Source organism: Parasphingorhabdus sp. (assembly GCF_048269915.1).
In the GTDB taxonomy this organism is placed as follows: domain Bacteria; phylum Pseudomonadota; class Alphaproteobacteria; order Sphingomonadales; family Sphingomonadaceae; genus Parasphingorhabdus.
Map to the genome: position 1 here is coordinate 1 of NZ_JBLWTY010000006.1, position 56307 is coordinate 56307.

Here is a 56307-nt window from a genome sequence, read left to right on the forward strand (position 1 = left end):
GTCTTCGCCACCGAGTGATTCGTTTAACATTGCCGCGAAATCGTCGCGGGTTGGAAATGCCGTTGAGGCCATATGGTTTAATCCTTGATAGTCAATTTTTCTGGCCAGGCGGTTGGTTCCGCCGGTCTTGGACCAAAATTGCCACGATCACCCCATGTGATCGCCGCATCCACCAGAAAACTGCCAAAAATAGTGTATGTGAAGTCAAGCGCAAATGGCAAATGCTACGCTAAAGCCGGGCCGGTTCTGCACCAACCTGTCTCGCGCATCATTTGTCTGCTATGCCGGATCTTTGTCGCGCCGGCCGCTTATCTTCGCATTCACCATGGCAATTGCCTGCTGAACGGCGGCGTCTATAGTCAAATCGGTGGTATCAAGCAAGTCCGCATCTTCGGCGGGCTTGAGCGGCGCGGTAGCGCGATTTTTATCGCGCTCGTCGCGTTTTAAAATATCGGCGAGAATGTCATCGAAATCGGCAGGATCGCCACGCCGCTTCATTTCCTCAAAGCGCCGTATTGCTCGCGCCTCGGATGAGGCTGTCACGAACAGTTTTACATCGGCATCGGGTGCAATGACGGTGCCGATATCACGGCCATCCAGAACCGCTCCGGCGGGTTGGTAAGCAAAGTCTCTCTGGCGCTTGTCCAGCGCTCGCCTTACCTGTGGATGGACCGAGACCCGGCTGGCCAAACCGCCTACGGCTTCACTGCGCAGGGCCGGATCGGACAGCAACGCGCTTTCAAACTGGCAGGCGGCCAACGCATCAGCCGGGTTGTCGGCATCTCCGCCTTGTTCCCTGAGCGTCCAGCCTACGGCGCGATAGAGCAGGCCAGTATCCAGAAAGGGCAAGGCAAAATATTTTGCCAGTTGTTTGGAGATCGTACCCTTGCCAGAGGCGGTCGGACCATCGACGGCAATGATCATGTGCTTTGCCTTTTGTGGTTCCTGTAGGCCTTGAAAAGGCCGCCAACAGCAGTGATGATCCAGACGATTTCAAGCAGAAATGATGCCAGGTTGAAATGCACCATGAGGGAGATCGTCAACAAGATCGCCCCGATCAGGTTCGTGCCGTTATAGATGAATGCGTTCACTGCATCGGCATAGACGTTATAGGCATAAGCAACGACGATCAAAATGCTGCCCGATATGCCGATCACATTGGCGGAAAATCCATCGATCATCGGGATGCGAGCGCCGCTATGAGATTTTCAAATTCCGGAAAGCTGGTTTGTGCCGGTGTAATATCGTCGATAGCGACGCCGGACTTGGTCATCAGCCCCGCAACCGCGAAACTCATGGCAATGCGATGATCGAGTGCGGTTTCGATCATTTTTTTGCCGGTACTGCCGACGAGCAATTTGCCGCTGCTACCGATTATCGTGAGTCCGTCTTCTCGTTCCGTTACATCGACGCCCAGCAAACGGAGTCCCTTGGCCATTTGCGACAGGCGGTCGGATTCCTTCACCCGCAATTCGGACAAGCCGCTGGTTGTTGTTTTGCCGTCCGCCAAGGCTGCCGCGATAAACAATATGGGAAACTCGTCAATCATACTGGGCGCAATATCACCGGGCACGACGATGCCGGAAAGCGCGCTATGCTTGACATGGATGTCAGCAACCGGTTCTCCCCCCACTGTCCGTTTTTTCCGGAAGCTGATGTCGCCACCCATGGTCTGCAACACCTCAAACAGACCGGCGCGGGTAGGATTAATGCCGACATTTTCGACGACGATATCCGATCCGGGAGTGATCAATGCGGCGACGACGAGAAATGCGGCGGAAGAAGGGTCGCCGGGCACCTTGATTTTTTGCGGCTGAAGCTCCGCTTCGCCAGTCAGCGATATGACCCGGCAACCCTCGGCATCTGTTTCCACGCTGATTTGCGCACCAAATCCCTTGAGCATGGTTTCGCTATGATCACGGGTGAGAACCGGTTCGATGATCCGGGTGATTCCCGGTGTGTTGAGACCCGCAAGCAGCATTGCCGATTTGACCTGCGCAGAAGCGACCGGCAAGCGATATTCCAAAGGGACCGCAGGGCAAAGCCCCCGCACCGTCAGGGGCAGGCATGCTTTGTGGTCGGCTGTCTCGCGCGCGTGAATATCGGCGCCCATTTCCGACAGCGGATCAATTACCCGGCCCATGGGGCGTTTTGACAGACTGGCATCGCCGATGAAGGTGGCTGTGATTCCGTGCGACGCGACCAGGCCCATTAATAGCCGCGTCGATGTCCCGCTGTTGCCCATATCGAGGGCTTTGTCCGGCTGCATCAGACCGCCGACACCGACGCCATATACCGTCCAGACGTCATCCTTTTTTTCAACCTTTGCACCCATTGCCCGCAGGGCGTCGGCCGTCGCCAGGACATCCTCGCCTTCCAGCAGGCCGCTAATCCGGCTTTTGCCAATGGCAAGCGCCGATAATATCAACGCCCGGTGCGAAATGGATTTATCTCCGGGGACGGAAATTTTGCCGGTGAGCGGGCCAGACGGTTTGAACGTGACTGGCTGAGGAGATTTACTGGTCATGACAGAGCTTTATTAGCGGAACGCACGTATGATTCGTGCAGGAATACCAAACGGCTTTTGACAGCGCCGCAAAGCTATGGCAAGGCGCGCCGGATTTCGCGGGTGATTTTAGGAGAACTTGAATCGCCGCATAACAGACTTACCTATCAACGAATTGATTTAGACAGGATTTGGACACCAGCCATGGTTAAACCGGAATGGGGCACAAAACGCACATGCCCGAAATGTGGAACACGCTTTTACGATCTGGGCAAAGAAGACCCGGCTACCTGCGTTGAATGCGGGGAAAGCTTTGTGCCGGAAGCGGTGCTGAAATCCAAACAGCCCATGCCATTTGAAGCCGCGCCCAAGAAGGATGCGAAGAAGGAAGAGGATGCGGTTGACGATGATGACTTGGACATCAACATCGACGATGATGAGCCGTCCCCGGACAATGAAGTTGATCTCGGCGGTGACGATGATTTGGGCGTTAGCAAGGGCAAAGGTGACGACGAACCGGACGACACCTGATTTTTGATTTGCATTATGGAGGGCGGCTGGATTAAAGGCGCTCTTCATTGGGGGCCTTAGCTCAGCTGGGAGAGCGCTTCGCTGGCAGCGAAGAGGTCAGCGGTTCGATCCCGCTAGGCTCCACCAATTTTTCGGGAACAAGCCCGTCCGGCGGACGGGAGGCCGAAAAATTCCCGAGCAATAGCGAAGGGCCCGGAGCGGGCGGCACTCGCGAAATCTCTTCATTTTGTGAGTTTTCGATAAACCATGCCCAATCTCCCCACCCATTATGACGCGATAATCCTTGGCGCAGGCGGAGCCGGTCTGATGTGCGCCGCCGTTGCCGGGCAGCGCGGGCGCAAGATATTGCTGATCGATCACGCCGATGAACCGGGCAAGAAAATCCTGATTTCCGGCGGCGGGCGCTGTAATTTCACCAATGTCGGGACCGCGCCCGATCGCTATTTGTCGCAAAACAGGCATTTTTCCAAATCTGCGCTCAGCCGGTATTCGGCTAACGATTTCGTCGGCCTCGTTGATCGCTATCGAATCGACTGGCATGAAAAAACACTGGGCCAGCTGTTTTGCGACGGCTCTGCCCGGCAGATTGTCGAAATGTTGCTGGCTGAATGTCCACATCAGACGGTCAAGCTATCGCTTGGCAAGGCGATAACCGATGTCAGTCACAGTGACGGACGATATCGAGTCGAATATGGCGGAGAGACCGTGTTCGCGCCTTCCCTCGTGGTTGCTACAGGTGGTCCGTCGATCCCCAAAATGGGGGCAACCGGCTTCGCCTATGATCTGGCGCGGCAATTTGGTCTGAAAATCGTCGAGCCAAGGCCAGCGCTGGTTCCATTGACCCTGGGCGGAGAAGAAACATTGTTCCGGTCCCTGTCCGGCGTCTCGGCACCGGTTATCGCGCGATGCGGAAAAACCGCATTCCGCGAAGCTGCCCTGTTCACGCACAAAGGATTGTCGGGGCCGGCGATCCTCCAAATTTCATCTTACTGGCAGCACGGCGAATCGGTCGAAATTGACTTCTTGCCCGATTTGCCGGGTGATTGGCTCGTTCAGGCAAAGAGGTCGTTGCCCCGAATCTCGCTAAAGCGGGCAATGAACGCCCATCTGCCAGCGCGATTGACCGACACACTGATAGAACGGATCGCGCTCGACGGTGAACTGGGTAATCTGACCGACAAGAAGCTGGATGAGGCAGCACGGTGCCTGTCCCACTGGCGATTCATGCCTAATGGAACCGAGGGATTCGCCAAGGCTGAGGTCACGTCCGGCGGGATCAGTACGGCGGAACTTTCGTCCAAAAATATGGAAGCTAGGCAAGTGCCGGGCTTTTATGCTATCGGAGAGGCGGTTGATGTTACCGGCTGGCTCGGTGGCTATAATTTTCAATGGGCCTGGGCGAGTGGCCATGCTGCCGGTAAGGCAATATGATCCCCAGCGCGGACCGTTTAATAACAACACAATATTCATAAACCGCAGGCGACTGGCATTTCCGCGCGGCTTTCACTTTTGCCACGGAATTTAAATATTATGCCTTTCTCCAAAATATCTCCGCTTCTCGCCGAGGCGCTCACGGCACGCGAATATGACAAGCCGACACCTGTTCAGGCCGCAGTGCTTGAAACCGAAGCGGAAGGCCGTGATCTTATCGTGTCGGCTCAGACTGGCTCCGGCAAAACCGTAGCCTTTGGTCTGGCGATGGCACCGCAATTGCTCGACGACAATGGCCGCTTCCCGTTTCTGGTAGAGCCGCTGGCACTGGTGATTGCGCCGACTCGCGAACTCGCACTTCAGGTGAGTCGCGAATTAACCTGGCTTTATCAGCCTGCCGGGCCACAGATCGCGACCTGTGTTGGTGGTATGGATGCTTCGAAAGAGCGCCGGACCTTGCGCCGTGGCGCGCATGTCATTGTCGGCACGCCGGGCCGCCTGCGGGACCATCTTGAACGCGGCGCACTGGATTTGTCGAAGCTGCGTGCAGTGGTTCTCGACGAGGCCGATGAAATGCTCGACATGGGTTTCCGCGAAGACCTGGAAGAAATTCTGGATGCCACTGGCGAGGAGCGCCGGACATTATTGTTCTCGGCGACCATGCCCAAATCTATCGTCAATCTTGCCAAGCGCTACCAGAATGACGCGCTGCGCGTTTCGACCGTCGGCGAAGATCGTGGACATGGCGATATCGCCTATCAGGCGATTACCGTCGCCCCGGCCGACACCGAAAATGCGGTGGTCAACCTGCTGCGTTTTCACGAAGCGGAATCGGCGATGCTGTTCTGCGGCACGCGCGAAGCCGTGCGCCGTCTGCACGCCAGTCTGGTGGACCGCGGGTTCAGTGCGGTGGCGCTGTCCGGCGAACATACCCAGAGCGAACGAAACCAGGCGATGCAGGCGCTGCGCAGCAAACGCGCGCGTGTCTGTGTTGCAACCGACGTGGCCGCCCGTGGTCTCGACCTGCCGACCTTGAGCCTGGTCATTCATGTCGAAATTCCACGCGATGCCGAGACGTTGCAGCATCGCTCCGGCCGGACTGGCCGCGCTGGCAAGAAAGGCACGGCGGTTATCATCGTGCCTTACCAGCGGCGCAAGCGGGTTGAGTCCATGTTGCGCGGTGCCAAAATCAATGCCGAGTGGAAAGACGCGCCGACACGCGCCGACATTCGCAAGAATGATGCCGACCGACTGATTGAAACCTTGCTGCAGCCGGTGGAAATTGATGAAGACGACATGGCTCTGGCACAACGGCTGATGGCCGAAAAGACACCGGAAGAAATTGCCGCGATGCTGGTCCAGTCACACCGCGCCAAATTGCCCGCCCCGGAACAGATGCTGGATCGTGGTGCGCAATCCCAGTCCGCACCGGGTGGCCCGCGTCCGGGATTTGAAGATACCGTTTGGTTCAAAATGAACGTCGGCCACAATCAGCGCGCGGACGCACGCTGGCTATTGCCGGTGCTGTGTCGTCGCGGGCATATCACCAAGAATGAAATCGGCGCGATCCGGATCAATGGCGACGACACATTGTTCGAAATTCCGCGCCGGGTGGTCGATAAATTTACCGCCGCCATTGCTGAAAAAAGGGAAACCGGGGGAGATGATACTGACGATATCATGATCACCCAGTTCGAAGGCAAGCCGCGTGATGAAGCAAAGCGCAATCGCAAGGGCGGCCGCGGCGACAATGCCGGGGGCAAGCGGGATTATAGCAACGCCAGCAAGAAATTTGGCGGCAAGAAGTTCGGCAGGAACAAGTTTGGCGACAAGAAATTTGGTGACAAATCTGGCGGTGGCAAGCCGTATCAAAAGCGCAAACCGGAAGGGGAAGGCGGTTCTGATGGTGGCGGAGCAAAACGCGAATTTGGTGAAGGCCGCAAAGAGAAGTCCGCCTATAAAGGTGATCGCAAAGGCGGCGCCAAAGGTAATTTCGGCGGCAAAAAGAAAAAGCCCCATCGCGGGAAGCGTGCTTTTGAAGGCCCGAAGACTAACGGACCCAAAGCCAACTGACCCTGTTGATGACCGATCCCATTCAAATATTGGTGGATGCTGATGCCTGTCCGGTAAAGGACGAAATTTACCGGGTCGCAGAACGTCATGAAGTGGCCGTGGTGATTGTCAGCAATAGTCCGTTTCGCGTTCCGGCTCACCCGCTGGTTAGCCGGGTAGTGGTCAGCGACGCCTTTGATGCGGCCGATGACTATATCGCCGAACGAACGCGGGCCCGCACTGTCGTAGTTACCTCCGACATATTGCTCGCAGATCGATGTGTGAAGGCGGGTGCGGCAGTGGTCGCATCCAATGGAAAGCCCTTTACGGCCGACTCGATCGGAGCGGCAGTGGCGACCCGGGCGATCATGGCCGATTTGCGCGCCGGCATGGGAACGGAGAATATCGGCGGTCCGCCGCCATTCGGCAAAGCGGATCGCTCCCGGTTTCTGTCGTCACTCGATGAAATTCTGGTACGACTGAAACGCGGCGGTTAGTCGATTGTAACCCGAAATGTGAGTGCCATGGTGCTGCCCGCGTTCAGTGTCGTCGCTGTTGCCGTGATGGTTGAGCCAGAAATCGATGCACCGATGGGGCTTTCATCGGCACCTATATTATTGTCGTCTTCCAACTCGGTGGCCGATCCACAATTGACGCCTGTCCTCATCGTTCCCGGATTATAGGTAAACGGCCCTGCAAGAGTGTCAGTGGTTACCACCATATCCGCATTTGTGCCGCCGCTGTTGCTGATCAGGATGCAATATTGGACGATCGCACCCGGAATACGCTTGGGGGTGGTTGTACCGTTGATCGGATCACTGATGATCGAACTGATTTTTGTTACGCTCAAGGTTGTCGAAGGGCGGCAGAAGGTAAAGTCGTGGATCGAAATAGCCTGAGTTCCCGAGTTGTTCGGTGTGGTGGGAATATGGTTGCCGTGTGAAATCTTGATTTCGCTGACGGGAGAAGCAAAACTTACCACGACATTGCCAAATGCGTCCGTGGCTCCGGACTGCCCATCACCGATGGCGGAATTTCCATCAATATAATTGGCCGTGCCATTGGATAAGATCGGTAGCACCGTATTACCATTGTGGGTGCCCGTTATGGTGACTTTGTCGGTGAATGCGTTCGGCGAATAGTCTACGTCAAATATCTTGAACTGAAGGCCCGGGACAGCCGCCGGCAAAGTGATGGTTGTTGTGGATGTTTCTGTATTACTATTGTTATTCATAATCAAATAGAGCGCGAGCGTGCCCGCAGCGCCGCCACCGGTATTGCCGGTTGTTATTTCCGGGGCATTGTTGATAAAACCAGTTGGCGTAGGTGCAACCGTGATTTTAATATTGCCAAGGCCCGTCACGTTATATTCATGCATTAGCGACCCGGCAGGCAGCCATGTCGTTGGTGCCGCCCAACTAAACCCGAGTTGGTTGCCGATTGAACATATTTTGGTCAGGGGAGGGACGTAACCGGGAAGACGGATGTTGGAGACAAAGCTGACTTCTGCATAGTCATCTTCGCTTGTTACCCCATTGCCCGGAGTTGAATCATAATCATAGACGGACGAGGTCCGAATTTGGGCTGTATTCGTAATCGTGCCGGACGTCGCGGTGACAATGACATCCAATTCAATCGTGACGGTTTCTCCTGGTGCAACCGGGGTTCCCAAAGTCCAGATGCCGCCGCTGTACGTGCCAGTACCGGATGTGCTCAACAAGGTGACGCCGGCTGGCAGCGTATCACTCACTGTCACCCCTGTTGCCGTCAATTGAGATTCTGGGGCGTTGGTGACAGACAATGTATATCGGCCGGTGTTGGATGTTAGTCCGCCGAAGGTTTTTGTCAGAGAAAGATCGGCTGCGGGAAGATCAAACTCCATGTCGGACAACCCGATATATTGATTGGGGCCGCTGGGGTCGCCAGTTTCGCTCTCTCCCGAGAAATATATGATGCGCACACGTTTGATCGTTGTCGCACCAAAGTCTATGCTCACGTCGCCGGCTGTAGAAGTGAGTCCGGATGCGCTATTGCCGAGAAAGCCGGTCATATATCCGTTTGCAACGCGGCTGTTGGTTGTTCCGACCGTATAGAAAGCGGGCGTATTGGCGGCGTTCTGCCAGCTCCCGGAACCGTTGTCGTACCATATCTCAACCGCATCCTGGGCGGCCCCTATATTGCGATCAACATCGAGCAACCGGAAGGCCAATCCGGTCACAGCCGCATCAAACGTATAGGTAGTGGTTATTTTGTCATCAGCATCGAAATTGCTATTATCAAAACTATACAGCAAGGGGCCCGCCTGGCTGCTGATATTGCCGTTATAATAGGAAAGAAAACCACTAGAATAATGTGGCGTAAAAGTACCGCCGCTAATGGTGCTGGTTTGATTGATGGTGATCGTCCGCGGGCCGACGGTCAGCGTCCCCCCATTGGGAACAGCCTGGAAATTGTTCAGCCCCAAGCCGGTCCAGTCGGCCGTAGCCTGTGCATTTGCATCGTCCGGAAACAGCGAGGCTATGGCGAGCAGGCACAGCAGTACAATACGCAGCGCGCACGCTGCGGCTGCTTCAAGGCGCTCGCCGCTCCATGAAGGAAGGCTGGCCTTTCCAATTTTATATTTCGACGATCGTAATATCACTCGGCCTATGTAACGATTTTAGCTGAATATGCGGCAACAATTTCGACAAAAGGGAAGTAATTAACGACATTTTACAAATGGCTGAGCAATATGACAGGCCAAGAATTGCAGGCGATTCAGGACGCCCAGCCGGCGTTTCAAGCCATCAACAGGCGGATTGCGGCCAAAGCAGCCGTTCCGGCGCGCAATGGAAGCGTCATGACTAGTTTATCGTAACTTGAAATGTGAGCGCAAAGGCGGTTGTTGGAGCCAAGGTCGACGCAGTCACGGTGATAGTCGAACCAGAAATAGATGCATGATAAGGGTCAATTTCGCCGCTGTCTGCCGCATCGTCATCCTCCGGCGTTGTCGCAGATTGACAATTGGCGCCGCTGTTCATCGTGCCGGGATTATAGGTGAAAGGTCCGGAAAGGCTGTCGGTTGCTACGATCGAATCCGCATTTCCTCCGTTGCCATTGCTGATGAGGATACAATATTGGACGACTGCACCGGGAATTCTCTTGGGATTGGTGGTGCCGCTGACCGGGTCACTGATAATCGAACTAATTTTAGTGACCGACAAATTGGCAGGAGTGTCGGTGAGATAAAGTTGCCCGTACTGGAATTTCCCGTTATTAGATCCCTGCGAAAGTTCGCAGATTTCAAGTCGCCATGTGCCAGCGCTATTTTCATTATTGAAGGCGGACAACGGGTTGTTCGGAATGAAATTATGCTGGAATGGAGGCGGTGCAGTGGTCGAATGGTTGACCGTATTGCCATCTGTGTTCACCGTTTGCGTGCCGTCGTCGTTCAACAAGACGTTGAAATTGTCTCCGCTGATATCGGCGACATTCCCATTGACCAGTTGCACCCGGGTGCCTGCCGGAGATTGTAGAGTCATCCGGATTTCGCCGCGCGCTTTGTGGGTTGCATAGACGCCGATATCGACGTCGGAGACCGTAAAGCTGGCGGCGACTACGAAATTCCGTACCAGCGGTGTCGTACAAGGTCTCGAGCTGTTGATATTGCCTTTGGCCGAATTTACATATGTTGTCACGGTTTGTGCGTGGCTGGCAGCTGGAAACAGCAGTATCGCGCCAGCAATGAGCAAGCACAACAGGCCTTTGACCGGACCGGTCAGATAGATGGCATCTACCTTATCAAGCGCTGAAATCGCCAAGCTCATTGGCAGAGCATAGTGACATAAGCTAAATATTTTGCAAATATTTACCAGATCAACGAGTTTAGGGGGACCAGTCTCCGCGCCCGGCCATCCACAGGCTGATGGCGGCCAAAGCTGCGGTTTCGGCGCGCAATATCCTTGGACCCAGCGATATTGGTACTGACTGGGGCAGCGCGCGGATCATTTCATTCTCGGAATCGGAAAAGCCACCTTCGGGACCGACGAGGATTGCAGCAGGGCCATCATGGGCGACCAATGCCTTGCGGAAACTGCCTTCGCCGGTCTCGTGCAGGCGCTCGTCGGCAAAGAATAAATGACGGTCTTCTGGCCAATTTTCCAGCATTTCATCCAGTTTTACGAGCGGTGCGAGGACGGGGAGGGCAGTGCGTTCACATTGTTCCGCCGCTTCGATCATATGGAACCGCAGCTTGTCGGCCTTGATATGCATATTTTGTGTCCGCTCGGTCTGCACCGGAAGGAGCCGGTCAACGCCAAGCTCGGTCGCTTTTTCGGCAATCCAGTTAAACCGGTCTTTTTTGATCGGCGCGGTGCACAGCCAGAGATCCGGCACCGCTTCCCGTTCCCTTGTTTTTCCATCAATCGACAGGATCAGATCGCGTTTGCCCAGTGTCGTCACATGAGCGAGATATTCACCGGTGCGGTCATCAAACAGCTTGACCGGATCGCCCTGTTTGATTCGCATGACCTTGAGCAAATAATGGGCATGGCTGCCATCCAGCCGGATTTCCGCGCCGTCGGAAAGCTCGACATCGACGAAGAGACGCGGCGCGCTGTGCGGTGGATAGGCGGGTGTTGCGGGCATGAACATCGTTTAGCGCCGCGTTTCATTCTCGTCATGCTGAATTTATTTCAGCATCTCCTTCGGAAGAACGCACATGTTCGACGGAGGTCCTGAAACAAGTTCAGGATGACGAATTAAGGAAATGACGATAAGCGACTGTCATGTCCAATCAGCCAGATCAAATCGTTCCTGATTCCGAACATAAGGGTATCATGGGCCTGCTTCCTGCCGTCGCCCGTCCCTATGCTCTGCTCGCCCGTCTCGACCGCCCGATTGGATGGTGGTTGCTGTTCTGGCCCTGTGCCTGGGGTGTTGCCCTGGCTGGCGGCGCAATCGCGCGATGGGATTTGCTGCTCTGGCTGTTGCTCGGTTCGATTGCGATGCGCGGGGCGGGCTGCGTCTATAATGATATTGTCGACCGCGATCTTGACCGGCAGGTGGAGCGGACCCGCTCGCGGCCCCTGGCCAGCGGTGCTTTGTCCGTGAAAGCAGCATGGATCTGGTTGGTGATATTATGCCTGATCGGCCTGCTGGTATGGTCCCAGATCAACGGGACCGCAAAGCTTGTCGCCCTGGGCAGTCTCGCCCTTGTCGCCGCCTATCCGTTCATGAAACGCATCACCTGGTGGCCGCAGGCCTGGCTGGGGATGGTGTTCAGCTGGGGCGCGCTGGTCGGCTGGCTGGCGATTGATCCGCAGTTTCACTGGGCCATGACCCTGCTTTATCTGGGGTCAATTTTCTGGGTGATCGGATATGATACGATATACGCGCTGCAGGACCGGGAGGACGACGCGCTGGTCGGTATCCGTTCCAGCGCGCTGCGGCTGGGAGAAAATGTGCGTTTCGGCGTCCTGTTTTGCTATCTTGTGGCGCTTGTCAGCTGGGCCACCGCTTTCTGGACGCTCCGGCCCCAGTGGCTTGGCGTTATTGCGCTGGTACCGGTCGCTCTGCATCTGCTGTGGCAGGTGACGACGCTGAAAAGCGGTGATGGTCAGGATGCACTCGCCAAATTTCGATCCAATCGTTTTGCCGGTTTCCTGATGTTTCTTGCCTGTCTGGTTCTCGGACAGGCTGGCTAGAAGCGCAAGAAATTGCATTGCGTCTTGCAACCCATGCGGGTTAAGAAGCTTAACCGAGCAGTTAATCCAGAGCCCAATCTCCCGGAGCCGTATGCATGAAAAAACGCCGCCTGGGCCGCAGCCCGATCTATGTTTCCGAAATCTGCATGGGGACAATGACCTTCGGCAGCGGCGCTGACGAGGCCATGTCGCACAGGATCATGGATGAGTCGGTCGACGCCGGAATCAATTTTTTCGACACGGCGGAAAATTATCCGGTGCCGCCCAGGCCGGAATGGGCCGGGGAAACCGAAAAGGTCGTCGGTCGCTGGATGAAGGGCAAGGATCGCGACAGCCTGATCATCGCGACCAAGGTGTCGGGGCCAAGCCACGGGTGGATCCAGTCGGCGCAGCGCGCGGGGATGACTGCGCTCGACCGCCACAATATCGTCAAGGCTCTTGATGACAGTCTCAAACGGTTGCAGACCGACTATATCGATCTCTACCAGACCCACTGGCCCGATCATGGCACCGCCTATGACGAGACCATGGAAGTGCTCGACGAGGAAATCCGTAAGGGCAAAATCCGTGCGATTGGCTGTTCCAATGAAACCAGCTGGGGCCTGATGAAATCGCTCGAGGCCTCCGAACGGCTCGGCGTTACCCGCTATTGCACCATCCAGAATAATTTCAGCATGAACAACCGCCGGTTCGAAGATGAACTGGCACAGGTCTGCCGCCAGGAAGGAGTCAGCCTGATCCCCTATTCGCCGCTCGCGGGTGGCGCTCTGTCGGGCAAATATAATGACGGCGCGATGCCGGAAGGGGCGCGTTTCTCCGGCTATCTTAAAATGGGTGGACGGCAAAAGAAAATGGCAGAGCGGTTCGTCAATCCCAAGTCGGAAGCATCGACCAAGCGCTTCATGGTGATTGCAGAGGAACTGGGCGTGGCGCCGGTGACGCTGGCCACCGCTTGGTCAAAGCAGCATGATTTTGTCGCTTCCACCATTGTCGGGGCGACCCACACCGACCAGCTGCCCGAGATTTTTGCTGCCGCCGATCTGCTGCTCAGCGACGAGATGATGAAGCGCATTTACAAGATCAGCCGGGAAATCATGTACCCGATGGGCTGATCAGCCCGTCACACCAATGAAAGACAATATATGAACCGTTTCCTTGAACATACCGGCGCGAAATATCCAATCGTTCAGGCTCCGATGGGCTGGATTGCGCGGTCACAACTGGCGTCGGCGGTCTGCAATGCCGGGGGGCTTGGCATTATCGAGACGAGCTCCGGCGAAACCGAAAATTGCATGGCCGAGATCGCCAAGATGAAGGATCTCACCGACGCACCCTTCGGCGTGAACCTGCCGATCATGTTTTTGAAGGATCCCGCAATTCTCACCCGGGTCTGTGAATCCGGGGTCAAGTTCGTGACCACCTCGGCGGGCAGTCCGCGCAAGTTTGTTGGCCCGCTGCAGGAGGCCGGTATTGTCGTCTATCACGCGGTGCCCACCGTGGCTGCAGCGATGGGTTGTGTCGAAGCGGGAGTCGATGGTCTTGTGGTCGAGGGCGCCGAAGGCGGCGGTTTCAAAAATCCCGAGGAAGTGTCGACGCTGGTCCTGCTGCAAGCGATCCGGCAGCAGACCGATATCCCGATGGTCGCAGCCGGCGGGATTGCCGATGGCAAGGGCATGGCAGCGGCTTTCGCCCTGGGCGCAGAAGCGATCCAGATGGGTACGCGGTTCGTTTCGAGCGCCGAAAGCCCGGTGCATCACAATTACAAACAGGCCATCCTGGATGCCACCGAAACAGGTACCTATGTGCTGAACAAGAAAGCCTCACCCTGTATCCGTGCGCTTAAGACCGAGCGGACGACGAAAATTCACGAGGATGGCCTGATGCCGGCGGACACGTTCAAGGGCATTTTGGACGTCTATTTTGGTGGTGATATGGAGGCCTCCGTCGGCCTTGCCGGGCAATCTTCCGGTTTGATTGACGAGATAAAAACTGCCAGACAGATTATCGATGAAACGGTGACCGAGTTTTTTGAAATCACCGCAAGACTGGGCGCGCTCGCTGCCGCCAAAAGTTTCTAGAAAAACAAGAGAGAGGAATATCCAATGAGTCAATTTCCCGACGCAAAGCAATTGTTCACCACTGTCACCGAGGACGGCCGGTCGATATTGTCGATCGAACCTTATGATGTGCCCGAGCCCAAGGAGCATGAGGTTGTCGTGCGGATGGAGGCCGTGCCGATCAATCCTTCCGATCTCGGCCTGCTGACGGCTGCTGCCAATATGGACACGGTCCGCAGTGAAACCGTTGATGGCCATCCGGCGCTGGTCGCGGATGTCGATCCCGCGATGCAGCCGTTCTTCAAGGGGCGGGCGGGCAAGAAACTGACTGCCGGCAATGAAGGCGCTGGCACGGTTGTCGCCGCCGGATCGTCCGATGCGGCGCAGGCCCTGCTTGGCAAGGTCGTGACCATCGTTGGCGGTGAAATGTATCGCACGCACCGGGTGATGCCGACAATGATGTGCGTGCCGTTGCCCGACGGCGCACCGGCCAAGGAAGGCGCCTCTTTGTTCGTCAATCCGATGACCGCGCAGGGTTTCCTCAACACGATGCGCGCCGAAGGCCATACGGGACTGGTCCACACAGCCGCCGCATCGAACCTCGGCCAGATGCTGGCCAAGCTGTGCCTCAAGGAAGGCGTGCCACTGGTCGCCATCGTGCGCTCCGACGAGCAGAAGAAAATCCTCACCGACATTGGCCTGACCCATGTGCTGGACAGCAGCAAGGACGACTTCATGGAGCAGCTGATTGCTGCTTTGGCCGAAACCGGCGCGACATTGGGCTTTGACGCGATCGGCGGCGGCAAGATGGCGAGCTATATCCTGACCGCGATGGAAAAGGCTGCGGCGGTGCGCGGCGCGGAATTCAGCGTCTATGGTTCGACCGTCAACAAGCAGGTCTATATCTACGGCCGTCTCGACACCGGCGACACCATCCTTGGCGGCGGTCTCGGCCTCTACTGGGGCGTCGGCGGCTGGCTGCTCACCCCGCATCTGGAAAAGGTCGGCATGGAGCGGATGATGGAAATGCGCATGTACACCGTCGCCGAACGCAACGGCATTTTCCACAGCGACTATTCCAGCGAAATCAGCCTGATGGACATGATCGATCCGGAAATCGCCAAGGGCTATGACAAGAAGGCGACGGGCGAGAAGGTGCTGGTAAATCCCAGTCTCTAGGGGCTGGCGATAGTGAGATCGCCACCCCGGACTTGATCCGGGGTCCAGAGCGGCAGTGCGCTACTGTGGTGCTTGCCGCTCTGGATCCTGAAACGAGTTCAGGATGACGAGGAGGGGCGTTCACCGATAGCTCACCACTTCCCACTCTATCCCGTTCCAGTCGAAGAAATAGAAGCGCCGACCGGGTTCATATTCGTCATGGCCAAAGGGCTCCAGTCCTGCCGCCACGACTTTCGCCTCCACGCTATCCAGATCATCGACGGTCACGCCGATATGGTTCAGCGGCTCGCCTTTGTTGAACTTTGGGTCCGCAGCCTGAACGTCCGGGTTGGTGTAGAGCGCGATATATTGATCATCCCTCCCGACGTGGATGGTGTGGCCAGCCGCCATGGAGGGCCCCTCCCACCGGATATGCCAGCCAAAAAGATCGTGCAGCAGGGTGGCGCTGCGTTGCGGGTCGCTGACGGTTATGTTGACGTGCTCGAGCTTTCCGTTGCTCATTCTTCAGTTCCTTTCTTCTTGGTTGCATTGTCAATTCGCCAGGGCGGGAAGCGGCGATTGTTGCCGCCGTAGAACAGGCAGAGCGGGTTGCCCGCCGGGTCGCGGAGCCGGGCCTCGCGCCAGCCCCAGCTTTGGTCAGTGGGGCCTGTGTCGAAGGTGACGCCGGAGGATTGCAGCCACGCGACTTTTGCGTCTAGTTCGTCGCATTCGAAATAGGTCATGGACGTTGGCGCTCCGATTTCCTCCACTGCATGGATGGAAAAGGTCTCGCCCGTCGCCGTCTCGAACCGGGCATAGCGGCGCGGGGAGTCGACGATCTGGGTGAGGCCGAGCTGCCGGTAGAAGGTGACTGACCGGTCATAGTCTAGGCATCCCACGGTGACCTGATTGAGTTTCATTTGCCTTGTTTCCTTCCGATATTGGCGTCACTTCATTGGAAGAATTGGAAACATGTTTGGCGTCTCGTGATCGACTCCCGCAGCCTGCCCAATTCTCCATGCTTGTGATTCGTACAATCTTAAGCTAAGTTGAGGTCAAGCTATTATTCTGTGTTCCCGCGCAGGCGGGAGTCCATCTCGGGAAATGGCATCTGATCAGAAGGGCGGGGATGGCAAACCACCCGTGCGGCCACGCCGTATCTCAGGAGATGGACCTCGGCCTTCGCCGGGGAACGGGAACCGCGAAGGAGCCTGAAAATATGCCCGAAACCAAAGCCCTGACCATCGGCGCCCTCGCGGCGCGCACCGGCCTTTCGGTCTCCGCCATCCGTTTTTACGAGGAAAAGGGGCTCGTTGAACCCTTCCGGTCAGCGGGCGGTCAGCGGCGGTTTTTGCGGTCGGATATCCGCCGGCTCAGCTTTGTCCTGATCGCGCAGCAACTGGGGCTGAGCATCAGCGAGATTGAGCGCGCACTGGCAAAACTCCCTCATGGCCGCACACCGACCCAGGCCGACTGGACCCGGATCAGCAAAGCGATGCGCGGTGTGATCGACGATCGCATCGCGGAACTGGAACGCACCCGCGACCGGCTGGACGGCTGTATCGGTTGCGGCTGCCTCAGCCTGAAGAAATGCGCGCTATACAATCCGGAGGACCGGGCGGGATTGAAGGGGCCGGGTCCGCAGCTGGTCTTCGGCGATTGAATTTGCCCGGAGGGGGGATGACTGATGTTCGCCCGGGAGAATGCAGCACTATTTGCAAAAGGTCGGGAACACTTCGTCCTTTGGCGCGTAAGCACGGACATGAAACACTCAAAATTGCTAGACCGGAATTTTAAAGCCAAGCGTCTGGAACAGCTCCAGGGCGCTATTGGGGCGATGATCAAGCAACCACAATTCCCCTGTGTCGGAGCGAAATCAGCCTTGGCGCGCGACAATCTCAAGGTGATCGCGGGGCATCGTCTGGACAGCAATTGGGATGATCTCGAAATCCACCGCGAGCTACTCGCTTGGGCGCGGGAATATCGTGGTTCGACCGAGGGCTTGCGGAGCCTGGCGGTGATATTTGAAGGGCCGACGGATTTGTCCGAAGCCCAGTTTGAGAAATTATTGTGGACGAGAATCCAGTCGATGGCGGACAAAGACGCCTGGCTGGGTCAGTCTTATGACGATCGGGTGAGCGCGGACCCCGAGGATCCGCATTTTTCCCTCAGCTTTGGCGGTGAAGCATTTTTCGTGATCGGCTTGCATCCCAATGCATCCCGCCCCGCTCGCCGCTTTGCTCATCCGGTGCTGGTCTTCAATCTCCATGACCAGTTCGAACGGTTGAGAGAACATGGTACCTATGAGAAGATGCGCGAGACCATCCTGGCGCGCGACGAAAAGCTGGCCGGCGACATCAATCCGATGCTGGCAAAATATGGCGAGTCCAGCGAGGCGCGGCAATATAGCGGTCGTCAGGTCGGCGAAGACTGGCAATGTCCCTTTCAGGATCGGCGCAGCACATGAGCGGTGTGCGCATAGCTCCGCGCTCCGGCGTGGCCTTCCGGCTTGAGAAAGGCGAATATCTCGATGTGATCGATCCTGACGGTGGTCAGGTTTCCGACTTGCTTGCGTTCAACGCCGATGATGTCAGGGAAGTTTTGTCGAACGGCCGGACATTTGATTATGAAGAAACCATCCGGCTGAGCACCGGCAATCGCCTGTGGTCAAACCGATCGAACCCGATGCTGACGATTGTCGAAGACACGGTGGGCTCGCATGACTTCCTGCTGACTCCCTGCAGCGAAGATACGTTCCGGCATTTCTATCCCGACAAGCCGGTGCATCGCGGATGTTTCGGCAATCTGGCAGAAGCGCTGGCTCCCTTTGGCGTCGAAAAGGATGCAATCCCCTGCGCGTTCAATGTCTTCATGAATGTTCCGGTCGATCAGGCAACGGGCAAGCTGGAAGTCCTGCCGCCCACAAGCAAAGCAGGCGACCGGTTGCGGTTGCGCGCAGAAATGGATCTGGTCATCGGTTTGACGGCTTGTTCGGCCTATGCGTCGAATGGCGGTACGTTCAAGCCGATTGATTATAGGGTGGTGCCGGAGGGGGGCGTAGCTGGTTTTGGGGAACTAGAGGTTTAACGCCTTGCGCAATTCCTCATTGATCCGCGTTTGCCAACCTGCACCCGATGCTTTGAATTTCTCTAGAACGATTTTATCCAGTCGCAAAGTCACCTGCTGCTTGGGATTTTGCAGTTTCGGGCGGCCCGGCTTGGTAAGCGTACCATCGGCAGGGCGAACCAATTTGCCTTTTTTGTAGACGGCCGCGCGGCGGAACTGGTCCTCGGTCCATTCTGTCAGATCTTCCGGCTCAAGCCACGGTTCAACGATTTCTTTCGATTTCTTCGTCATGTGCATACATCATCGAAATAATGCGTCTGGAACGTCCGCGCGGCGTCCAAATAATTGCGACCCATCGGCCATTCAACTTTCCAAAAACCCGATATCGGATTTCTCCATAATCTTTTCTATCATCCAGTAGCTCAACAAAATCACCTGCAAAGACCAGCGAAGCATCACGAAAATCCAGACCACGATGTTCCAAGGTCCACTGGCGCTTTGCCGGATCGAATGTAATTTTCATACAGGTTCCTCGGAGGATTTATCATCCGAAGACCCCGTGATGGCTATAGGTCTGGCCCAATCTGCCAAATTCTTTAATTTATGTAGTTACATTTATTGAAAGAGTCAATGGCTACCCCACCGCTAGCAACTCATTAACCACATCCTGATCACCTGCCCAGAAATGGCTTTTGGGAAATTGATAGAAACGGTCAGTTGTGGTTTGCCGTTAGTCCTGAGCTTGTCGAAGGATGCCTAAAGGCTAAAAAGCCACCATGGCATTCTATGTTTATATCCTAAAATGTTCAGACTCCAGTTTCTACACCGGTCATACCGATAATCTGGAACAACGCTTTGCTCAGCATCAGAGTGGCTTCTTTACAGGATATACTTACAAAAGGCGGCCCGTGGAATTAGTCTGGTCTGAATATTTCTCGACCCGCTATGAGGCCTTGGAGGCGGAAAAGCGGATCAAGGGTTGGACGAGGGCAAAGAAGCAGGCGCTGATCGATGGCGATTGGGAATTGCTGTCGGAGTTATCGAGAAACCGTGCTCATAGACGGTAGGCGGGGTTCGACAGGCTCACCCCTAACGGTATAAGGGTGCTGCAACAAATTCCGTTAGTCCTGAGCTTGTCGAAGGGCGCTTATCGGTGGAACGCCGCCATCATTCCGCCGCCAACAACTCTTCCGCAGCATTCAGATCGACCGACACCAGCTGGCTGATCCCGCGCTCGATCATCGTTACGCCGAATAACCTGTGCATCCGGCTCATCGTTACCGCATTGTGGGTGACGATCAGATAGCGGGTGCTGGTCTCCGCCACCATTTTGTCGAGCAGGTCGCAGAAGCGCTCGATATTGGCGTCATCAAGCGGGGCATCGACTTCGTCGAGCACGCAGATCGGTGCTGGATTGGTCAGGAAGAGGCCGAAAATCAGGGCCACAGCGGTTAGAGCCTGCTCGCCGCCGGACAGCAACGTCAGCGAAGTCAGCTTCTTGCCCGGCGGCTGGGCCATGATCTCTAGGCCGGCTTCCAGAGGATCGTCGCTGTTGATCAGTTCGAGATGCGCCTTGCCACCATCGAACAGGGTGTTGAACAGCCGCTGAAAATGCTGGTCGACTTCCTCGAACGCCGCGAGCAATCTTTGGCGCCCTTCGCGGTTGAGGCTGCCAATTGACCCGCGCAGCTGATGGATTGCCTCGTTCAGCTCTTCGCTTTCCTTGGTCGATTTTTCCCACTCGCCTTCGAGTTCCGCGAGTTCGTCAGCAGCCACCAGATTAACCGGACCGATCCGCTCCCGGCTTAGCGACAGGCGTTCGAGTTCCGCAGACTCCTGCGATGCGTCGCCAACCGTCTCTTCGTCAAATTCCAGTTTTTTCGGTAGCACCGGAGCGGGGCATTCAAATTTTTCGGCCGAGATCCGCCCCATTTCAACGCGTCGCTGTTCCTGATTCTCGGCCCGCGCCTTCGCCCCGGCGCGCAATTCGCGTGCCTGACTGAGCATTTCGCCGGCCTGGGTGAGCCGGTCTTCGTGATCGCGCTGGGCCAGTTCGGCGGCCTGCAGCGTGGCGTCTTTCTCTTCGACTTTGGCGTTAAGCGCCTGCTGCTGTTCTTCCAGCCTGGTGACTTCCACCTCGATTACCCGCGGACGGTCGGCGAGATTCTCGACCTCTTTCTCGATCAGCGCGCCGCGTTTTGCCATTTCCGCCATTCGCGCCTCGGCCTCGCCGGAGCGGTCCTGCCAGGACCGGATCTGGGCGCTGGCGACCGCTTTCTGTTCCTTCACCTGCGCCAGTTTCTGGTCAATCGCGGAGAGAGCAGCCTGTGATGACATGACCTGACCCCGCGCCGCATCGCGTCGGTCCTGCAGGGCGGACCGCGCCTGCTCCTGCGCTGCACCATCGGGCTGGCTGCTGCGTTCCTTTTGCGCGGCTTCCAGTTCGGCAAGCGCGGTCGCGGCTTCCGCTTTCAGCGCAGCGTCGCGCTCGACCAGACTGGCGGTGCGTTTCTGTAGCCAGGACAAAGCCTCTTCTGCCTGATCGGCTTCGCGCAGTGTCTGCCGCAGCGCTTCCTCGGCATCGCGGCGCGCTTGACGTGCTTCACCAAGCTGATTTTCGACCATCGAAATTGCTTCGCGTTCTGCTGCCAGGGCCGATTCTGCCGCTGCAACCTTGTTTTGCGCCGGGACCAGCATATCCTGCAATGCGCGCAGCCGATTGGCGCGGACCAGCCGTTCGGCGCTGGCATTGCCATCATCGCGGGCAACGAAGCCATCCCAGCGGCGCAAGGCACCTGTCCTGGTGACAAGTCGTTGTCCCACCGAGAGAATCTGTCCCTCGTCGCTATCTGCAACAAATATCTGTGACAGGCGGTTGTGCAATTCTGCCGGTGCTTCAACCTGACCAAGCAGGGCTTCGGTTCCCGCAGGCGTATCACCGGGGGCAGTCATTTTGCCGCCGGCCCAGAAGCGGTCACCTTCTTCGCCAATGGCGGCAAGCAGATCATCGCCCAGCGCCGCTGCCAGAGCACGTTCATAGCCTGGAGCAGGCTTGACCTGGTCAATTGCCTTGTTCGTGCTTTCAGCCTTGGACAGTTCACGGTCCAATGCGTCATGCTCGGATTGCAGGCCGGCCAGTTCGGCCCTGATTGTGGACAGGCTGGATTGGGCGGCATCGCGTGCGGCAGTTGCTTCAATGCGCTGTTCCTCGAGCGCTGTAATTTTGCCACCGCTGTCGTCCGCAGCTTTTTGGGCCGTTTCCCGCGCCGCAATTGCTTCGGCAAGAGCTACTTGCAACTCAGCTTCATCACCCATTTCGGCGCGCTCGGCATTCAGCCGGTCCAGTTCCACAGCCAGCCGGTCATGGCGCGTCTGCGCCGCGTCAACGGCGGCATTGGCAACTTTTATCTCGGCCTGAATCCGGGCTTCTTCGGCTACCGCCTTGGCCAGTTCCACTTCTGCCTCGCTGGCCGCCCGTTCGGTTTGTTCGGCCGCGCGCTCCAGTTCCGGACGCTCCTTGTTGAGACTGGCCAATTCCGCCGAAAGCCGCTTCTCGTCCTGTTCCAGACCAGCCAGAGCCTCCATCGCGTCGCGGGTCAGCTGGTCTTCCCGGGCATTGTCATCACGGATACGCTGGGCTTGCGTCTGCAGATCAAGCAGGCGCGATTTCAGATTGTCGCGCTCGTTGGTCAGGGTCAGCAACCGATGGCTGGATTCGCTGGCTTCTTCGCGCGCGCGTTGAACCTCGGCGCGCAATATGCCTAGCCCTTTGGCACTTTCATTTTGCGCCGATACAGCGGCTTGCTGTTCCTGCTGCGCCGCATTGACCTTGGCCTCGGCGGCTTCCGCTTCGATACGGGCTGCATCGGCGGCTGCTGCAGCCTCTTTCCAGCGCGCGTAGATCAGCCGCCCTTCGACGGTGGTGATTTCGCTGCTCAGCTTCTTGTAGCGCTCTGCCTGCTTTGCCTGCCGCTTCAAATTGGCGGCGCGCTGCTCCATATCACCCAATATATCATCGAGACGAGCCAGATTTTTCTCTGCGGCGCGCAATTTCTGTTCGGCATCCTTGCGCCGGACATGCAAGCCGGAAATACCCGCCGCTTCCTCGAGCATTTCCCGCCGGGCTTCGGGTTTGGAGGAGATGATGTTGGATATCTTGCCCTGGCTGACCAGCGCCGGGCTGTGGGCACCGGTGGCGGCGTCGGCGAAAATCAGCGCAATATCCTTGGCCCGGACATCGGTGCCATTGGCCCGATAGGCGGAGCCGGAGCCGCGCTCGATCCGCCGGACGATCTCCAGTTCGCTGTCATTGTCACCAACGTGCAGCGATGACACATCGTTGGTTTCCCGTTCCGCCGTTAGCGCCACTTCGGCAAATTGCCGTTCGGGACGGTCCTGGGTGCCGGCGAAGATCACATCTTCCATGCCGCCGCCGCGCATCGACTTGGCGCTATTCTCTCCCATCACCCAGCGGATCGCTTCCAGCAGGTTGGATTTGCCGCAGCCATTGGGACCGACCACGCCGGTCAGCCCTTTTTCAATGCGCAGTTCGGTAGGGTCGACAAAGCTCTTGAAGCCCGAGAGTCTGAGCTTCTTTATCTGCATGAAATAGCCCTCATGCGGCCTCTATCGATACCCAGATTCAAATCGCGCCCTCTCTTGCGATTGGTCCGGCGCCTATCGCGCGCCAGCCTCCTTCAGCTTGGTTTCAACCATTGTCCAGTTGGTGCCTTCGATCTTCTGACCGTTGATCAGGAAGGTCGGTGTTCCCTCGATATTATAGTCCTCGGCGGCTTTCTGGGTGCCATTCATCAGCATTTCAGCAGTTTTTGTATCTGCCAGACAAGCCTTGGCCTGGTCTTCGGAAATACCGCGCTGCTGGAAAAAGCTGATCAGGCCCAGCTGCTCGGCGAGGCGAACAAATCGCGTTTCCGGATCGGACTGCAATATATTGCTATAGGTTCCCTCTCCCATGCCCTGCGCTTTTTCAAACATCGTTCCCTGATAGCCCAGAGCCTGTTCGGTCAGCGGAAAAAATGGGCCTTCGCCACCACAGCGGGACAGGATGGCAGCGGAAAGATCCAGCGGGTCACGGACGAAATTGCGGATTTCAAAGCTGACCCGGCCGCTCTCGACATAAGTGTCGCGCAGCGGGGCAAAGGCCTGTTCGCCAAAATCCCGACAATGCGAGCAGGTGATGGACATATATTCGACCAGCTTGATCGGCGCATCGGGGTTGCCCATGACGATGCCGCCGGATTCGGTCTTGGCAACCGTCTCTGACCATTTCTGTCCCGCAGGAGCGGCGACTGCCTCGACCGCTTCGGATGAGCTTACTCCGGCCTCGCCTTCATTTGCTTCGCCGCAGGCCGTCAGTGCCAAAGCAAATGCCAGGGGAGCGATATAGTTGAGTGTGCGCATAGTCTGTTCCTGTTTTCTGATGGGTTCGAATGTCTATCGCGGCAGCGCCGTCAAGCTGGGTTGCAGGGCAGTCCAGCTGTGGACTTTTGGAAGGGGTTGACCAGCCAGCGTAAAACTGGGTGTTCCGGTCAGTTTGAGCGACGTGGTGCCATATTTGGTCATCGCGAGAATCTTGTCCTGTTCGGCCGGATCGGACAGGCAGGCGTCGATCTGGGACGCGGTAAAGCCACGGCCTTTCATCAATGTGTCGAGGCCCGCGGCTTTGGCGATTTTCCTGAGTCGCTCCGGAAGGGTGCCATCATTCAATGTCTTCATCACTTCGGGAGAGGCAGACTGAAATTTCTTCAGCCATTCCGGTTGTCGCAGCAACAAGGCGTGATGATTGCCGAAAAATTTGGTCCGCCCGCCGCAGCGGGCGAGCATTGCGGCCGTCAGGTCAATGGGGTTGAGGACCAGGTTGCGGACTTCGAAGCTGACATGGCCCTTGTTGACAAAATTTGTGATCAGGATGCTGTGGGATTCTTTTTCGAAAGCGGCGCAATGGCTGCACGTGTAGCTCATATATTCGGTCAGCTTGTGCCGGGCGAGCGGGTTGCCCATGATGTGACCGCCCATTGGCGACATTGTGACTCGTTTGGACCAGTCGGTCTGCTGCGCAAACGCCGGTGCGGCGATCATGGTTGCTGCTGCCAATGCCGAAGCAAGATACGCGCTTCCCATCTTCATGTCTGGTCCTTCTTCTTGTCACCGCCACCGATCTTGCCGATGATCTTTATACTCGATTGCGCATCTGTCTTAGGGGTCGCTTCCACCTTTGCAACTGCCGATGCCAGCGATTCGAGCACCCGGTTCAGCTCCGCATCGCCAATATCGCGCAGATTTTCGCCCAGCTGGATCGGGGCAGGTTTGAGCGAGGCCGGCAGGGCGACCCTTTTTTCCTTGTCTTTCCTTGGCGTTACGGTGCCTTGTCTGAATCGTACCTGACTGATCGCACCATAGCCGAAAAAGCGGTTTACCCGTTCGATGATATCCGGCGCGATATGCTGCATCAGCGTTGCATAAGCGCCGGAAACCAGCAGATTCAATGTTCCGCCCTCCTTCTCCCCGCGCGGGAAGCGGATCGATTCGGGGAGTGAAACCGCAGCATAGCGTTCGCCGACAATCTCTGCCCAGCGGCTGACCACCGAACTCTGGATGAAACCATAGCGGCGAAAGGCGGCGCGACCGATTTCGGGCATCAGGTCGGAGATGCTTTTCGCCGGACCGCCGCGCGGGCGCTGATATTTCTGGTATTTTTTGGCAGCGGGTTTTTTGGACGCAATCGTACCAATATGGCCGATTTTCGCCTTTTCTTCGCCAGTTGTGCCAATTTTCTTCGCCATTATGTTCATTTATGGCATGGCGCGGCCATGGCCGTCGATAGTTTCTCCGCCAAAGCGCGTAAAATTTCTGCCAATATCGGTGCACATTATGTGGATAACGCGCGAACGCTGCCCTGGCGGACGCCGCCGGGCGGTGATTTGCCCAATCCCTATCATGTCTGGTTGTCTGAGGTGATGCTCCAGCAAACCACCGCCGGTGCGGTCAAAAGCTATTTCGAGAAATTCATCCGGCGCTGGCCCACCGTCCAGGACCTGGCCCGTGCCGACGAAGCGGACCTAATGGCGGCATGGGCCGGACTGGGCTATTATGCGCGGGCAAGGAATCTTCATAAATGTGCGGTGCATATTACTGAGAACATGAATGGAATCTTTCCTCAGAAAGAGTCTGAGCTGTTAAAATTACCCGGTGTGGGTGCCTATACGGCGGCGGCAATAGCGGCGATCGCCTTTGGCGAACGGGCGGTGGTGGTCGATGCCAATATCGAGCGGCTGGTGGCGCGGCTGTTCGCCATTGATACACCACTCCCCAAAGGCAAGGCTGAAATCCGGTCGGCGATGGACGCGATTACCCCGGATCGCGGGGCCGGTGATTTCGCCCAGGCCTGCATGGATATCGGCGCAACTATTTGCACCTCCAAAAATCCGAAATGCGATATCTGTCCGGTGCAAGAACAGTGTGTGGCCCATGCGATCCGCGATGAGGAGGCCTATCCTGTCAAGGCGCCAAAAAAGGAAAAGCCCGTCCGCCGCGCGCGGTTTTTCTGGATCGAGCAGCGAGGGCAATTATTATTGTCCACTCGCCCGCCGAAAGGCATGCTCGGCGGTATGCGGGCGCTGCCGGATGATGGCTGGGCCGCCGGCAATGATGGTCATGCCCGACCACCATTGGCAGGAAAATGGCAAGTGCATGACAATATTGTTCAGCACAGCTTCACCCATTTTTCGCTTGAGGTTGATTTGGCGGTTTATCAGGATGAGAAATTCGTTACTGATATGGTTTCCCAGTTCTGGTGGCCGCTGGACAATATTGCCGAAGCCGGTCTGCCGACCCTTTTTGCCAAGGCCGTGAAATGGAAAACGGAGAGAGAAACATGACCGCTGACAAACCTGCTACATCCTCTATGGGTTCTGCATTTTCCCGACGTTCCGTGCTCGGTGGTATCGGTACGGGAGCCTTGCTGGCCGGCATGCCCGGGATCGCCTTCGCCAAAGAGGCGGGCACGAATTTCCCCGGATTGACCCGGATCATCCAGCAATATGTCGCGGAAAAGAAAGTCGCGGGCATGATGGCGATGATCGGTTTTGGCCAAACCGAGCCGCAGGTGATTGCAGCCGGTACGCTTACACTGGGCGGCGGCAAGCCCGTCGGCCCCGACACATTGTGGCGGATGTATTCGCAGACCAAGCCGATAACCGGCATGGCGACGATGATGCTGGTCGAGGATGGGCTGATTTCGCTGGATCAACCGCTGTCAGATATTTTTCCCGAATTTGCCGATATGCAGGTGCTGGTCGATCCGGAAGGCGCGCTGGACAATGTCGAGCCAGCCAAGGCACCGATCACCATCCGGCAGTTGCAAACCCATACGGCCGGTCTTGGTTATACGATCATATCGAAAGGGCCGATTCAGAAAGCCTATCTCGCTGCCGGCCTCACTCCGGGCCGCGTGAGCCGGAGCGTAATACCCGGAATCGATCCGGGTGCGCCAACTCCGGACATCATGACCTTCGTGAAGCGCCTGTCCGAACTGCCGCTGGTCTACCAGCCCGGTACGCAGTGGAGCTACTCGCTCAGCCATGATGTTCTGAGCGCCGTGATCGAGAAGGTTTCGGGCAAGCCGCTCGACCAGTTTCTTCAGGAACGAATGTTCGGGCCTCTAGGGATGAAAAACATATTCTACCAGGTTCCTGCCAATCGCGCAGTCGACCTTGCGGATAATTACGCGCCCTTTGCAGGAGCGCTGATCCCGATCGATCCGGGCGCCACCAGCATCTATCTCGACAAGCCGCCTTTTGCCTTTGGCAGCACCGGTCTTGTCGGCACGGCTGGCGACTATGACAAGTTCCTGCAAATGTTGCTTGGTTTCGGTACGTTGGACGATGTCCAGGTGATGAAGCCGGAGACGGTGAAGCTTGGCATGTCCAACCTGTTGCCGGAAACCGCCAATACCAAAGGGACCTGGGTGGCCAATCACGGCTTTGGGGCCGGTGGCCGCTCCGGGCTGGGTACGACCGTCAGTCCGGCTGGTACATTTGGCTGGGGCGGGGCAGCCGGAACATCGGCCTTTGTTGATACGGCGCGCGGTTTGCGCGCCGGGGGCTATACTCAGTATATTCCTTCAAACAGCTATCCCTTCCAGTCGGACTTCCCGAAATATGTCTACGCGGACCTGACCGGAACCACACAGGCAGGAGCGGGCAAAACCAGTCCGTAAGAGACATAGAATCCGGCCCCCTTTCAGGGGAGCACAAAATAAAAACGTCCGGGAGACAAGATGCTGACCGCCAGAAATAATATCGTGCCGACCTTCGCCGGGGGAACGCTGGACCGTACCGATCAGGTGCGGGTGAATCCCGAGAAGCTCCGCGCTGCCATGATGAACCCGCGCGCAAAGCTGCTCAAGCTTGATGGCCTGAACCCGGTTTTTGACGATCGCGGTGAACTCGCCTGGGGGGCAGCCTATGAAGCTTCACCCGACAATGATCTGCTTTTGCTCGGTATCGATGACGACACTCCCCTTTTTGCGGAGTTGAACGGAGCAGGGGATGCCGGCCCCGCTGCCAATCGCGCATTGTGGCAGACGCTGGGAGGATTGCCTGCCGATCAGGCCGCCATTTACGCCACAGCGCGCAGTCTGGTGGACTGGCACGCGCGCCATAAATTCTGCGCGCAATGCGGCAAGCCGACCGAGTCCCGCAAGGGGGGCTGGGCGCGCCTGTGTGACCCCGAGAAAGATGGTTGCGGAGCGGAACATTTTCCGCGCACCGATCCTGTGGCGATCATGCTGTCGGAATGCGAAGGTAAAGTCTTGCTGGGTCGCCAGCCACGCTTTCCGCCGAAGAGCTTTTCGGCCTTGGCAGGGTTTCTCGAGCCCGGCGAGAGTATCGAAGGCTGCGTGAAGCGCGAACTGTTTGAAGAAGCGGGAATCCATGTGCATGATGTCCGCTACGTCGCAAGCCAGCCCTGGCCTTTCCCTTCTTCGCTGATGATCGCCTGCACCAGCGTGACCGACGATCCGACGCTGACGCTCGACGAGGAGGAAATTGAGGAAGCCGCCTGGTTTTCGCGGGAAGAAGTGGAGGCGGCCATGGCCGGTGATCGGGGCGCGCTTTTTGTCGCGCCGCCTCCCTTTGCCATTGCCCATGATCTGCTCCGGTACTGGCTGGACCAGTCCGGAAACCGCTAGACCAGTCCCAGATTGGCCAGTTCGCCGAGCATCTCGGCCGGCATTTCTTCGGCCCCTTCGGCGCCGTCACCGAGATCGGGTGGCGCGTCTTTTTCCTCGAGATAGCGCCAGCCCTGATGGGCGCGTTTGGGAATTGGCTGGACAGCGACCAGTCGTGGTTCCAGCCTGATCCACTGCCGTCCCTGGCCATTTTCCATGAAGCCGATGATCGGCGACCGACCGATAATTTTCTTCGCGTGAATCCAGTAGAGCGAGCCGCCGACCATTTCTTCATGGCGCTTGGGCAGATAGCGCGTGGTTAGCCGCGCTTCGCCATCGGTTGCTGCATTGTCTCTATGCGATTCGAGCCAGTTCCGCAGCGTGGCCGGGCTTTCGCTGCGATAAGCAATCTTGGTCATGTTCAATGGCATGAACTTCATCTGTGGTGGGCGACCGGTTTAGTCAAGCGCCGCGACCGAAACTCCTGTTGTCGCAGATTATTATTGCAAATGATTATCAATATCATATTGTAGCGATAGTCGAGCAATGAGGAGAGACATTTTGGGCGAGATTCTGGAAAAGCTATTGTTGCCGCTGCCTGACATCAGGGCGTTGCCATCGGTTGAAGCGAAATTGATCATCGCCTTTCGGCTGACCGTGATCGCGAGCCAGAATGCCTATGACTGTATCGACCATTTGGCGGACAGGCTGGGGGGGAGGCTAGCGGCAACACGGATATTGATATTGGCGGAGACCATTGGGTCGGCCTGGCAGGAGCCTTTCCAAATCGGACGCCCGTGCTGTTCGCAAACCACCCATGACGAAATATGGCTGATCGCTGCTATCCGCCTGGCCGCCGGTGCGAACAGGCCGGCCTTTGATTCGCTCAGCTGCGAAATGCTCGGCGATGGCGAGCGGGAACGCATATACAATGATCTGTGCAATTTTGTCGCGGCTTATGCGCGCTCTAAAGGCTGACCATGCCGCTGCCCACCGCCAGGCTGAGAAAGGCGAGAAAGCCCATGGTATCGGTGATCATCGTCACAAAGACCGAAGACGCCAGGGCGGGGTCCTGATCCAGCCGGTCAAGCATGACCGGTACGAATATTCCGGCAAATCCCGCAATCACGATGTTGATCAGCATCGCGACTGCAATGACGCTGCCGAGCATGGGGTTGGCGAAGATCAGGCCGGTGCCCAGTCCGACCAAGACCGCGATCGTGGCGCCGTTGAGCAAGGCTATCCGGAATTCCCGGCCGATAATCCGGCGTGTGTTGGAGCGGGTCAGTTCGTTCATGGCGAGCGCGCGGACGGAGACAGCCATGGTCTGGGTCCCTGCATTGCCGCCGATTGAGGCTACGATCGGCATCAGAACCGCGAGCGCGACCATTTGCTCGATAGCCGCTCCGAAGATCGAAATGACGAAACTGGCGACCAGCGCCGTCGCCAGATTGGTAATCAGCCAGCGTACGCGCGCCTTGTAGCTATCGCGAATCGGCTCGTTGATATCGCCTTCGCCAGCACCGGACAGCAACAACACGTCCTCGCTGGCCTCATCCTCGACAATATGGAGAATGTCATCGACGGTGATCATCCCGATCAGGCGTCCGTCTTCGTTGATGACAGCGGCTGAGATCAAATTATATTTCTGGAAGCGCAGCGCGACTTCTTCCTGATCCATATCAACCGGGATCAGGGACTGTTCACGCTTCATCACATCGGCGATGGCGATATCGCGGGGGGTTCGGAGAATCCAGCTGAGCTGGCAGGTGCCGATCGGCCGGAATGCCGGGTCGACGACATAAATCTCCCAAAATTCGGTTGTCAGGTCATCATTTTTGCGCAGATAGTCAATCAGATCGCCGACCATCATATGTTCGGGCACCGCGACAAACTCGCGTTGCATGATCCGCCCAGCGGTTTCTTCCTCATAGGTGAGGGCGCTTTCGATCGCGGCGCGATCTTCGGCGTCCAGCTCGGCGAGAACGGCGCGTTGCTCGCCCTCGTCTAGATCCTCGATAATCGCGACCGCGTCATCAGTATCCAGCTGTTCCGTCAGGTCGGCAATCTGACCGGCATCAAGCACTTCGATCAGATCTTCGCGAACATGCTCGTTCATTTCCGCCAGCACGTCGGCGCTGACGAGATCACCTAGAGCTTCGGCGAGTGGTGCGCGTTCATTCTCGTCGACCAGCTCGAAAAGATCGGCAATGTCGGCATTGTGCAGCGGATTGACCAGTTCCTGCGCGAGCGTCGCATTATTATCCTCGACCGCATCGGAAACCGAGCGGACAAATTCGTCCGTCAGCCGGTTGTCATTGTCGAGGACTTCTTCGCGCTCGATATCTTCGGGCGGAGCGTCGTTGATCTCGGTCATCGCGATGCTCCCCTTCAGTGCGCGTTCGGCTGCTTACTAGTCATGACGGTGCTGCAATTGCAATCTTTTGTGACATTTATCGCAAGGCAGGGTGATTTTTTCACTCGTGCCGCCTATATGCGCCCCAACGCCCATTTAACGAACAAAAAGGAACAGACTTGATGGCACATGAAAAAATGACTCTCCACCTTGATACCGGCGATGTAGAAATCAAGCTGCGTCCGGATCTGGCTCCCAATCACGTCGCCCGGATTACCGAACTGGCATCCGAGGGATTTTACGACGGTGTTGTTTTCCACCGCGTCATCGACGGTTTCATGGCACAGGGCGGCGACCCGACCGGCACTGGCATGTCCGGAAGTGACAAGCCCGATATCGCGCAGGAATTTTCCGATGCGCCGCATGCTGAAGGCGTCTGCTCAATGGCTCGCACCATGGATCCGAACAGCGCCAACAGCCAGTTTTTCATCTGCCTTGCCGATGCGGGATTCCTCGACGGACAATATACGGTCTGGGGTGAGGTAACGTCCGGCATGGAAGCCGTTCACGCGCTGCCCAAGGGCGAACCACCGGCACAGCCAGGCGCGATCAAGTCCGTTTCCCTCGGCTGATCACCCGCCACGCGTCTTGATAGACCCAGGATCGCACGGCTCGCTGAATCAGGCCTTGATTCAAACAGCCGGGCGATGCTGGGAGAGCGTATAAATTGACGACGGCCTGACGCTCAATCCCGGCCTTGTCGCCTAAAGGCCCGCTTCAATCACCCAGTCATGGAAAATTCGCACCGCGCGGTTTTTCTTGTCGCGTTTGCGACAAACGAACCAGTAGCTATAGGGACTGTCGACGTCATGGTCGAACAGCCGGACCAGCCGCTTGTCATTGGCATCCGAAAAATGGCCACCGTGCATGATGGCGATACCAAGCCCCTGAGCTGCAGCTTCGAGCATCAGCGGACCGCTGTTGATATGGTCGATACCGGCGGGTTGTAGATCGGGCAGTCCGACAACTTCCTTCCACTGGTCAAAGGCGCGGGTCATATTGCTGTGAATCAGGATATTGTGATTTTTTAGGTCTTCGGGACTGTTGATCGCATTGGGACCGCTGGTCAGTTCCGCCGAAGCAATTGCGTAGACCTTGTTGCTGTCGAGCTTGACCGAGTAGAGATTGGGATCGACATGATCGCTGATGATGATGGCAGCATCGACGGCATCCCCCAGCATATTTTCAGCATGGGCCGACGTATCGACGTCGATATGCAGCTTGGGATAAAGCTTCTTGAGTTCCGGCAGTCGCGGCAGCAATCGTGTCGCTCCGAAAAGGGGCAGCACGCCAAGGCGCAAACGCATATCACTGCCGGTAACGGTCATCTGGTCCACGGCTTCGCCAATGGTTTCGAGGGCCGGCGCAACCGCTTTCAGCAGCATCTCTCCGTCTTCGTTCAGAACCATCGATTGATTGCGCCGTTCGAACAGCGGCTTTCCAATATGATCTTCGAGCGATTTGATTCGGCGACTCAGGGCAGGTGCCGACAGCGCGAGCTCGGCTGCAGCTGCCTTGGACGAACCGAGACGGGCCACACGAATAAACGCCTCAAGGGCGCGCAGGGGAGGAAGACGTCGCATATGCCGCGTAATATTGTTGCAAAATCAGCTTTGTGCAACGCAAAATGACCATGAATTCAAGAAAATGGCAGAAAACCGTAGCTAATAATCTTGATGGATTGCATAATGTGCAACCAACAATGTTCTTTTCGCACTTGCACAATAACCCGATTCGGTGCATTCAGAATAGGCCTTTCAGGCATCCTCTCCTAAAAACTTTTTAGGCCAGTTCTTCGGAACTGGCCTTTTTTTTGCGAAATTTTGCGTCATCGGCGGCATATTGTAATTCGAGGGTCGCATATCCGTGTGACGATCCCTATCTTGTTGGAAACAAGTATAACGATTTCCGAGGAGATACGCCCCCGTGTCCGATTCAGCGCCGATAAAAGACCAGGTTGAAGACGATAGCAATCTGCTGAAACTGCAAGTTGCCAATGCAAGACCCGAGGATAGCGGGCGGGGATTGGCCAGGCTGTCCCGCGATAATCTTGGAAAATTGGGGCTGATCGAGGGCGATGTAGTCGAAATCATCGGCAAGCAGGCGACTCCGGCGCGAGCGGTTTTGCCCTATGCGGAAGATGAGGGGCTTGATTTTGTCCGGCTCGACGGCCTGCAACGCGCCAATGCCGGTGTCGGAGCAGGAGATTTCGTTGAAATTCGCAAAGTCGAATCGAAGGTTGCCAAGAAAGTGGTTTTTGCGCCGGCCCAGAAGGATCTCCGGTTGCAAGGCAATGGCGGCGGTTTGAAGCGCAGCTTCATGGGCCGTCCGCTAAAGGCTGGTGACTTTGTTGCCACCCATGGACAGCAACAGGTGGACCGTGGCGACATGCCACCGCAATTGCGTCAAATGCTGGCAGCCCCGGCCTTTTCTCTTACACAAATACGACTCAACGTCATTTCGACCGTGCCTAAGGGTATCGTCCATATAGACGAAGAAACCGAGGTTGAACTGCGCCCGGAATATGAAGAGTCGACCGAGCACCGCCGCGCCGACGTTACGTATGACGATATTGGCGGGTTGCACGAGACGATCGATCAACTCCGTGAAATGGTCGAACTGCCGCTGCGCTATCCACAGCTATTCACCCGGCTCGGCGTCGATCCGCCACGCGGCGTGTTGCTGCATGGCCCTCCGGGGACAGGTAAGACGCGGCTCGCGCGCGCGGTTGCCAACGAAAGCGAAGCGGAGTTCTTCCTGATCAACGGACCGGAAATCATGGGTTCTGCCTTCGGCGAATCCGAAAAGAAGCTCCGCGAAATATTTGATGCGGCGACCAAGGCTGCGCCCTCAATCCTGTTCATCGACGAGATCGATTCGATCGCGCCCAAGCGCGGGCAGGTGCAGGGTGAGGCAGAAAAACGCCTGGTGGCCCAGCTTTTGACGCTGATGGACGGGCTCGAATCACGTATCAACCTGGTGGTCATTGCGGCGACCAACCGGCCCGAAGCCATTGATGAAGCGCTAAGGCGTCCCGGTCGCTTTGACCGGGAAATTATCGTCGGTGTGCCGGATATTGCAGGGCGGCGCGAAATTCTGGGAATCCACACTCGTGGAATGCCGCTCGACAAGGCCGTCGATCTGAAGGAGCTGGCGCGTACAACCTATGGCTTTGTGGGCGCAGATCTTGCGGCACTGACTCGCGAGGCGGCGATCGAAGCCGTACGGCGCATCATGCCGAAACTGGATCTGGAATCGGAATCGGTGCCGCCGGAGGTGCTGGAAGAGCTGGTCGTTCAGCGCCACGATTTTGTCGAGGCGCTGAAACGGGTCCAGCCCTCCGCGATGCGTGAGGTCATGGTGCAGGCCCCCGACGTTCGCTGGGAAGATATTGGCGGTCTCGACGAGGCGCAGATGCGGCTGAAAGAGGGCATTGAGCTACCGATGAAAAGTCCTGAGGCGTTTTCGCGTCTCGGAATTCGTCCGGCCAAGGGGTTTTTGCTTTACGGGCCTCCGGGAACGGGCAAGACGTTGTTGGCCAAAGCCGTCGCCCGTGAAGCGGAAGCCAATTTCATCGCCACCAAATCCAGTGACCTTCTCTCCAAATGGTATGGCGAGAGCGAGCAACAAATTGCCCGTTTGTTCGCGCGGGCGCGGCAGGTTGCGCCGACAATCCTGTTTATTGACGAGATTGACAGCCTGGTGCCGGCCCGCGGTGGTGGCATGGGTGAGCCGCAGGTAACCGAGCGGGTGGTCAACACTATATTGGCCGAAATGGATGGCCTTGAAGAAATGCAGTCGGTGATCCTGATTGGTGCGACTAACCGTCCCGGTCTGGTTGATCCGGCGTTGCTGCGGCCGGGGCGGTTCGATGAGCTGGTCTATGTACCGGTTCCGGGCAAAGCTGGGCGGCGGCGTATTTTGGCCATTCATACGGCGAGAATGCCACTCGCCAAGGACGTCGATCTTGATGAAATGGCGGAAAGCACAGACCGCTATTCCGGTGCCGATCTAGAAGATCTGGTGCGCCGGGCCGGACTATACGCCTTGCGCGAATTCGGCGGACTGGTCGAAACCGTCCAGATGAAGCATTTTGAACAGGCGTTGAAAGACAGCCGCGCATCGGTGACGCAGGAAATGGAGGAAGAATATTCCAAAATGGAAGCGCAACTGAAGCAAAATGCGATGCGTGCGGAGCCGATCGGATTTGTCGCGCCGGGAATGTTGACGCCGATCAAGGACAGCAAGCACTAGCGGTCGGCGTCCACCTGCTCATCAAGTTTGAGCGTCTTGAAGCCCCAGGCGAATAGTAACACACAGGCGGTTGTGGCTAACCAGAAAGGCAATGGACCAGCATAGGTGTATAGCAGGACACCAATGGCGGGCGATACGATAAACGCCATGCCATTTACCGAGGCGACAATGCCTGCCACCCCGTTTTGCTCGGACCGCTTAACCGCGAGCGAGGCGCCGGCAGTGAACCCGGGACGGAACAGGCCGAAGCCCAGGGACGCCACCGCAAAGCCTATGATGATGCCGTGAAGATCGTGGGACAGACCGATGATCAGGCAGCCAAAGGCCCCCAGTATCATGCCCCACAGGACAGAGACTCGCGGCCCCATTTGGAGCAGCGGGATGAGGCCCCATTGAGCCAGCAATGTGGCGGCCGCGCCGGACATCAGCACAAGACCGGTCATTCTGATCCCCATCTCCGGGTCGCCGCGCAGGCCCAGTCGGTCGAGGACGAGAAACCCGATGATGCCAAGGACCAGGGCATGCGCGTTGCCGCCCAGAACGCCAGTGATCAACCACGGCTTGACCCGATCATCACCCCAACGCAAACGCGGCGGCAGGCCATTTTCGTCTTCGCCATCTTCATCCTCGTCTTTCAAACTGCTAGATGATGGCGCCGAACTATACGGCTCTGACGTAACCACGCCACGTGCTTTGAAGCCGGGGTTATCATTGGGCAGTTTCAGCGCCAGTGCCACCATCACGCCTATGCCAATCGCAGCAAAGGCAAACATTGGGCTCGAAAGGCCAAGCACCGGAATGACTAGCAGGGGAGCAATTGCGGGACCGACGATCGTTCCAAGACCAAAGGATGAAGCAATCAGGGACAATGCCTTTGTCCGGTCTGCGCGCGCGGTTCGAGCGGCGACATAGGCTTGCACGGCGGGTGGAGCTGCCGAACCCAGGCCACCATAGAGACTGCGGAACACGGCGAACAGGATAAAGGTCCAAAGCGCACTATACCAACCAAGAAGCCCTAAAAACAGAGCGAGGCCAGCAAGCGCAAAGGATGTCGTAAAACCGATCATGCCAAGGCGCATGAGAGCTTTGCGGCCGCGGTGGTCGGATAGGCGTGCCCATTTCGGTGCGGTATAGACCCATAGAAGAGCCGACCAGCTAAACGCCGCGCTGACCCAGAAATCCGGAATGTCGAGTTGTGTACCGATCGTTGGCAGGATGGATTGCATGGCTGTATTTCCGGATGCCGTAACCAGCATGACCGAGAAAAGCACCGCCATACGAGTGCTGTCGATTGGCTTTGCATCTGGAACGATTGCCGTTGTCCGTTTCAGTGGTTCAAGGTCGGGAGAATCAGCCATCGGCGCCCTATGCCATGCTATTTCTTCCAGTCATAGCCACGTTCTACGCGCGCGACGTGAAGACTATATTCGCTATACCATTTGCCACGCCCCTGTTCACGGATGGCGGCATGACCGGGGTGATCGCGCCATGCCTTGGCACTGGCATCATCACGCCAGTAGCTGACCGTAATTCCCAGGCCATCGTCAGATCTTGCATCATTTTTGCCGAGATAGCCGGGTTGCCGTTCTGCCAACATGGACATTGATGCTGCCGCAGCCTGATAGCCCGCATCATCCACGCCGGTACGCTGGGCGCAAAATATGATCGCGATCGAGCCTTTCGGGTGCAGAAACATGATCCTTTTCTAATCGTTCGATTGTGACGGGCAACCGGTAAAATATTTGTAACCTGTGCTGTGATGTCCTAATAAAACAGTTTGATCTGTCACCGGAGTAATGTGTTGAATAACAGTATCGCCAAAACGAAATTCGTGGACCGCCTCAAATTGCGGCTGGAGCGGCGTCTCGGCCCCTGGGGCGTCTTCTTCAAGGGTTTCCTGAAGCATCCGGTGATGGTGGGTTCGATCATCCCGTCCTCGGATATCACGGTCAGAAAGATGCTCGCGCCGGTGAAATGGGATGAATGCAATCTGTTTGTCGAATATGGACCGGGCGTGGGCACTTTCTGCCGACCGGTGCTGGAACGCATGAAATCTGATGCAACGCTGATCGTGATCGACCTAAATCCTGATTTCATTGACTATCTGGGCAAGTCGATCCGCGACAGCCGCTTTTACCCAATCCACGGGTCCGCAGCCGATGTGCAAAAGATCATTCGCGAGCTTGGTCACGAAAAAGCCGACTATATTCTTTCCGGTCTGCCCTTCTCGACATTGCCGGACCAACTCGGCCCCAAAATCGCGAGGGAGACCTATGAAGCGATCCGGCCAGGTGGGGCCTTTCTGGTCTACCAATTTGTTAAAAAGGCGCGTGATTTCATGACGCCGCATTTTGACCATATCGACAGCGGTTATTCATTCTGGAATATCTTGCCATGTCATCTGTTCTGGGGGTGGAAAGCGAAATAGCCGTTCGTCGACGAATGAAAGGTGTTTGTCGAAGGCGGCAATCCGCAAAGCCCTGTTTACCGGCATGTTTGAAGATATGTTATTTATATTATGATTGAGAGGAATATCCCGATGTCTCGTTTGTCTCGTGCGCTGTTTCTGGCGTTGACCACCACCTCCTTGACCGTCGCTGCTCCGGTGCTGGCCAAGGAACGTGAAACGGTTGCGCCAGCGCCGGTTAGTGAACTGGTGGATGCGGTGGATATTCCCTATGAAGAATTCACGCTGGACAACGGTTTGAAAGTGCTGGTCCACACCGATCGCAAGGCACCGGTTGTGGCGGTATCCATCTGGTATGGTGTCGGTTCGGCTAATGAGCCGGAGGGCAAGACCGGCTATGCGCATCTGTTCGAACATATCATGTTCAACGGTTCGGAAAATGCGCCGGGCGATTTTTTCGAGCCGCTGCGGCAAATTGGTGCAACTGATCTCAACGGCACGACCTGGCTTGACCGGACCAATTATTTCCAGACCGTTCCGACCTCCGCGCTGGATGTCGCCCTGTTCCTGGAAAGCGACCGGATGGGGCATTTGCTGGGCGCGGTGACGCAAGAGAAGCTCGACAACCAGATCGGTGTCGTTTCGAATGAAAAACGCCAGGGTGACAATCAGCCATATGGACTGGTCGGCTACCGCCAGACCGAATTGCTGTTTCCTGCCGACCATCCCTATGGCCACGACACGATCGGGTCTCTGGAAGATCTCGAAGCGGCTTCGCTCGATGATATGAAAACATGGTTCACCGACCATTATGGACCGAATAATTCCATCCTGGTTCTGGCCGGTGATATAGACGCAGCGACCGCGCGGTCAAAGGTCAATAAATGGTTTGGTGCAATCCCGCCGGGCAAGCCCATTCCGCAGCTCAACCCGGCATTGCCGACACTGGATGCACCGGTATACGAGGTCATGAAAGACAAGGTCGCGACCACGCGCATCTACCGTAACTGGGTGGTGCCGGGCCTGAACGATCCGGATTATACGCCGCTTGATGTCGGTATGACCGTGCTCGGTGGTCTTGCCAGCTCGCGGCTCGACAATATCATGGTGCGGGACGAGAAAAATGCCGTGGCTGTGTCAGCCTATGTCATTCCGTTCGTGCACGGCAGTCTGGTAAACATCCAGGCGGACGTCAAACCGGGCGAAGATGCCGATGCTGTCGCCAAGAGGCTCGACGAGATTATCGCTGACTTCATCGCCAATGGCCCGACCGTCGACGAAGTGCAGCGAGTGGCGACGCGCGATGCTGCGGCACGGATTGCCGGACTTGAGCAGGTTGGAGGATTTAGCGGCAAAGCGGTCGCTTTGGCGCAGGGCAAGCTTTATTCCGACGATCCGGAATTTTACAAAAAGGAACTCGGCCGACTAGCATCGACGACACCCGCAGCGGTCAAGGCTGCGATGCAGAAATGGCTGACCCGTCCCGTGGTCGGTATCCGGGTGATCCCGGGTGAGCGGGATGAATATCAGGAAGTCGGTGCTGGCAAGGGTGCCCGCACCGGCGTATTGACGGCTCCTGCTTTCTACACACAAGATGGTGAAGCGGCCAGCGTGCCCGCACCCGACCGGTCTCATTTGCCGCCTGTCGGCGACATTCCCAATGTCGATTTCCCGGATGTCGAAACCGCGACCCTGTCCAATGGCATCAAGGTCTATTTTGCCCATCGTGATGCGGTGCCGATGACGCGCGTGACGCTGTCTTTCAATGCTGGCATCAGTGCCGATTCTTCCGACAAGCTCGGTTTGCAGAATTTTGTAACCGCGATTCTGGAAGAAGGCACGACCAGCCTGACATCAGTCGAAATTGCCGAACAGCAGGAACGGCTGGGCGCCAATATCAGTATCGGCGGCGGTCGGGACCGGACCGATGTCGATCTGAGCGCGGTCAACCCGAATCTTGATGCCTCGCTCGACCTGATGGCGGATATTGTCAAAAATCCGGCGTTCAAGACGGATGATATCGAGCGCATCCGCGTCCAGCAGTTGACCGCGATCGACCGGGAGGAAAGCGATCCGCTGAGCATCGCCAACAATATTCTGCCGCCGGTGATCTTTGGTACCAGTCACCCTTATGGCCGCGGCCTTTCGGGCAATGGCACCAAGGAGACAGTATCCGCGATTACTCGCGATGATTTGAAGGCCTTTCATCAACAATGGATACACCCCGCAAAGGCAACCATCTTTGCCGCGGGGAAGATCGACAAGCAGGTCTTGCTCGACAAGCTCGAGATGCGCTTCGGTCGCTGGAAGGGGGCTGGAAAAGCTGCGCCGGCAAAGAATTTTGATGCTGCCATTCCGGAAGGAGATGGCCGGATCATCGTCGTCCATCGTCCCAATTCGCCGCAGTCGATGATTTTGGCGGGACAGATATTGCCGTATAAGGGCTCCGATGATCTGCTGATGCTCGGCGCGGCCAATGAAATATTGGGCGGCAATTTCCTCTCGCGGATCAATATGGATTTGCGCGAAACCAAGGGCTGGAGCTACGGCACGCGCAACAGCGTCGTCCGCGGCGAAGACCGCGCTTTCTATTCCATGCGTGCGCCTGTCCAGACCAACCAGACCGGCCCGGCTGTCGCCGCCATAGATGCGCAGGTCCGCGATTTTCTTGGCACAAACGGGGTCACGCCGGAGGAACTGCAACGCACGGTCAATGGCAATGTCCGCCAGTTGCCCGGGCAGTTTGAACGCACGCCAAGCATCATGGGCCAGATGCAGGGTGACGTGATGTTCGGTCGGCCGTCCAATTATGCAGAAACGGTGGCGGATCGATATCAGGCGATGACCGCAGATGATCTCAATCAGGCGATGGCCGAAGCGATTGACCCGGATAAATTCACCTGGGTGATTGTCGGCGACGTCGACAAGATCAAGACGCAGCTTGAGGCACTCGACATGCCGATCGAATATCGCGGCTATGAAGCTAGTGACACTGGTGTTAACAATGACAGCAGTTCGGATGATTCGGCGGGTGGTAGCGAGTGATCGTCAGCCTGAACAGAGTCAGAGCTTTGACATTAAAAGGAGAATGGAATGTCTATTGATGGAACTTATGCCTGTGTGACCAAATCGCCGATGGGAGACCAGACGTCGGAATTCACAATTGTCACCGACGGCGACACGTTCACCGGCAACAACGCCGGTGCCATGGGGTCGATGGATGTCGAAAATGGCAAGGTCGATGGCAATCACATCACATGGGAAATGAACATGACCGTTCCCATGCCAATGAAACTGGAAGGTGATGCCACGATTACCGACGGTCAGCTGTCCGGTTCGGTAAAAGCGGGTGCTTTTGGTGAAATGGCGATGACCGGCACCAAGAAATAAGCATTTTTCAGATAACGAAAAAGGGCCGCTACCTGATCAGGTGGCGGCCCTTTTTTGTCTCTGGTTTCAGGGCAATTTAACGCACCACGATGCTCACAGCACGGCGGTTCTGAGCCCAGGCACTTTCGGTGGAGGCGAGGGCTTCGGGGCGTTCCTTGCCATAGCTCACCGTCGTCATCCGCGCCGGGCTGACACCCAGCGAAGCGAGATAGTTTTTCGCCGCATTGGCACGGCGTTCGCCGAGCGCGAGGTTATAGTCGCGGGTGCCGCGTTCGTCGCAATGACCTTCGATCGTGATGCGCGCATTGGGATTTTGCGCCAGCCACTGGGCCTGGCTTTGCAAAATGGCCTGATCCTGGGGATCGATATTGAACCGGTCGGTATCGAACAAGACCCTGTCTGACATCGTATTGGCGAGAAAATCGCCCTGTGAACCTGGCGCATAGCCCGGGCCAGTCGGCCCGGTTGGCGCCGGGGTCGGCGCGGTGCCAACGGGTGCCGGTGGCAGTTCTTCGGGAGGTTTTTTGGCGCAACCGGCCAAAACCAGGCTGGTGGTAATCAACAGGGGGGTCGTAAATTTGATCATCATTCTGCTCCTAGTTAAAATTGCCCTTCGGCTTGTTGTAATCTTTTTTTAGTCGCTTGTCGTGATCCTAATTCACGGCAACAAAGGGCCCCATGCTGGATCCGAGCCGTTGACCGGAGTGGGCAGCTGTCGCTCATTGCGGCCGGTGAGGTCCACTTGCCAGATGCCGGTTTGCCCGTTGCCCTGCGTGGTCCGGAAAAACTGGATTACCCTGCCGTTGGGCGCCCATGTCGGCGCTTCGTCCTGCCAGCTGTTGGTCAGCAGCCGTTGGCCGCCACCGCTGGGGGTCATCACGCCGATGCGGAAATTGCCGGCAATTTTGGTGAAAGCAATCAGGTCTCCGCGCGGGCTCCATTCCGGTGTGGCAAAACGTCCACCACCAAAGCTGATCCGTCGCTCGTTTCCGCCATTGGCATCCATCACGTAGAGTTGCTGGCTGCCCGAGCGGTCGCTTTCAAAGACAATCCGGCTGCCGTCGGGAGAGAAGCTGCCGCCGATGTCAATGCCGGGGGAAAAGGTCAGGCGTTGCGGATTCGCACCGCCCGCTGCCGAGACCTTGTAGATATCAGTATTGCCGGCGATGGCCATCGAATAGAGGATCCACTTGCCATCCGGCGACCAGCGTGGTGCGAAGGTCGGGTTGGTGCTCTGGGTGATCAGCCGCTGCCGGCCCGTGCCGATATCGTAGATATAGATGCGCGGATTGCCGTCGAGAAAACTCAGATAGACGATGCTTTTGTAATCCGGTGAAAAGCGCGGCGTCAGGGCGGTGGCCTGGCCGTTGGTGATGAACCGGTGATTGGCACCGTCACTGTCCATGATTGCCAAGCGTTTGACCCTGTTACCCTTCGGGCCGGTCTCGGCAATATAGGCGATGCGGCTGTCGAAAAACGGCGATTCTCCGCTCAGCCGGGAATAAATGGAATCGGCGCATTTATGGGCGGCTCTCCGCCAGTCTCCGGGTTCGACAATAAAGCCCTGACGGGTGAGTTCAGTTTCCAGCGCGACATCATAGAGATAGCAGCCCACCGTCAGCTTGCCGTCCGCATTGCCCCGGACAAATCCCTGGATCAGCGCCGACGCGCTGGTGCTGCTCCAGTAAGGGAATTGCGGAGCAGTGACTTCGCCGAAGCTGATCGCGCGCACCTGATTGCGGCCAATCGGTTTGAACAAGCCGCTGGACCGCAGGTCGCTGACAATGACATCACTGATCTTGCTACCCAGTTCGGCGGTACTGCCCGCGGCTGTATCCTGATTTTGCGGTGTCGGCAGACCGGGGACCGCGATCACCAGCTCTTCTGAAGCGCTGTTGTCGACATCGACCGTCAATTGGGCATGAGCGGTTGCGGACAATCCAAAACAGGCGACGATGGCAACGATCAAAGTTCGAATATGGGTAGTGGGGATTCGCATGAATGGTCTCCTAAACACCAAGATACAGGATAGGTTCGATAACCTTCCACTCGTCATAGAATTTTTCCGGAAATGTCGTGTAAGGCGCGGCAAGCTGTACGGCGGCAATGGCACGTTCCTGGTGAACGTCGACCTGGGACCGGTTGCTCGGAGTGATGCCGGTTGTTGTCGCCGTTGGGGTGCCGATGATTCGCCCCTCGCTATCGAGGCGCGCGGTCACCTTGGTCCGCAAAAGCTCGGCGTCCGCGCCGGTTGGTGGTCGCCACTTCTGTTTCACCAGCCGGTATAATTCACGTTGCAGCGACGCGACGGTCGCTGCTGACGCCTTTTCAGCCGCAATATTCTGGTTACGACTGACCGAGGACGCGTCGGTAACTCCTTTCAGAAAATCATCACCTAGCCGGGAGCCGCGGGGCTTCGGCTTCTGTTTTGGTTTTGGCTGGGGCTCTGCTCGGGCAGTGGTGCTGGCGGGTTTGTCCGGACGTCTGCGGGGTTCTCGCGATACCGGCGCTGGTGCGACTGCCGGTGTCGGCCTTGCTTCGGCCTTGGGTGGTTCCGGCAACGGCTCCGGTTCAACAAGGCTGCTCTCTTCAGGCGCGCCCAGTTCGGGCGCGACGCTCGTCGCCGGCGTGATCATGGCTGGATCGGGTGCGGCGCTTTCGAGGCCCACTTCATCGGCGATCATCACTTCGATCGGTTTGTTGCGAAAAGCTTCGTTGGTGCTGCTCAGGACGCTTAATGACAGCGCGCCAAAAAGAGCCACATGACCCGCAGCCGCTATTCCCAAGCCAATTTTTTCAGCTTTCTCCATATCAGCTGTCCACTATTATGGTGTTTCGGATGAACCTGTAGTGACCAGCGAAACCCGGTTCAGTCCCGCCCGGTTGAGTTCACCCATCACGCCCATGACAAGCCCATAGTCGAGCGTCTTGTCACCACGCAGCATGATCTGCCGCGGATCCTCGGGATTCTGATCGGCGGCAATTTCGCGCAATCTTGTCGCCAGAGCGCCACGACTTAATTCCTCGTCCTCGATAAAAACACGGCCTTCATTGTCGATCGAAATCTGGACCGGCTCCTGTTCCTGTTCCAGCGCATTGGCGCGGCTCTCCGGCAAGTCGACGGGAACGCCGGCTACCAGCAGCGGCGCCGTCACCATGAAAATGATCAGCAGCACCAGCATCACGTCGACAAAGGGCGTGACGTTGATCTCGGCCATCGGCGCGCGTCCGCGACTGCTGCCGCGCCTCCCGATTCCGGATCCCATGTTCATCCCCATGCTCAGTCTCCCAGCTCCAGTTCGCGGCTGAGCGTGGCGTGAAATCCGTCGGCAAAGCGGCCCATACGGGCCTCCAGCTTGTTCAGCCGGTGGGAGAAGCGGTTATAGGCGATGACCGCCGGGATGGCGGCAAACAGGCCGATGGCTGTGGCGAACAGCGCTTCTGCAATACCGGGCGCGACCACGGCCAGCGAGCTGTTCTGCTCTGCGGCAATCGCCGAGAAACTGCGCATGATGCCCCAGACCGTACCGAACAGGCCGACAAAGGGAGCCACGGCACCCACGGTGGCGAGAAAATTGAGCCGGTCGGCGATGCGATCCACTTCCTCGGCGATCGTCATGTTCATTGCGGTGGCCAGCCGCTGTCGGGTGCCGTCGCGGTCAACCCGACCCTTGGCGGTCGAACGGCGCCATTCCTTGACCCCGGAGGCGAGAACTTTCGCGCTCGGCAGGTTGGACTTGCCATGTTCATCAAAAAATCTGTCAATATTGTCGGTCTTGGCAAATGCCGCCTCGAACCTGTCGGATTTTCGCGCAATTTGCCCAATTTTCATGCCAAAGCTGACGATGATCGTCCAGGTCCAGACACTGGCCAGCAGCAGGCCGATCATCACCGCCTTGACGACAATATCGGCTTCCATGAACAGCATGAATGGAGAGAAATTACCGGTGGTCGCTCCCAGGGAAAGTTGGTCTAGCAAGTTCTGTTATCCTTCATTTCAAAGCAGCATGATTCATGACGCTGGCAAAAGCTTTTGTCCACGCTTTCGGCTGTCTCCTCGGGCGTCCGGCAGGGGTAAGAAAGGCTGCGTGAACAGAGGCTGACGTAATATGATCCGACCCGCGCATGATCTTCTGGTCGATAATCACACTGGCCGCGCGCAGCGTCTCCACCGTGCTGATCACGACCAGATCGTCATCCAGCTTGGCTGGCAACAGATATTTCATCGTCAGATCGACCACCGCATAGACGCCTTCGCCGCTCTCATAGGCTGCATTCTGGTCCATATCGAGTTGGCGGAGCATGTCCGAACGGGCCCGTTCCATATAGCGCAGATAATTGGCATGATAGACGATCCCGGAAAAATCTGTGTCCTCGAAATAGACGCGGGTCGCGAAATAATGTTTTCCGCCGACAAAGCGGCCGTCGTGCGGTTTGATGTCAGCGGGAATAAGGGCGGCAATGTCCATTCACCGACTTTACGCGGTTCGATTCAACGGCGGAAGGGGGAATGTTCGACCCGTATTCGGCTGAGCGCAATTTTGAGTCCGTCTGACTGCCGAAGTCGGCAATCGCTTCGCCGCATTCCGCGCACCAGCCATATTCACCCTCGCTCACGCGGTTGAGGGCTATTCCAATGCTCGCCGGTCCCCGCCCTGCTTGTTGGGTGCCTGCAGTTCGTATTGCCAGGCGCGCAAAGCCTTCTTCAGGCCGTCGATCTGCTCGCGGGTCAGCCCCTCGTGCATCGGCATTTTCCTTGCTTAAAGAGGAGGGCAGTTGTTCCAGCCGGGTCCCCGAACGGCGCGACCCGGACGGGCTCCGGTCATCTTGCCGTCGCTCAGCACCGGTTCACCATTTACCAGCACATGGTGCATGCCGACGGCGAATTGCTGCGGCTCCGCATAGGTGGCCGTGTCGGCAATCGTGGCGGGATCGAAAATCACGATATCTGCAAAAGCTCCGGTAGCCAAACTGCCGCGATCTTTCAGCCCCAGATTGGCCGCCGGCATGCTGGTCAATCGCCGCACCGCATCGGCCAGCGTCGCCCGCTTCTCTTCCCGGACATATTTACCGAGCAACCGGGCAAAATTGCCGTAGGCCCGTGGATGGGTGGAGGATTTCAGGAACACCCCGCGAGGGGCGAGGGCCGCAGCGTCGGATCCGAAGGACATCCAGGGCAGGGCGGCCTGCCGCGCAACGTTGGCTTCATCCATCAGGAAATAGACTACCTGGACCCGGCTGCCATCCTCGATCACCAGATCGATGGCCGTGTCTTCAGCGCTGGTGCCACGCATCGCCGCAACTTCGGCGAGAGTCTTGCCGGTGAGGGGCTTCAACTGGTCATTCTTGAACCCGACGAGCATCATTTTTTCGGGACCGGCATGATAATAGAGGCTTTCCCAGCCCACCGGCTTGCCGCGCATTTCAGCCAGCACGCGCTTGCGTGTCGCGGGGTCCTGCAGGCGCGTCTTCCATTGCTCATAGCCGCCTTCCTGTACCCAGGTCGGCATGGCCGCATCAAGGCCGGTGGAGCCGGCGGTATAGGTATACATGTCGGCGGTGATCCGCAGGCCCTTCGCTCGGGCGGCCTCCACTTTCGCGATAATCGCGTCGAGTTTGCCCCAATTGTCCCTGCCAGCCTGTTTCAGATGATAGATTTCCGCAGGACCGCCGGATTTTTCGGCAATTTCGATCAGTTCGTCAATCGCTTCGAGGACCATGTCGCTCTCGTTGCGCATATGGCTGATATACATGCCGCCACAGCGCGCGGACTCGGTCGCCAGCGCGATGAGTTCCGGGGTTTCTGCATAGCTGGCGGGTGCATAGATCAGCGAGCTGCCCACGCCCATCGCCCCGTCATCCATCGCCTCGCGGACGAGCGCGCGCATCCTGTCCAGCTGAGCCGCGTCCGGATCGACATCCGCATAGCCAAGCTCGTTGATCCGCACGGTCGTTGCGCCGACAAATGTCGCGATATTGGGCGCGATACCGCGTGTTTCCATTGCGTCGAAATATTGATCAAGACTGCGCCAAGTGATCGGATAGCGTATGTCGCCCTGGCGGCTCTCGTCGGTTTGCGCCATTTTGTCTGATATCGGCGCGTCTGAGGTTCCCTCGCCGAACACCTCCAATGTCACGCCCTGACGGATGTCGCTCTCGCCAGCGCCGTCGGCGATGAGGGCATCCGCTGCCCAGCTGAGCATGTTGATGAAGCCCGGCGCGACGGCCAGGCCGCGGGCATCGATGACGCGCTTTGCGCTGCCGGATATTTCGGACGAAACCGCGACAATGCGGTCATCGCGAATTGCGACATCGCCGACATAAGGCGCAGAGCCGCTGCCATCCACAATCAATCCGTTGTCGATCAGGATATCGAATGACTGCGCCCCGGCAACGGGCTCGACGCTTGTATTCGAGACTGTCGTGCAGGATGTGACCAGCAGCAATGCCGCCGTGAACAGCAAATTCCGACGGGATGGGCGTGCGGTCGGGGAATCAGTCATTGGCTGAAAGCAGTTCAAGGGCTGCCGCGGTCATCGCTTCGGTTCCCAGCGTCACGGATTCTCTGGGCGCAATCTTGAAGAACGGCGAATGATGCGAAGGCACCGGTGCACCGCCGGCTTTCTCGCGATCGAAGTCGGCCTGCGGGGTGCCGCCGACCGAGAAATAGACGCCGGGAACATCGGTATTGGGCTCGACGAAATAGGCAAAATCCTCTGCGCCCATGCCCTCGCGCGGCTTGTTGTCGAACACTTCTTCACCGAACCGCTTGGCGAATACGTCCTTGACCCGGGCAGTCAACGCGGCGTCATTATAATTGGCCGGTGTTGATTCATGCGAAACCAGCACTTCGGGCAGCTTGTCCTCGGGCAGGCCATTCATGCGCCCGACATTGGTCGCGATGCGCTTGATCCCTTCAAGCAATTTTGCCCGGGTTTCCTCGTCGTCCGAACGGACTGTGAGCTGCAAGGTCGCCTTGTCGGAGATAATATTGTGCTTGAAGCCGCTGTGGAAGGAACCGACGGTGATCACACCCGGTTTCAGGGGCGCGATTTCGCGGCTGACAATCGTCTGCAGCGCCATGATGATTTCCGCACCCATCACGATCGGATCCTTGCCACGGTGCGGAGAAGCACCATGTGCCCCAATTCCGTGAACGATGATATCGACGCTGTCGGACGAACTGCTTTCAATGCCTTCGCCGATCGACAGCTGGCCCGTCGGCGTGTCTGCAGAGACATGGAAGGCAAGGGCGAAGTCCGGCTTGGGAAAACGGGTATAGAGTCCGTCATCCATCATCAGCTTCGCACCGCCGATGCGTTCCTCGGCAGGCTGGGCGATCAGCACCAGAGTGCCTGCCCATTGATCCTTCATCGCCGCCATCCGGCGTCCGGTGCCGATCAGCGAGGTAATGTGCACATCATGGCCGCAGGCGTGCATCACCGGCTTTTCCTCGCCGTCGATGCTGACCTGTTTTGCAGTCGACATATAGTCCAGCCCACTGTCCTCGACGAGCGGCAGGCCGTCCATGTCAGCGCGCAGCATCAGGGTCGGACCTTCACCGTTTTTCATCACCGCGACGACGCCGGTGCCACCGACTTTCTCTGTGACGGTAAACCCGGAATCGCGCCATTGCCTGGCTATGATCGCAGCAGTACGGGTTTCCTTGTAGGACAGCTCGGGATTGCGGTGAAAATCGAGAAACAATGCTTCCAGCTTATTGTCATAATCCGCTGCAATTGCGGCAGCCAGCTCGGGTGACGACGACTCCTCTTGCGCAGAGACAGGAGTATTCCAAAGCAAGGCGGTCGTTGCGGTCAAGGCCAAAAGATGTTTCATGATTTTCTCCTTGTTTATTGCCTTTCTATGCCCGATCGGCACAAAAAGCGCAAAGTCTGTTGGCGTCCGGGTTGCGAAAAAAAGACAGTGCCGAATATGTGAGGCGCGCATCAACCTAGGCAATCTTCCGCGGCGGTGATGCGGTCAGGAATAAAATAAAAGGCAGAAGCTCACGCTCCTGCCTTTTTCTATTATATTACCAGTTCGGCCAGGATCATCCGGTTGGACATTTTCCAATCCACTTGCCGTTGCTCTTGGCGGAAATATCCATTTTCATGCCGGCTGCACCGCCGTTCATATCCATAGTCATATCGTAGTTACTCGGGCCATATTGTCCGTTCATCACCATGGTCATGCTGCCGGGAGCGCCGCCCATATTGCTGCAGGACATTTCCGATGACACAGCGCCGCCGCTCATATCGAATTTCTTGACCTCACAATGGGTTTTTTCCTGTGCAGCAAAAAATTGTGCACCCGGATTGGTTGCTTCTTCCTTGGTAATGCAGGATTTTGAGGTTGTGACCTTGCCCTTCATGCTATTTATGACACCAGCCGATGCACCTTCCGGCAACCCTTCAATTTTTACGTCAACAATTTCTACGGTATTTTCCCATTCGCCGGGCTCGAGTGTGACCTTGTTCATTTCCTCGGCGACTTCGTCAGCCGTAATCTTGCCGTCGCCGTCCTTGTCGGCACCGGTATCTGAACAACCGGTGATAAGGCCGAACGCCGCCACTGATAATAGTAAATGTTTCACTTGGATCTTCCCTCAATAATGATGCCCCCGAGCAAGTCTTATACCGGAGATCATCCGATGTAAATTTTCTATCATCGCGATCTTTGGTAATTACGTTTCCGGGGATGACATTGGACCCTTTTTGTTCCATATCGTCAACATGACAGAATTGGTGATCAGAAGAGGCTTGGCGGAACCGGATACGGGCTCAAATTTTGTGCCGCACAAGCCTAGTCGTCCCGAGAAATCGGAAGGCGGAAGGCCGTTCAAGCTGGTCAGCGATTTTGAACCTGCGGGTGATCAGCCCGTTGCTATTCAGGAACTGGTTGCGGGGATGCGGGATGACGAGCGCGATCAGGTGCTGCTCGGGGTCACCGGTTCGGGCAAGACTTTCACGATGGCCAAGATCATCGAGCAATTGCAAAGGCCCGCGCTGATCCTTGCCCCCAACAAGATATTGGCGGCGCAGCTATATGGCGAGTTCAAGAATTTTTTCCCGGATAATGCCGTGGAATATTTTGTCTCTTATTATGACTATTATCAGCCCGAAGCCTATGTCGCGCGGTCGGATACCTATATCGAAAAGGAAAGCTCGGTAAACGAGGCAATCGACCGGATGCGGCACAGTGCGACCCGCGCTCTGCTTGAGCGCGATGACGTGATCATTGTCGCCTCGGTTTCCTGTCTTTACGGTATCGGTTCGGTCGAGACCTATTCGGCGATGATCTTCGACCTCAAGAAGGAACAGGCGGTCGACCAGCGGGATATCATCCGCAAGCTGGTGTCGCTGCAGTACAAGCGCAATGATCAGGCATTCGCCCGCGGCAATTTCCGCGTACGCGGCGACAGTCTGGAGATATTCCCGTCGCATTATGAAGATATGGCCTGGCGGATCAGTTTTTTCGGCGACGAGATTGAGGAGATTGTCGAATTTGATCCGCTGACCGGCAAGAAGGGCGCCAGTCTCAACCGTGTCCGAATCTTTGCCAATTCGCATTATGTGACACCGGGGCCGACGATGAAACAGGCGATGGAAGCGATCAAGCTTGAGCTGGGCGTCCGGCTCAAGGAGCTCGAGGCCGAAGGCAAGCTGATCGAGCATCAGCGGCTGGAACAGCGGACCAATTTCGATCTCGAGATGATCGCCGCCACCGGCAGCTGCGCCGGTATCGAAAATTATTCGCGCTTTCTGACTGGCCGTTTGCCGGGTGAACCACCGCCGACCCTGTTCGAATATCTGCCGGACAACGCGCTGCTGTTTGTCGATGAAAGCCATCAGACAGTCCCGCAAATCGGTGCCATGTCCAAGGGCGATCACCGCCGCAAGATCACGCTTGCCGAATTTGGCTTCCGACTGCCCAGTTGCATCGACAACCGGCCTTTGCGCTTCAACGAATGGGACGCGATGCGGCCGCAGACGGTCTGCGTTTCCGCTACACCCGGTCCGTGGGAGATGGAACAGACCGGCGGCGTATTCAGCGAACAGGTGATCCGCCCGACGGGGCTGATCGATCCGCCCGTGGAGATCAAGCCGGTCGAGGATCAGGTCGATGACGTGATCAACGAATGCCGCAAGGTAGCGGCGCAGGGCTATCGCACCCTGATCACGACTCTGACCAAGCGCATGGCGGAAGACCTGACCGAATTCATGCACGAAGCGGGGATCAAGGTCCGCTACATGCACAGTGATGTCGAGACGCTGGAGCGGATCGAACTGATCCGTGACCTGCGGCTGGGCGTCTATGACGTGCTGGTCGGGATCAATCTCTTGCGCGAAGGCCTCGATATTCCGGAATGCGGGCTGGTCGCGATACTGGACGCCGACAAGGAAGGCTTTTTGCGCAGCGAAACTTCATTGATCCAGACGATCGGCCGCGCGGCGCGCAATGTCGATGGTCGCGTCATCCTGTATGCCGACCGGATGACCGGTTCGATGGAGCGTGCGCTCAACGAAACCGACCGCCGCCGCGAGAAGCAGGTGGAATATAACGAAGCCCACGGAATCACGCCGCTCTCGATCAAGAAAAATATCGGTGACATTATCGCCCATGTGGCTTCCAAGGATATGGTCACCGTGCCGATTGATGACGATACCGATCATCTCGTCGGCCATAATCTGAGGGCCCATATCGAAAGCCTGGAGAAACGGATGCGTGACGCGGCTGCCGATCTGGAGTTTGAGGAAGCGGGTCGGCTGCGCGACGAAATCCGCAAGCTGGAAGCAGAGGAGCTGGGCCTGCCGGCCGATTTGCAGCTTGCACAGCCGAAAGGCAGAGCCACCGAGGGGCGTCCGGGCACGCGCAAGGGCAAATACGGGCGCACGCAGCGCAAGATGCGCTGATCAACGCGTTTCGACCAACCGCATATCAAACTAGACTGGTGGGCGTTCAACCGCTTGTGCGAACGGTCGTACCGGTCCATGTTGGTAAAACATAATGGGGAGAAACATCATGCGTGCGTCCTATCTTTTGACTTTTGCGGTTTCTGCTTTGGCAATCGCGGTTCCGGCCTACGCGGCGGCAGCTGTCGCAGCACCGGCGACGAGCGCAGAAGAAACAGCGTCGGATTTTATGGGTGCGGTATCCGATCCGGGGCGCGATGAGGCCGATATTAAACTGGATGCGAGTAGAAAACCGGCAGACGTATTATCGTTCATGGGGCTTGAGACCGGGGATGCTGTACTCGATATTTTTGCTGGTGGCGGCTATTATAGCGAAATCATGGGCCGGATCGTTGGAGCTGGAGGCTCGGTGATCGCCGTCAACCCCCCGCAATTCGTGTCCAGCGACCAGTCGAAGGAAAAATGGGCGGGTGTCGCAGCACGACAATCCAATGTGACCATGGTGGCTTCACAATTGCCTGATTATAAACCGGCAGAAAACAGCATTGATTTTGCCATGCTACACTTGATCTATCATGATTTTTACTGGGAAAGCGAACGGTTCAAATTTGAAAAAATGGATCCAGCTGTCGTTCTGGCAAATCTGTATGCGGGTCTGAAACCCGGTGGTATCGTCGCCGTAATCGATCATGTCGGTTCCCCCGGTGATACACGCGCGGTGGTGGAAAAAACCCACCGGATTGATCCCGCAACGGTGCGATCTGATTTCCTCAAGGCCGGATTCGTGCTCGACGGGGAAAGCGAAATGTTCGCCAATCCCGACGATGATCTGGAAAAGAATGTTTTTGATTCGGCTGTTCGCGGCAAAACCAGTCGCTTTATGATGCGTTTTCGCAAGCCCGGATAACTTTGCCAGATCAATATTTGGCTGTTTTCCGTCGCGCGAATCGGTGGCAATCGCAACTATATGGAAAATAAGGCATTTTCGCTGTTGAGCGAAAATGCCGCCATCGTGCGTACAATGCTTAACGGGGCGTTATGCATAAGTTACGCAAAATTGTAATATAATTTCAATGATTTACGATATGTTACGATATGTTACGATAGTTTACAAGACTGTTCAGGTCATGTTAGCTAGAGGGCTGCTACACAGATTGCATTGATACAAACTGTCCAGAGACAAGCATCCGGTGCGCCGGGCGTCTTAGGGGTAAAAATCGGGATGTGAGCAAGTATCCATCACCATCGGCTAACGGTGGCAGATGAAAGAGTTTGACCGGCGGTGCCTTTAAATAGGGTCGCACGCTGTCGGAACAGAGGCGGGAGGCAGAACCGTGTTGTGTATTGGTTCTGTTTCCTGACCTCTCATCAGATTGTAGCGAGCACCGCTCGCTTCATATTGGGGGCCGGGGCCCTTATTGACGAGCGGCTTGCGGGGGTTAGCCTGCCACCGTCATTTCCTCCGGATCCCGGAGCGCAGGGCTGGCGCGCGAGTAGAGTTTTGCGCACCAGTCCTGCAATCGCTCAAAAATTCAGGATGCGTATTTGACCGAACAGCCATAGGGTCGCGAGTGTGCGACACTGATCTTTTCTCCGGATTTAATTTCACGCAGCGCCGCCAGGACATGATTGCGCGCGGTTTTGATATCGGCGGGGTTGGCCGTCGGCTTGTCGTCAATACCGCCCTGATATACCAATTTTCCTGCACCATCGATGATATACATATGCGGTGTCGTTTTGGCGCCGTAAGCCTTGCCGACCAGACCTTTGGTATCAAGCAGATAGTTGCTCGACTGAATATTCTGTTCGGCAATCAGCGATTTGGCTTCGGTGCCGGTCATATGACCCTGTTTTCCCTTGGCACCACTATTGATCGTCAGCCAGACCGCCCCCTGTTGTCGCGCGGCTTTTTGGGTCGCTTGCATGTTGCCGCTCCCATAATGTTTGGCCACAAAGGGGCAACCCGGGTTATGCCATTCGAGCACAACTGTCTTGCCGCGGAACTGCGAAAGTTGGACGGTCTTTCCGTTCACGTCAGTCAGCTTGAAGTCTTGGGCAACCGCACCGGTTTTCTGCGCGGCTGCGAGCGGACTTGCCAATGCAATCGCGGTGATCGTCGCAACGGCTACAGTTTGAAAATTCTGCACGATAAGTCTCCCTTCATTCAGTTCCCAAAGTAAGATTGGCGCTTTGCATTGGCCCGTTTACCAGATCGGTCAACGTCCCAACCGTAAGAATCTGCGGGAGAAAGACCGGCTCTTTTCCAGGCGCGTAATAGAGATAAAGCGGAACGCCGGCGCGGCCGTGCTGTTCGAGGAATTTGCTGATTGCCGGATCGGGTCGCGTCCAGTCACCCACGAGGACTGCAACCTTGGCAGCGTTGAAAGCATTGGCGGTTTCCTGGCGCTGGATAGCGGCGGCTTCATTGGCCTTGCAGGTGATGCACCAGTCAGCGGTGAAATAGGCAAAGACCGGCTGGCCGGAGGCGCGCAGTTCCGACAAGCGAGTTTCGCTAAATGGTTCGCCGGGGAGTGTCGCGGTGGAGGCGCTGGCGGTTTTCCGGCTGTTCATTGCTTCTTCGCCGGGCAGCGCAAATATGCCGCCCGCGACGGCCGCGAGCGTGGCGGTAACAGCAACCGTGCCGCGCGATACGCCTTTCATTTGCCCAGCGCCGAACCACCACAGGATCAAGCCGACGCCGAGCAGGAAGATCAGTGACAGACCGAGCGCATCGGTTCCAATCTGTCGCCCCAACAGCCAGATCAGGCCGATGCTGGTGAGGAACATCGGGATCGCCATGACCTTGCGAAAACTGTCCAGCCAGGGGCCGGGCTTTGGCAGGCGGTTGCGGATCGCCGGAATGAAAGCGATGAGCAAAAAGGGCAAGGCAAGACCGACGCCGAGTCCGGCGAAAATTATCAAAGCCGCGACAGGCGGCAGGACGATCGTGGCCCCCAGAGCGGCGGCCATGAACGGTCCGGTACAGGGCGTAGCGACGAAAGCGGCCAGCGCGCCGGTCCAGAAGGACCCGGCAGCGCCATCTTTCTGGGCCAGTTTGTTGCCAATCGTGAAATTGGGCAGCTCGAACAGGCCAGCCAGATTTAGGCCGATTGCGGTCACCAGCGCGAGCAGGACAAAGATGATCCGCGGGTCCTGCAGCTGGAAGGCCCAGCCGACCGCTGCGCCGCTGGCCCGCAGACCGAGCAGGATCGCGCCGAGCACGGTCGCCACAATAACGACCCCGGCGGTATAGGCGAGGGCATCACGCCGCACGACAGATTCATTGCCGCCGGCTTTGGCCAGACTGATGGCTTTCAGACTGAGGATGGGGAAGACGCAGGGCATTAAATTGAGTAGCAGGCCGCCCAATATGGCACCGCCGAGTGCGACGAACAGCAGCGAACTGCTGGCCTCGTTCGTTGCACCCCCGTTGGCGAGGGGCACGCCTGTCATGGCGACTTCGCCTTTCGTTGCCGTCAACGATAGCCCCATATGCTGACCGATTTTCAATATGCCGGTGATCGTTTCCAAGCCATCCCCGCGCGCGCCGGTTTCGAGGATCAGGCGGTCACCATCGCGGCTGAATTTTTGCGGCGCAGCATAGTCGACAATGCCGTCTTCAAGGACAAAGAAATAAGGCTCTTCCAGTTCTATATTCGCCGGCAGCGGAATCGAAAGGCGGAACAGGCCGTCGCCGACGGCAAAACTTGCATCGCTGCCGAGCGGTCGGGGCTGTGCCGCGCGAAAGCCGTTGAAGCGTGCGTCCCGGGAAGTCGCCGTTTCCTCTCCGACGACCTGTAGCGTGATTGACAGTTCGTCCTGTTCGGGCACACAAATCTCGTCGGTGCAGGACAGCCATTCCGATTTCACCGAAATCGGCAGCGGTCCGGGCGCGACCTTGTCGGACAGGTCCAGATCGACAAGAATCGCATAGTCGCCCTTGTAGACATAATTCATGATACCGGAGATCAGCAGGGTGTCTGGGACCGGGAACCGCGCTTTTTTGGCAGTCACGCCAGCAGGCAAGGTCCAGTCAAAGCTCATGCCGATACCCGCATCACCGGGATTTTCCCAATAGCCGTGCCAGGTCGGTTTCGGCTCCATGACGAAGGCGAGCGTCACACTTTGCCCGGCTTTTACCTGCTGCGATTCCGCAACCAGAGTCGCGGGTACATTTAATTCTGTATTGCCCAGCCGGTTCTGTGCCTCTGCGGCCGGAGCAAAGGCCAATGTCACAAATGCCAGCAATA

54 protein-coding genes and 1 tRNA gene (1 of these 55 only partly in view) are annotated in these 56307 nt (G+C 57.0%); 25 read left to right on the forward strand and 30 right to left on the reverse strand.

From position 1 onward, the window contains the following. On the forward strand, nt 1–233 hold a 233-nt coding region (locus tag ACN0WX_RS12805; RefSeq protein ID WP_417622730.1), incomplete at its 5' end, for a hypothetical protein. A 46-nt stretch (nt 234–279) separates the two neighbouring features. On the opposite strand, the gene cmk is transcribed toward ACN0WX_RS12805, so the two are convergent. The 3 genes from cmk to aroA are packed head-to-tail and all read right to left on the reverse strand — an operon-like array spanning nt 280 to nt 2527. After that, nucleotides 280–924 carry a (d)CMP kinase gene (gene cmk, locus ACN0WX_RS12810; RefSeq protein ID WP_417622731.1) on the reverse strand — a complete coding sequence of 215 codons (645 nt, stop codon included), beginning with the start codon at nt 922–924 and terminating at the stop codon, nt 280–282. Continuing rightward, nucleotides 921–1181, reverse strand: coding sequence for a CBU_0592 family membrane protein (locus ACN0WX_RS12815; protein WP_417622732.1), 261 nt, complete (start codon nt 1179–1181; stop codon nt 921–923). Before ACN0WX_RS12815 ends, cmk begins: the two co-directional genes overlap by 4 nt. Next, nucleotides 1178–2527 (reverse strand): 3-phosphoshikimate 1-carboxyvinyltransferase, encoded by a 1350-nt coding sequence (gene aroA / locus ACN0WX_RS12820; RefSeq protein ID WP_417622733.1) that lies wholly within the window; start codon nt 2525–2527, stop codon nt 1178–1180. The genes ACN0WX_RS12815 and aroA overlap by 4 nt, the downstream gene beginning before the upstream one ends. A 183-nt stretch (nt 2528–2710) precedes the next feature. Here aroA and ACN0WX_RS12825 point away from each other — a divergent pair, with 183 nt between their 5' ends. From ACN0WX_RS12825 to ACN0WX_RS12845, 5 genes are all read left to right on the forward strand, one after another. Then, on the forward strand, nt 2711–3037 hold the full coding sequence (locus tag ACN0WX_RS12825) for a TIGR02300 family protein (protein WP_417622734.1): 327 nt from the start codon (nt 2711–2713) through the stop codon (nt 3035–3037). Nucleotides 3038–3087: 50 nt separating this feature from the next. After that, nucleotides 3088–3163, forward strand: a tRNA-Ala gene (locus ACN0WX_RS12830). Nucleotides 3164–3283: 120 nt separating this feature from the next. Beyond that, nucleotides 3284–4468: an NAD(P)/FAD-dependent oxidoreductase gene (locus ACN0WX_RS12835; RefSeq protein ID WP_417622735.1), complete on the forward strand. Its 1185-nt coding sequence runs from the start codon at nt 3284–3286 to the stop codon at nt 4466–4468. A gap of 99 nt (nt 4469–4567) precedes the next feature. Beyond that, on the forward strand, nt 4568–6541 hold the full coding sequence (locus ACN0WX_RS12840; RefSeq protein WP_417622736.1) for a DEAD/DEAH box helicase: 1974 nt from the start codon (nt 4568–4570) through the stop codon (nt 6539–6541). A 20-nt stretch (nt 6542–6561) separates the two neighbouring features. Beyond that, a complete protein-coding gene (locus ACN0WX_RS12845) occupies nt 6562–7017 on the forward strand; it encodes a YaiI/YqxD family protein (protein WP_417622847.1) in 456 nt (151 codons plus the stop codon). Here the strand turns inward: ACN0WX_RS12845 and ACN0WX_RS12850 are convergent. The 3 genes from ACN0WX_RS12850 to ACN0WX_RS12860 form a co-directional block, all read right to left on the reverse strand. Further along, nucleotides 7014–9161 (reverse strand): DUF11 domain-containing protein, encoded by a 2148-nt coding sequence (locus tag ACN0WX_RS12850; RefSeq protein WP_417622737.1) that lies wholly within the window; start codon nt 9159–9161, stop codon nt 7014–7016. The two genes, ACN0WX_RS12845 and ACN0WX_RS12850, sit on opposite strands and share 4 nt — an antisense overlap. Before the next feature lie 202 nt (nt 9162–9363). Further along, nucleotides 9364–10326 carry a proprotein convertase P-domain-containing protein gene (locus tag ACN0WX_RS12855; protein WP_417622738.1) on the reverse strand — a complete coding sequence of 321 codons (963 nt, stop codon included), beginning with the start codon at nt 10324–10326 and terminating at the stop codon, nt 9364–9366. Nucleotides 10327–10384: 58 nt separating this feature from the next. Then, a complete protein-coding gene (locus tag ACN0WX_RS12860; RefSeq protein ID WP_417622739.1) occupies nt 10385–11146 on the reverse strand; it encodes a 16S rRNA (uracil(1498)-N(3))-methyltransferase in 762 nt (253 codons plus the stop codon). A gap of 140 nt (nt 11147–11286) precedes the next feature. Between ACN0WX_RS12860 and ubiA the strand changes: the two genes are divergently transcribed. From ubiA to ACN0WX_RS12880, 4 genes are all read left to right on the forward strand, one after another. Continuing rightward, entirely contained in the window at nt 11287–12204 is a 918-nt protein-coding gene (gene ubiA / locus ACN0WX_RS12865; protein ID WP_417622740.1) for a 4-hydroxybenzoate octaprenyltransferase, read from the forward strand. Between the two features lie 95 nt (nt 12205–12299). After that, nucleotides 12300–13316, forward strand: coding sequence for an aldo/keto reductase (locus tag ACN0WX_RS12870; RefSeq protein WP_417622741.1), 1017 nt, complete (start codon nt 12300–12302; stop codon nt 13314–13316). A 30-nt stretch (nt 13317–13346) separates the two neighbouring features. Continuing rightward, complete coding sequence (locus ACN0WX_RS12875) at nt 13347–14282, forward strand: NAD(P)H-dependent flavin oxidoreductase (protein ID WP_417622742.1); 936 nt, start codon at nt 13347–13349, stop codon at nt 14280–14282. Nucleotides 14283–14306: 24 nt separating this feature from the next. Then, the gene (locus tag ACN0WX_RS12880) at nt 14307–15440 is read left to right on the forward strand and encodes an NADH oxidase (RefSeq protein ID WP_417622743.1); all 1134 of its coding nucleotides are present in this window, start codon (nt 14307–14309) and stop codon (nt 15438–15440) included. Between the two features lie 120 nt (nt 15441–15560). On the opposite strand, the gene ACN0WX_RS12885 is transcribed toward ACN0WX_RS12880, so the two are convergent. Both ACN0WX_RS12885 and ACN0WX_RS12890 read right to left on the reverse strand, forming a co-directional pair. Continuing rightward, on the reverse strand, nt 15561–15941 hold the full coding sequence (locus ACN0WX_RS12885; RefSeq protein WP_417622744.1) for a VOC family protein: 381 nt from the start codon (nt 15939–15941) through the stop codon (nt 15561–15563). Beyond that, on the reverse strand, nt 15938–16339 hold the full coding sequence (locus ACN0WX_RS12890; RefSeq protein ID WP_417622745.1) for a VOC family protein: 402 nt from the start codon (nt 16337–16339) through the stop codon (nt 15938–15940). Before ACN0WX_RS12890 ends, ACN0WX_RS12885 begins: the two co-directional genes overlap by 4 nt. Before the next feature lie 299 nt (nt 16340–16638). Between ACN0WX_RS12890 and soxR the strand changes: the two genes are divergently transcribed. The 3 genes from soxR to ACN0WX_RS12905 all read left to right on the forward strand — a co-directional run bounded on the left by soxR (nt 16639) and on the right by ACN0WX_RS12905 (nt 18506). After that, nucleotides 16639–17082: a redox-sensitive transcriptional activator SoxR gene (gene soxR / locus ACN0WX_RS12895; protein ID WP_417622746.1), complete on the forward strand. Its 444-nt coding sequence runs from the start codon at nt 16639–16641 to the stop codon at nt 17080–17082. Between the two features lie 174 nt (nt 17083–17256). Further along, nucleotides 17257–17886, forward strand: a complete 630-nt coding sequence (gene gntA / locus ACN0WX_RS12900; RefSeq protein ID WP_417622848.1) for a guanitoxin biosynthesis heme-dependent pre-guanitoxin N-hydroxylase GntA — start codon at nt 17257–17259, stop codon at nt 17884–17886. Continuing rightward, nucleotides 17883–18506, forward strand: coding sequence for a DUF1989 domain-containing protein (locus ACN0WX_RS12905; RefSeq protein ID WP_417622747.1), 624 nt, complete (start codon nt 17883–17885; stop codon nt 18504–18506). Before gntA ends, ACN0WX_RS12905 begins: the two co-directional genes overlap by 4 nt. Here ACN0WX_RS12905 and ACN0WX_RS12910 read toward each other — a convergent pair. Beyond that, complete coding sequence (locus ACN0WX_RS12910) at nt 18495–18776, reverse strand: BrnA antitoxin family protein (RefSeq protein ID WP_417622748.1); 282 nt, start codon at nt 18774–18776, stop codon at nt 18495–18497. The two genes, ACN0WX_RS12905 and ACN0WX_RS12910, sit on opposite strands and share 12 nt — an antisense overlap. Further along, nucleotides 18748–19008, reverse strand: a complete 261-nt coding sequence (locus tag ACN0WX_RS12915; protein ID WP_417622749.1) for a BrnT family toxin — start codon at nt 19006–19008, stop codon at nt 18748–18750. The genes ACN0WX_RS12910 and ACN0WX_RS12915 overlap by 29 nt, the downstream gene beginning before the upstream one ends. A gap of 253 nt (nt 19009–19261) precedes the next feature. On the opposite strand from ACN0WX_RS12915, the gene ACN0WX_RS12920 reads away from it, so the two are divergent. Then, entirely contained in the window at nt 19262–19552 is a 291-nt protein-coding gene (locus ACN0WX_RS12920) for a GIY-YIG nuclease family protein (protein WP_417622750.1), read from the forward strand. A 100-nt stretch (nt 19553–19652) separates the two neighbouring features. Here ACN0WX_RS12920 and smc read toward each other — a convergent pair whose 3' ends face one another. From smc to ACN0WX_RS12940, 4 genes are all read right to left on the reverse strand, one after another. Further along, nucleotides 19653–23090: a chromosome segregation protein SMC gene (smc, locus tag ACN0WX_RS12925; protein ID WP_417622751.1), complete on the reverse strand. Its 3438-nt coding sequence runs from the start codon at nt 23088–23090 to the stop codon at nt 19653–19655. A gap of 72 nt (nt 23091–23162) precedes the next feature. Continuing rightward, nucleotides 23163–23906 (reverse strand): thioredoxin domain-containing protein, encoded by a 744-nt coding sequence (locus ACN0WX_RS12930; RefSeq protein ID WP_417622752.1) that lies wholly within the window; start codon nt 23904–23906, stop codon nt 23163–23165. 33 nt (nt 23907–23939) lie between these two features. Further along, complete coding sequence (locus ACN0WX_RS12935; RefSeq protein ID WP_417622753.1) at nt 23940–24632, reverse strand: DsbA family protein; 693 nt, start codon at nt 24630–24632, stop codon at nt 23940–23942. Beyond that, nucleotides 24629–25288 (reverse strand): DUF721 domain-containing protein, encoded by a 660-nt coding sequence (locus ACN0WX_RS12940; protein ID WP_417622754.1) that lies wholly within the window; start codon nt 25286–25288, stop codon nt 24629–24631. The genes ACN0WX_RS12935 and ACN0WX_RS12940 overlap by 4 nt, the downstream gene beginning before the upstream one ends. A gap of 27 nt (nt 25289–25315) precedes the next feature. Between ACN0WX_RS12940 and ACN0WX_RS12945 the strand changes: the two genes are divergently transcribed. Genes ACN0WX_RS12945 through nudC form a run of 3 tightly spaced genes read left to right on the forward strand, consistent with a single transcriptional unit; the run spans nt 25316 to nt 28695 of the window. Further along, a complete protein-coding gene (locus ACN0WX_RS12945) occupies nt 25316–26383 on the forward strand; it encodes an A/G-specific adenine glycosylase (protein ID WP_417622755.1) in 1068 nt (355 codons plus the stop codon). Further along, complete coding sequence (locus ACN0WX_RS12950) at nt 26380–27723, forward strand: serine hydrolase domain-containing protein (RefSeq protein ID WP_417622756.1); 1344 nt, start codon at nt 26380–26382, stop codon at nt 27721–27723. Before ACN0WX_RS12945 ends, ACN0WX_RS12950 begins: the two co-directional genes overlap by 4 nt. Before the next feature lie 60 nt (nt 27724–27783). Continuing rightward, nucleotides 27784–28695 (forward strand): NAD(+) diphosphatase, encoded by a 912-nt coding sequence (nudC, locus tag ACN0WX_RS12955; protein ID WP_417622757.1) that lies wholly within the window; start codon nt 27784–27786, stop codon nt 28693–28695. On the opposite strand, the gene ACN0WX_RS12960 is transcribed toward nudC, so the two are convergent. Continuing rightward, nucleotides 28692–29105, reverse strand: coding sequence for a DUF1489 family protein (locus tag ACN0WX_RS12960; protein WP_417622758.1), 414 nt, complete (start codon nt 29103–29105; stop codon nt 28692–28694). The two genes, nudC and ACN0WX_RS12960, sit on opposite strands and share 4 nt — an antisense overlap. 130 nt (nt 29106–29235) lie before the next feature. On the opposite strand from ACN0WX_RS12960, the gene ACN0WX_RS12965 reads away from it, so the two are divergent. Then, a complete protein-coding gene (locus ACN0WX_RS12965) occupies nt 29236–29652 on the forward strand; it encodes a hypothetical protein (RefSeq protein ID WP_417622759.1) in 417 nt (138 codons plus the stop codon). Here the strand turns inward: ACN0WX_RS12965 and mgtE are convergent. Next, complete coding sequence (gene mgtE, locus ACN0WX_RS12970; RefSeq protein ID WP_417622760.1) at nt 29642–31051, reverse strand: magnesium transporter; 1410 nt, start codon at nt 31049–31051, stop codon at nt 29642–29644. The genes ACN0WX_RS12965 and mgtE overlap by 11 nt on opposite strands. 161 nt (nt 31052–31212) lie before the next feature. On the opposite strand from mgtE, the gene ACN0WX_RS12975 reads away from it, so the two are divergent. Then, a complete protein-coding gene (locus ACN0WX_RS12975; RefSeq protein ID WP_417622761.1) occupies nt 31213–31662 on the forward strand; it encodes a peptidylprolyl isomerase in 450 nt (149 codons plus the stop codon). Between the two features lie 132 nt (nt 31663–31794). On the opposite strand, the gene ACN0WX_RS12980 is transcribed toward ACN0WX_RS12975, so the two are convergent. Further along, entirely contained in the window at nt 31795–32673 is an 879-nt protein-coding gene (locus tag ACN0WX_RS12980) for a LysR substrate-binding domain-containing protein (protein WP_417622762.1), read from the reverse strand. Between the two features lie 343 nt (nt 32674–33016). Between ACN0WX_RS12980 and ACN0WX_RS12985 the strand changes: the two genes are divergently transcribed. Then, nucleotides 33017–35344 carry a CDC48 family AAA ATPase gene (locus ACN0WX_RS12985; RefSeq protein ID WP_417622763.1) on the forward strand — a complete coding sequence of 776 codons (2328 nt, stop codon included), beginning with the start codon at nt 33017–33019 and terminating at the stop codon, nt 35342–35344. Here ACN0WX_RS12985 and ACN0WX_RS12990 read toward each other — a convergent pair. Together ACN0WX_RS12990 and ACN0WX_RS12995 are read right to left on the reverse strand one after the other, a co-directional pair. After that, a complete protein-coding gene (locus ACN0WX_RS12990; RefSeq protein WP_417622764.1) occupies nt 35341–36702 on the reverse strand; it encodes an MFS transporter in 1362 nt (453 codons plus the stop codon). The genes ACN0WX_RS12985 and ACN0WX_RS12990 overlap by 4 nt on opposite strands. A 17-nt stretch (nt 36703–36719) precedes the next feature. Next, entirely contained in the window at nt 36720–37040 is a 321-nt protein-coding gene (locus ACN0WX_RS12995; RefSeq protein ID WP_417622765.1) for an antibiotic biosynthesis monooxygenase family protein, read from the reverse strand. Nucleotides 37041–37142: 102 nt separating this feature from the next. Here ACN0WX_RS12995 and ACN0WX_RS13000 point away from each other — a divergent pair, with 102 nt between their 5' ends. The 3 genes from ACN0WX_RS13000 to ACN0WX_RS13010 all read left to right on the forward strand — a co-directional run bounded on the left by ACN0WX_RS13000 (nt 37143) and on the right by ACN0WX_RS13010 (nt 41141). Continuing rightward, nucleotides 37143–37772 carry a class I SAM-dependent methyltransferase gene (locus tag ACN0WX_RS13000; RefSeq protein ID WP_417622766.1) on the forward strand — a complete coding sequence of 210 codons (630 nt, stop codon included), beginning with the start codon at nt 37143–37145 and terminating at the stop codon, nt 37770–37772. Nucleotides 37773–37883: 111 nt separating this feature from the next. Next, a complete protein-coding gene (locus tag ACN0WX_RS13005; protein WP_417622767.1) occupies nt 37884–40796 on the forward strand; it encodes a M16 family metallopeptidase in 2913 nt (970 codons plus the stop codon). 48 nt (nt 40797–40844) lie between these two features. Next, nucleotides 40845–41141 carry a hypothetical protein gene (locus ACN0WX_RS13010; protein WP_417622768.1) on the forward strand — a complete coding sequence of 99 codons (297 nt, stop codon included), beginning with the start codon at nt 40845–40847 and terminating at the stop codon, nt 41139–41141. Nucleotides 41142–41217: 76 nt separating this feature from the next. On the opposite strand, the gene pal is transcribed toward ACN0WX_RS13010, so the two are convergent. The 9 genes from pal to ACN0WX_RS13055 all read right to left on the reverse strand — a co-directional run bounded on the left by pal (nt 41218) and on the right by ACN0WX_RS13055 (nt 49737). Next, nucleotides 41218–41724, reverse strand: a complete 507-nt coding sequence (gene pal, locus ACN0WX_RS13015; RefSeq protein ID WP_417622849.1) for a peptidoglycan-associated lipoprotein Pal — start codon at nt 41722–41724, stop codon at nt 41218–41220. A gap of 75 nt (nt 41725–41799) precedes the next feature. Then, complete coding sequence (gene tolB / locus ACN0WX_RS13020; protein WP_417622850.1) at nt 41800–43134, reverse strand: Tol-Pal system beta propeller repeat protein TolB; 1335 nt, start codon at nt 43132–43134, stop codon at nt 41800–41802. A 16-nt stretch (nt 43135–43150) separates the two neighbouring features. Beyond that, entirely contained in the window at nt 43151–43951 is an 801-nt protein-coding gene (locus ACN0WX_RS13025) for a cell envelope biogenesis protein TolA (protein ID WP_417622769.1), read from the reverse strand. A gap of 15 nt (nt 43952–43966) precedes the next feature. Continuing rightward, nucleotides 43967–44419 carry a protein TolR gene (tolR, locus tag ACN0WX_RS13030; protein ID WP_417622770.1) on the reverse strand — a complete coding sequence of 151 codons (453 nt, stop codon included), beginning with the start codon at nt 44417–44419 and terminating at the stop codon, nt 43967–43969. A 2-nt stretch (nt 44420–44421) separates the two neighbouring features. Further along, nucleotides 44422–45069: a protein TolQ gene (gene tolQ / locus ACN0WX_RS13035; RefSeq protein ID WP_417622851.1), complete on the reverse strand. Its 648-nt coding sequence runs from the start codon at nt 45067–45069 to the stop codon at nt 44422–44424. A gap of 64 nt (nt 45070–45133) precedes the next feature. Next, nucleotides 45134–45610 (reverse strand): YbgC/FadM family acyl-CoA thioesterase, encoded by a 477-nt coding sequence (locus ACN0WX_RS13040; RefSeq protein ID WP_417622771.1) that lies wholly within the window; start codon nt 45608–45610, stop codon nt 45134–45136. Nucleotides 45611–45901: 291 nt separating this feature from the next. Further along, nucleotides 45902–47644, reverse strand: a complete 1743-nt coding sequence (locus ACN0WX_RS13045; protein WP_417622772.1) for an N-acyl-D-amino-acid deacylase family protein — start codon at nt 47642–47644, stop codon at nt 45902–45904. Beyond that, nucleotides 47637–48980: an amidohydrolase gene (locus ACN0WX_RS13050; protein WP_417622773.1), complete on the reverse strand. Its 1344-nt coding sequence runs from the start codon at nt 48978–48980 to the stop codon at nt 47637–47639. The genes ACN0WX_RS13045 and ACN0WX_RS13050 overlap by 8 nt, the downstream gene beginning before the upstream one ends. A 214-nt stretch (nt 48981–49194) precedes the next feature. After that, the gene (locus tag ACN0WX_RS13055) at nt 49195–49737 is read right to left on the reverse strand and encodes a DUF3617 domain-containing protein (RefSeq protein WP_417622774.1); all 543 of its coding nucleotides are present in this window, start codon (nt 49735–49737) and stop codon (nt 49195–49197) included. Between the two features lie 139 nt (nt 49738–49876). On the opposite strand from ACN0WX_RS13055, the gene uvrB reads away from it, so the two are divergent. Then, nucleotides 49877–52057 carry an excinuclease ABC subunit UvrB gene (gene uvrB / locus ACN0WX_RS13060; RefSeq protein WP_417622775.1) on the forward strand — a complete coding sequence of 727 codons (2181 nt, stop codon included), beginning with the start codon at nt 49877–49879 and terminating at the stop codon, nt 52055–52057. A gap of 109 nt (nt 52058–52166) precedes the next feature. Beyond that, nucleotides 52167–52964, forward strand: coding sequence for a class I SAM-dependent methyltransferase (locus tag ACN0WX_RS13065; RefSeq protein ID WP_417622776.1), 798 nt, complete (start codon nt 52167–52169; stop codon nt 52962–52964). 625 nt (nt 52965–53589) lie between these two features. Here the strand turns inward: ACN0WX_RS13065 and ACN0WX_RS13070 are convergent. Then, nucleotides 53590–54204: a redoxin domain-containing protein gene (locus ACN0WX_RS13070; RefSeq protein ID WP_417622777.1), complete on the reverse strand. Its 615-nt coding sequence runs from the start codon at nt 54202–54204 to the stop codon at nt 53590–53592. Nucleotides 54205–54217: 13 nt separating this feature from the next. Further along, a protein-coding gene (locus ACN0WX_RS13075) for a protein-disulfide reductase DsbD family protein (protein WP_417622778.1) crosses the window boundary here: on the reverse strand, nt 54218–56307 show its 3' portion. Its footprint extends 28 nt past the window's final position; only the last 2090 of its 2118 coding nucleotides appear in the window; its start codon lies beyond the right edge, outside the window; it ends in the stop codon at nt 54218–54220.

What these genes read in the sequence shown, in the direction of transcription:
- cmk (WP_417622731.1), bottom strand. Translation starts at nt 924, where the DNA reads ATGATCATTGCCGTCGATGGTCCGACCGCCTCTGGCAAGGGTACGATC.
- ACN0WX_RS12815 (WP_417622732.1), bottom strand. Translation starts at nt 1,181, where the DNA reads ATGATCGATGGATTTTCCGCCAATGTGATCGGCATATCGGGCAGCATT.
- aroA (WP_417622733.1), bottom strand. Translation starts at nt 2,527, where the DNA reads ATGACCAGTAAATCTCCTCAGCCAGTCACGTTCAAACCGTCTGGCCCG.
- ACN0WX_RS12825 (WP_417622734.1), top strand. Translation starts at nt 2,711, where the DNA reads ATGGTTAAACCGGAATGGGGCACAAAACGCACATGCCCGAAATGTGGA.
- ACN0WX_RS12835 (WP_417622735.1), top strand. Translation starts at nt 3,284, where the DNA reads ATGCCCAATCTCCCCACCCATTATGACGCGATAATCCTTGGCGCAGGC.
- ACN0WX_RS12840 (WP_417622736.1), top strand. Translation starts at nt 4,568, where the DNA reads ATGCCTTTCTCCAAAATATCTCCGCTTCTCGCCGAGGCGCTCACGGCA.
- ACN0WX_RS12855 (WP_417622738.1), bottom strand. Translation starts at nt 10,326, where the DNA reads ATGAGCTTGGCGATTTCAGCGCTTGATAAGGTAGATGCCATCTATCTG.
- ACN0WX_RS12860 (WP_417622739.1), bottom strand. Translation starts at nt 11,146, where the DNA reads ATGCCCGCAACACCCGCCTATCCACCGCACAGCGCGCCGCGTCTCTTC.
- ubiA (WP_417622740.1), top strand. Translation starts at nt 11,287, where the DNA reads ATGTCCAATCAGCCAGATCAAATCGTTCCTGATTCCGAACATAAGGGT.
- ACN0WX_RS12870 (WP_417622741.1), top strand. Translation starts at nt 12,300, where the DNA reads ATGAAAAAACGCCGCCTGGGCCGCAGCCCGATCTATGTTTCCGAAATC.
- ACN0WX_RS12875 (WP_417622742.1), top strand. Translation starts at nt 13,347, where the DNA reads ATGAACCGTTTCCTTGAACATACCGGCGCGAAATATCCAATCGTTCAG.
- ACN0WX_RS12880 (WP_417622743.1), top strand. Translation starts at nt 14,307, where the DNA reads ATGAGTCAATTTCCCGACGCAAAGCAATTGTTCACCACTGTCACCGAG.
- ACN0WX_RS12885 (WP_417622744.1), bottom strand. Translation starts at nt 15,941, where the DNA reads ATGAGCAACGGAAAGCTCGAGCACGTCAACATAACCGTCAGCGACCCG.
- ACN0WX_RS12890 (WP_417622745.1), bottom strand. Translation starts at nt 16,339, where the DNA reads ATGAAACTCAATCAGGTCACCGTGGGATGCCTAGACTATGACCGGTCA.
- soxR (WP_417622746.1), top strand. Translation starts at nt 16,639, where the DNA reads ATGCCCGAAACCAAAGCCCTGACCATCGGCGCCCTCGCGGCGCGCACC.
- gntA (WP_417622848.1), top strand. Translation starts at nt 17,257, where the DNA reads ATGATCAAGCAACCACAATTCCCCTGTGTCGGAGCGAAATCAGCCTTG.
- ACN0WX_RS12905 (WP_417622747.1), top strand. Translation starts at nt 17,883, where the DNA reads ATGAGCGGTGTGCGCATAGCTCCGCGCTCCGGCGTGGCCTTCCGGCTT.
- ACN0WX_RS12910 (WP_417622748.1), bottom strand. Translation starts at nt 18,776, where the DNA reads ATGACGAAGAAATCGAAAGAAATCGTTGAACCGTGGCTTGAGCCGGAA.
- ACN0WX_RS12915 (WP_417622749.1), bottom strand. Translation starts at nt 19,008, where the DNA reads ATGAAAATTACATTCGATCCGGCAAAGCGCCAGTGGACCTTGGAACAT.
- ACN0WX_RS12920 (WP_417622750.1), top strand. Translation starts at nt 19,262, where the DNA reads ATGGCATTCTATGTTTATATCCTAAAATGTTCAGACTCCAGTTTCTAC.
- smc (WP_417622751.1), bottom strand. Translation starts at nt 23,090, where the DNA reads ATGCAGATAAAGAAGCTCAGACTCTCGGGCTTCAAGAGCTTTGTCGAC.
- ACN0WX_RS12930 (WP_417622752.1), bottom strand. Translation starts at nt 23,906, where the DNA reads ATGCGCACACTCAACTATATCGCTCCCCTGGCATTTGCTTTGGCACTG.
- ACN0WX_RS12935 (WP_417622753.1), bottom strand. Translation starts at nt 24,632, where the DNA reads ATGAAGATGGGAAGCGCGTATCTTGCTTCGGCATTGGCAGCAGCAACC.
- ACN0WX_RS12940 (WP_417622754.1), bottom strand. Translation starts at nt 25,288, where the DNA reads ATGGCGAAGAAAATTGGCACAACTGGCGAAGAAAAGGCGAAAATCGGC.
- ACN0WX_RS12945 (WP_417622755.1), top strand. Translation starts at nt 25,316, where the DNA reads ATGGCCGTCGATAGTTTCTCCGCCAAAGCGCGTAAAATTTCTGCCAAT.
- ACN0WX_RS12950 (WP_417622756.1), top strand. Translation starts at nt 26,380, where the DNA reads ATGACCGCTGACAAACCTGCTACATCCTCTATGGGTTCTGCATTTTCC.
- nudC (WP_417622757.1), top strand. Translation starts at nt 27,784, where the DNA reads ATGCTGACCGCCAGAAATAATATCGTGCCGACCTTCGCCGGGGGAACG.
- ACN0WX_RS12960 (WP_417622758.1), bottom strand. Translation starts at nt 29,105, where the DNA reads ATGCCATTGAACATGACCAAGATTGCTTATCGCAGCGAAAGCCCGGCC.
- mgtE (WP_417622760.1), bottom strand. Translation starts at nt 31,051, where the DNA reads ATGACCGAGATCAACGACGCTCCGCCCGAAGATATCGAGCGCGAAGAA.
- ACN0WX_RS12975 (WP_417622761.1), top strand. Translation starts at nt 31,213, where the DNA reads ATGGCACATGAAAAAATGACTCTCCACCTTGATACCGGCGATGTAGAA.
- ACN0WX_RS12980 (WP_417622762.1), bottom strand. Translation starts at nt 32,673, where the DNA reads ATGCGACGTCTTCCTCCCCTGCGCGCCCTTGAGGCGTTTATTCGTGTG.
- ACN0WX_RS12990 (WP_417622764.1), bottom strand. Translation starts at nt 36,702, where the DNA reads ATGGCTGATTCTCCCGACCTTGAACCACTGAAACGGACAACGGCAATC.
- ACN0WX_RS12995 (WP_417622765.1), bottom strand. Translation starts at nt 37,040, where the DNA reads ATGTTTCTGCACCCGAAAGGCTCGATCGCGATCATATTTTGCGCCCAG.
- ACN0WX_RS13005 (WP_417622767.1), top strand. Translation starts at nt 37,884, where the DNA reads ATGTCTCGTTTGTCTCGTGCGCTGTTTCTGGCGTTGACCACCACCTCC.
- ACN0WX_RS13010 (WP_417622768.1), top strand. Translation starts at nt 40,845, where the DNA reads ATGTCTATTGATGGAACTTATGCCTGTGTGACCAAATCGCCGATGGGA.
- ACN0WX_RS13025 (WP_417622769.1), bottom strand. Translation starts at nt 43,951, where the DNA reads ATGGAGAAAGCTGAAAAAATTGGCTTGGGAATAGCGGCTGCGGGTCAT.
- tolR (WP_417622770.1), bottom strand. Translation starts at nt 44,419, where the DNA reads ATGGGGATGAACATGGGATCCGGAATCGGGAGGCGCGGCAGCAGTCGC.
- tolQ (WP_417622851.1), bottom strand. Translation starts at nt 45,069, where the DNA reads ATGCTGTTCATGGAAGCCGATATTGTCGTCAAGGCGGTGATGATCGGC.
- ACN0WX_RS13040 (WP_417622771.1), bottom strand. Translation starts at nt 45,610, where the DNA reads ATGGACATTGCCGCCCTTATTCCCGCTGACATCAAACCGCACGACGGC.
- ACN0WX_RS13045 (WP_417622772.1), bottom strand. Translation starts at nt 47,644, where the DNA reads ATGACTGATTCCCCGACCGCACGCCCATCCCGTCGGAATTTGCTGTTC.
- ACN0WX_RS13050 (WP_417622773.1), bottom strand. Translation starts at nt 48,980, where the DNA reads ATGAAACATCTTTTGGCCTTGACCGCAACGACCGCCTTGCTTTGGAAT.
- uvrB (WP_417622775.1), top strand. Translation starts at nt 49,877, where the DNA reads ATGACAGAATTGGTGATCAGAAGAGGCTTGGCGGAACCGGATACGGGC.
- ACN0WX_RS13065 (WP_417622776.1), top strand. Translation starts at nt 52,167, where the DNA reads ATGCGTGCGTCCTATCTTTTGACTTTTGCGGTTTCTGCTTTGGCAATC.